This is a genomic window from Pantoea sp. EEL5, assembly GCF_049892805.1.
Classification (GTDB): Bacteria; Pseudomonadota; Gammaproteobacteria; order Enterobacterales; family Enterobacteriaceae; genus Pantoea; species Pantoea ananatis.
In genome coordinates this window covers 342,779-398,759 of record NZ_JBNDNJ010000002.1, presented here as the reverse complement: position 1 = coordinate 398,759, position 55,981 = coordinate 342,779, and the positions used below count along the sequence as shown (strand labels likewise).

The window sequence follows — 55,981 nt, the reverse complement described above, 5'->3', positions numbered from 1 at the left end:
ATGCCATCGTTGCAAGATCCCTTTTTTAAACGTTCTGTCGTCTACGTTTGTGAGCATAACGAAGAAGGGGCAATGGGGCTGATTATCAATAAGCCGATGGAAAACCTGACGGTTGAAGGCATTCTGAAAAAGCTCAAGATCGCCGAAGATAACCGCGATCCGGCTATCAATCTTGATAAGCCGGTGTTCAGCGGTGGTCCGCTGGCGGAAGATCGGGGCTTTATCCTGCACTCGGCACAGCGCACCTTTACTTCCAGCATTCGGGTGTCAGACAACACCGTGATTACCACCTCACGTGACGTGCTGGAAGCGATCGGTACAGCCTCACAGCCCGATCATGTGCTGGTCGCGCTGGGTTATTGTGCCTGGGAAAAAGACCAGCTTGAAAATGAGCTGATGGAGAACGCCTGGCTGACCACACCGGCTAACAGTAATATTTTGTTCCAGACGCCCATCGCCGAGCGCTGGCGTGAAGCCGCGCGCAGTATGGGCATTGATATTCACAACATGGCCAGCGATGCAGGTCACGCCTGATGAATACACAAACGTTGTTAGGTTTTGACTTCGGCACCAAAAGCATCGGCGTTGCGGTTGGTCAGCAGCTGACGGGCAGCGCCCGTCCGTTAAGCGCGATTAAGGCGCAGGACGGGACGCCAGACTGGCTGCAAATTGAAAAGCTGCTTAAAGAGTGGCAGCCCGACTTTGTTGTGGTGGGTTTGCCACTGAACATGGACGGCACCGAGCAGCCTTTAACAGCCCGCGCCCGTAAGTTTGCGAATCGCCTGCATGGCCGTTTTGGTATTCGCGTTGAGCTACAGGATGAGCGCCTCAGCACCGTTGAAGCGCGCGCCGGTTTGTTTGAACGGGGTGGCTATCGTGCCCTGAATAAAGGTTCAGTCGATTCCCAGTCAGCGGCGATTATCCTGCAGGACTGGTTTGAAACCCATTAATGAATCACCCCTTCGGCCTGACGGGCTAACCGACTCTGCTCAAAGGTTTGCATTCCGGCCTGCGCGCCGGTTTGCAGAATAGCGGGAATCTGATGCATTTTGCCTTCCCGAATCAGATTGACCACCGCGCTGGTGGCAATCAGCACCTCAAACAGCCCCACGCGTGTCTCATCTGTGGCTGAAACCAGCTGCTGCGCAATAACGGCTTTCAGACTGCCCGCCAGCTGGGTGCGTATCAGCGCCTTTTCATCTGCAGGGAACACATCCACCAGCCGATCCACCGCCTGGACTGCGCCGCGCGTATGCAACGTCGCCAGCACCAGATGTCCGGTTTCTGCCGCGGTTAATGCCTGGCGAATGGTATCGCTGTCGCGTAACTCTCCCAGCATAATCACATCGGGATCTTCGCGTAAGGCCGCTTTCAGGCCCAGACTAAACGAGCGGCAATGCAGCCCCACTTCGCGCTGTTGAATCAGGGACTGCTGGCTGTGATGAATAAACTCAATGGGATCTTCCAGCGTGAGAATATGACGGGCCTGCTGCCGGTTGATGGCATCGACCATGGCGGCGAGCGTGGTGGATTTACCGCTACCGGTCGCGCCGGTAATCAAAATCAGCCCGTCCTGTTTGTTCAGCAAGGTGGGCACAACCTGCGGAAGGCGTAAATCCGCAAGCGAAGGACAGCGGCTGGCAATAATACGCAGCGCCAGAGACAGCCCGTTGCGCTGCATAAACAGGTTCGCGCGCAGGCGCTGCCCGTTAACCAGTGTTAAGGCGAAATCCAGCTGCCCTTCTCGCTTTAGCACCTGCTGCTGTTCGCTGTCCAGCCATGACGAGGTAAATCGCGCCATCCAGTCGGATGGCAGGATGGGCTGGCCGGGCAGCGTTTCAAGCCCGCCCTGACGGCGCCAGTACGGCGAATGTCCGTTACAAAGGTGCAGATCGGCGGCGTTATGCTTTACACTAAGCTCCACTAATTCATCCAAATCCATTTTGATCTCCAGACTATGACTTCAATCCAGCACAACTTACAGCAAGTCCGTCAGCGAATCGCTGCTGCTGCAACCCGTTGCGGCCGGTCGCCAGAAGAAATTACGCTACTTGCAGTGAGCAAAACAAAGCCTGCGAGCGCGGTCGAAGAAGCCGCAGCGGCGGGACAGATCGATTTTGGTGAGAATTACGTTCAGGAAGGGGTTGAAAAGATTCAGTCACTGACCTCACATCCTGCCTTGACCTGGCACTTCATTGGCCCGCTGCAGTCCAATAAAAGCCGCCTGGTCGCTGAACACTTTGCCTGGTGTCATACGGTCGATCGTCAGAAGATCGCACAGCGTCTTAACGATCAGCGGCCTGAACATCTGCCGCCGCTCAATGTCTTAATCCAGGTAAATATCAGTGATGAAAACAGCAAATCTGGCATCATGCTGGAGGCGGTTGCCGGACTGGCTCAGGACATCCTGACAATGCCGCGTTTGCGTTTGCGCGGGCTGATGGCGATTCCGGCACCCGAAGAAGATTATCAGCGACAGCTGGCGGTATGCCAGCAAATGGCTGATGCTTTTGACCAGCTTAAACAGCAGTATAGCGACGTTGATACGCTTTCCCTTGGGATGAGCGATGACATGGAGGCGGCAATTGCCGCTGGCAGTACGATGGTGCGCATTGGCACCGCCATTTTTGGCGCGCGAGATTACACACAACCTTCACAACAATAATTGAGGAACTTCATGTTAACAATGACGTTTTTAGTAAAAACGCTAATCGATCTCTACGTCATGGTGCTGCTGCTGCGCATCTGGATGCAGTGGTCACGTTGTGATTTTTATAACCCGCTTGCGCAGTTTGTCGTGAAGATTACTCAGCCGATTGTAAAACCCCTGCGTCGTATCCTTCCGGCTCTGGGTCCGATTGATACGGCCTCCCTGCTGTTGGCCTTTGTGCTGACAACGCTTAAATATCCCCTTCTGCTGCTGATTCAGGTCGGCGTGTTCTCTGTCGATCCCACGAATTTGCTGGTTGGCCTGCTGTCGCTGTTGAAATCTGCAGGTTATCTGGTGTTCTGGGTCATTATCATTCGCTCCCTGATGAGCTGGATCAGTCAGGGCCGCGGCCCGATGGACTATGTGCTGATTCAGTTGACCGAGCCGTTAATGGCGCCGATTCGTCGTATTCTTCCTGCCATGGGCGGCATCGACTTCTCAGCCATGATCGTGATTCTGGTGCTGTATGCCCTGAATTTCCTTGGCATGGATCTGTTCCCGGGTCTCTGGTATTTGCTGTAAATGAATCAAACTGGAACTGTTATGCAAAAAGTTGTTCTTGCCACCGGCAATCCCGGCAAAGTACGTGAGCTGGCGGATCTGCTCGCTGACTTTGGTCTGGATGTCGTGGCGCAAACCGAACTTGGCGTGGAATCCGCCGAGGAAACCGGCCTGACCTTTATTGAAAATGCCATCCTGAAAGCGCGCCATGCCGCGCAGGTGACCGGCCTGCCGGCTATCGCAGATGACTCTGGCCTGGCCGTGAATGCGCTGGGTGGCGCGCCCGGGATTTACTCAGCCCGCTATGCTGGTGAAGACGCCAGCGACCAGCAGAATCTGGAAAAGCTGCTTCAGGCTCTGGAAAACACGCCTGACGGACAACGTCAGGCGCAGTTTCACTGCGTGCTGGTTTATCTACGTCATGCTGCCGACCCAACGCCGCTGGTCTTCCACGGTGCCTGGGAAGGGGAAATTACCCGAACGGCAGCCGGTGAAGGTGGCTTTGGTTACGATCCGGTGTTCTGGGTTCCGGCACTGGGTAAAACTGCAGCCGAACTGACTAAGGCAGAGAAAGGAAAAGTCTCTCATCGTGGTAAAGCATTGACGCTGTTACTGGAAGCGATGCGTAATGCCTGATTTACCGCCTCTGAGTTTGTACATCCACATTCCCTGGTGTGTACAGAAATGCCCCTACTGCGATTTTAATTCTCACGCATTAAAGGATGAGGTGCCGCACGTTGAGTATGTGCAGCACCTGCTGCGCGATCTTGAACACGACCTGCCGCTGATTCAGGGTCGTGAGGTTCGCACGATCTTTATTGGCGGCGGGACGCCAAGCCTGTTAAGCAGCAGCGCCATGCAGATGTTGATGGATGGCGTACGCGAGCGGCTGACGCTAACAGCCGATGCTGAAGTCACGATGGAAGCCAATCCGGGCACGGTGGAAGCGGATCGCTTCAGCGCCTATCAACGCGCCGGTATTAACCGAATCTCGATTGGTGTCCAGAGCTTCAGCCCGCAGAAACTGGAACGTCTGGGCCGTATCCACGGACCGGAAGAAGCGAAGCGTGCCGCAGCACTGGCACAGGGTTTAGGGCTGCGCAGCTTCAACCTTGACCTGATGCACGGCCTGCCCGATCAGTCGCTGGCCGAGGCGCTGGATGATTTGCGCCAGGCGATTGCGCTCAACCCGCCGCATCTCTCCTGGTATCAGCTGACGATTGAGCCCAATACGCTGTTTGGCTCTCGCCCGCCAACCCTACCGGATGATGATGCGCTATGGGATATTTTTGAGCAGGGCCACCAGTTGCTGACTGCGGCAGGTTATGAGCAATACGAAACCTCGGCCTATGCTAAACCGGGCTACCGCTGTGAGCACAACCTGAACTACTGGCGCTTTGGCGATTATCTGGGCATTGGTTGTGGTGCGCATGGCAAACTGACTCAGCCAGATGGCCGTATTGTCCGTACCGTAAAAGTGCGCCATCCGCGTGGCTTTATGAAGGGCAATTATCTTGATAAGCAGTACGACGTTGCAGACGAGGATAAGCCTTTTGAGTTCTTCATGAACCGTTTTCGTCTGCTGGAGGCCGCGCCGCGTGCAGACTTTAGCCGCTATACCGGGCTGCATGAAACGCTGATTCGCCCACAGCTCGACGAGGCCATTGCCGCAGGTTACATCACTGAATCGCCGGAACACTGGCAGATTACAGAGAAAGGGAAACTGTTTCTGAACTCGTTGCTGGAGCTGTTTTTAGCGGAAGCCTAGTGCATTCTGGCCCGGAAGCATCACTAAAGCGACCGGGCCGTTTGCGCGAACATCAACCGCGTTCGGTATTCTGTCTCAGTTGTAACAGCTTCGTATTAATAATGGCGATGTTGACCTCACAGGGCATGCCATCATCCAGATAGACGGTTTCGTTGATCTCCAGCGCCGCCTCATTCGCATTAAAATTCAATAGTCTGAGCTGCTCACCATCGGTAACATTGATGGCATTCAGTTGCTGATCGCGACGCTGAATTTTCTTGCCGGTGATCTGTTCAATGTACGAATATTTTGAGATCTCCAGTCGTCCAAACTCCATGCTGCTAAACAGGCTGACAGGCAGGTGGATATATTCCAGCGCAACGGGGATGTCATCAAAACACATCAGACGAACAATTTTGTAAATCTGGTCACTGTTCTTGATGCGTAAAGCCTGCGCCATATCCGGCCCGGGCACTTTAATGATGCTGGCAGTCAGCACCTTTCTGACCGCTTTATGCCCTTTTTTGTGTGCCTGATAATCAAACGGGGAAAGCGCATGAAACCGGCCTGAGTGATTACTCTTGCCGATGGACCCCACGAACAGCCCGGAGCCTTTCACCCGATAAATACGCTGTTGCTCAATAAGAATGCGGGTGGCTTCCCGCACCGTCGCCCGGGTAATACCAATGTTCTTAGCAATCGCGATTTCCGTGTCCAGCTTATCGCCCGGCAGCAGTCCATCCTGCATGATCTTTGTCAGGATATAGTCGACTACCTCTTTTTGCTTCTCTGTAATGCCATCGAACATCAGCATATTCCCGAATAGTGTGCCCGTGCCTGCGGTGCCCTACAGCAAACCCTGCAGGCCCGGTTTTCGTCACGACGTGCCCGTGAGCAAAGATCCAGATGTGATCCAGCTAACGATTTTGCACTCAAACCCCACGCGCCCCGCCAGAAATGATTCTTGCATATTGTATCTGTACAGGTCGAGGTGCATCATCAAGATGACTAGACAGCTTAAACATGTCTATACGTACAAGCCGGTTTTTGCAACAGCAATTTGTCAGAACTGACGAGTGAGACTTAAATTAATATCTTGTTTTAGAGTAAGTTAACGTCATATTCGTTTATCCCTCTGCCGTGAGTGGTTTTGTCAGATGAAATAAAAAAGGCAAAGCCGCAGGGATAAACAGAGAAAGATGACTGTACAGCTTGATGAATTCTGGAAGCCAGCTGGCTGACTTTTTTGCCTAACCTTTTATCCAGGACATTGTATGCCGAATCTGACCCAATGGCTGAATGCTGAAAAAATTCAATATATTGAGCGCGTATCCGACTGGAAAGCCGCGATTCAGGTCGCGGGCGATCCTCTTCTTAATGAGGGGGCGATTTCACAGGATTACATTGACACCATCATCCGCCTCAAACAGGAAACCGGTCCCTACTTCGTTATTGCGCCGCGCATTGCCATGCCGCATGCCCGCCCTGAGCAGGGTGCCAAAAAGTTGGGATTATCCTTAGTCAAGCTGGCTAACCCGGTCACCTTTGATGCAGGAGAGAATGATCCTGTCGATATCCTTTTTATGTTCTCCGCCCCTGACAGCAACAGCCACATTGAGATGATCTCCCAGCTGGCTGAGGTGCTTACCGATGACGAGGTGATGGAACGCGTTTATCAGGCACAAAGCCAACACGCACTCTGTGCCCTGTTGTTAGCAGACAGCATATCCCGTTAACTCGTTAAAATTAAAAGAGGTTTTTATGAAAATTATGGCAGTTTGTGGTTCAGGCCTGGGAAGCAGCTTCATGATGGAAATGAACATCAAAAAAGTGCTTAAAGCGATGGATATGACGGCAGACGTTGAACACGCCGATCTCGGTTCGGTCACGCCAGACGTGGCAGATGTGTTCGTGATGGCAAAAGACATCGCCTACAGCGCTAACCTGCCACCGGAAAAAGTCATCATTATCAATAACATTATCGACCTGAAGGAAGTTGAGCAGAAAATTCGCGACTACTTCAATAAATAACCCTGTCACCCACTTAAAAAAGAACACTTACCGCTGAGGTTATTATGTTTATACAAAACCTTTTACTGGTAGTTGTCGACGTGCTGAAAGTCCCCTCTATTCTGGTCGGGCTGGTCGCCATGTTCGGTCTGATAGCGCAACGTAAACCGCTGCCGGATGTGATAAAGGGTACGGTAAAAACCATCCTGGGTTTTTTAGTACTGGCAGGCGGTGCCACGGTGTTAGTGGGATCGCTGACGCCGCTGGGGGATATTTTCAAACACGCGTTCAACGTCCAGGGCATTATTCCCAATAACGAGGCGATGGTTTCTATCGCCCTGGCGAAGTATGGTGCGCCCACGACGCTGATTATGGCCTTCGGCATGGTGGCCAATATTACCGTCGCCCGCTTTACGCGTCTGAAATATATCTACCTCTCTGGTCATGTCACTTTTTATATGGCCTGCATGATCGCGATTATTCTTTCGGTGGCGGGTTTCGAGGGCGTGCAGCTTATCTATACCGGCTCACTGACGCTGGGCATGTTAATGGCCTTTTTCCCGGCACTGGCGCAGCCCTACATGCGTAAAATCATTGGGCACGATCAGGTCGCGCTGGCGCACACCGGTACGGTTGGCTATGTCCTGTCGGGCTGGATAGGTTCTTTGGTGGGCAAAGGTTCTAAATCCACCGAAGAGATGAACATGCCAAAAAACCTGAGTTTTTTGCGTGACAGCACCATCTCTATTTCCCTGACGATGATGGTCATCTATTTTATTTTGTCCATTTCGGCAGGCAGAGAATACGTGGAGAGTCAGTTCAGCCACGGGCAAAACTATCTGGTGTACTCCTTTGTGCAGGCCATTACCTTCGCTGCCGGTGTTTTTATTATCCTCCAGGGCGTGCGTTTGATTCTGGCCGAAATTGTGCCGGCGTTTACCGGGTTTTCAGAGAAGTTGGTGCCAAGCGCGCGTCCGGCACTCGACTGCCCTATTGTATTCCCCTATGCGCCTAACGCCGTTCTGGTCGGTTTTATTTCCAGCTTTATCGGCGGCCTGGTCGGGCTGTTTATTCTGGGGCAGCTGCACTGGATATTAATTCTGCCTGGCGTGGTACCGCACTTTTTCTGCGGCGCAACCGCAGGCGTTTTTGGTAATGCTACCGGCGGGAAACGCGGGGCCATGTTAGGTGCCTTTGCCCACGGTATTCTGATTACCTTCCTCCCGGTCGCCTTATTGCCTGTCCTGGGCGCCATCGGCCTGACGAATACCACCTTCTCAGACACCGATTTCGGCGTCACGGGGATTCTGTTGGGGAATATGGCCAGATTCCTTGATAAAGGGACCATTACCATGGTGATCACTGGAATTTTTGCCCTGCTGGTTATCTATAACTATGTCGCCCGTAGCAAAACGGTCGTCAAAGAGGCCAATAACGATTGACAGGCATCAGGGGCTGACTCCAGCCCCTTTTTTCAACAACGTGCTAAAGCAGAAAAACGCCAGCCGTGGCGGCGTGACGTTCAGGATGAAAGGCAGACGACCAGGCGGCGCAGGCCGTCTGAAAAGCACTATTTCAGCGAACCGACCAGGGCTTTACGGTCATTCTCAAGCGTAATCACCCGGTTACAAACCGCTTTGCCAAACTGCTGGAAATCGGCTTCCTGATTGTTCCACTCGCTCTGAATGGCGTTTTGCAGGCCGCCAAGATTGCCCATCAAGCCCTGCAAACCGCTACCGCCACCGTTGGACATCGCCTTGCTGCCCATCTCATTGATGCTGTCCTGCAGAATACCGCCCATCGCCTGATTAACCAGCTGTTGACCATCGGCACGCACCTGATCGATCGCCTGATGATGGAAGGTTAAACCATCGCTGCGATGCTCAATAATACGGTTCATCTGGGTTTTTAACTGCGTATTCAGCGTAGCCAGTCGGCTATGTAACCGGCTGGATTCGCCAACCTGCTGAGTAATGATGTTATCCAGCGCGGCACGCCCTTTCTCCAGACGGGATGTTGCTCCGTTATCGATCCAGGGAAGATCGCGGCGTAAGGCATTTTGATAATCAATCGCCTTCTGACGGTTAGCGGCGTTCAGGGCCATCTTCTGACCGTTGAACTGCACATCCCCCAGCGTCGATATCTGCAGATTGCCATTTGCGCCCACCACCTGCACGCTTTGTGGCGTAATCACAACATCATCCTGCGGTTTGACACTGCACTCCCAGGCAGCCTGGGCCTGCGTTGCCGCCAGTAAAAGGCCGGCGACCAGCGCGTTACGAATCATACAATCTCCCTGTCTGGGTGTGAAAGCGACACTGCTGGTAACTTAGTCCCACCAGACGTCAAAGAGTTCGGTAACTTTCACATCCTGCAGCTTGCGGTCTTCCAGCCACTTGCGCACGAGTTCACGATGCTCATCGGTGCATTTACCGGTTTGCTGCAGGCAAATCAGCCCTTCCCACGCCAGATAACCGCTGCCATCGTAAGCCAGACCATTAGGATCGATCGCTTCGTTGATGAACTGGTTCAGGGTTTCATCGATGTCACTTTCAGACGTGCCTTCAGGAAAACGCCAGGCCACGGAAAAGCCCAGTTCCTGGAATTCATCGATATGTAATTTTTTACGTAAACGGCGGCTGCGTTGTGTGGCCATTATTTCACCCTCTCAAACATTAAATCCCATACGCCATGGCCTAAACGCTGCCCGCGCTGCTCAAATTTTGTCAATGGACGCGTTTCAGGACGCGGCACATAGGTGCTGTCTTCAGACAGGTTACGATAACCTGCGATGCTGCTCATGACCTCAAGCATATGTTCTGCATAAGCTTCCCAGTCGGTTGCCATATGGAATACGCCACCCAGCTTGAGCTTACGCATCACCAACTCGGCAAAAGGCACCTGCACGATACGGCGTTTATTGTGACGGGCTTTGTGCCACGGGTCGGGAAAGAACAGCTGAACCATGCGCAGTGAGTTATCAGGGATCATCTTTTCCAGCACTTCAACCGCATCATGGCACATCACGCGCAGATTGCTGACATCGGCTTCTTTCGCCGAGGCCAGGCAGGCACCTACGCCTGGCGCGTGCACTTCAATTCCCAGGAAGTTTTGGTGGGGAGTGTTTTGCGCCATGGTCACCAGCGAGGCCCCCATGCCAAAGCCGATCTCCAGCGTTACCGGGGCTTCGCGGCCAAACAGCGCGGGCAAATCTACGGGATCAGGCTGATATTCAACACCCATCTCTGGCCAGTAGTTATCCAGCGCCAACTGCTGGCCTTTGGTTAAGCGGCCCTGGCGGCGCACAAAACTGCGAATCCGACGCAACGGGCGTCCATTCTCATCAAATTCCGGGGTGATGACATCATTAATCATGTTGAAGCCTGCTGGTTTGCCTGTTCTGGGAAACGGGCATTATGCAAAGTTCAAAAGCAGAAGCAAGCCTTTGCCACGTTCTGCTTTATTCCTGCGTGCCCTGAAGCGCAATTTCCTGCCTGAGTGTAGAGTAAACCGCAAAAATTTCCTTGTTATGATGCCAGCCTGCAGGCAAAGACGGCCAACGCTATCGGAAACTTATAAAGACATTGTCTGCCGCCGCTGTTGGCTCAGCTTGCGGTACTGCTGAGGAGACATGCCAACATACCTGGCAAACGTACTGTAAAAACGGCTGCTGGAGCGGAAACCGGCCGTCAGCGCCACATCCAGAACGGTGATATCGGTATCGCTCAGAAGCGCCCTGACATGATTGATCCGCATGGCCGTGATGTACTGTTTTAGCGTCAGCTGCATCACGCGCTGAAAAATGCCCATCGCATAATTCGCATTAAGTTTAACGTGTTCGGCCACGTCATTGATGGTTAAAGCCTGATCGTAGTTATCTGCGATAAACTCCAGCATCTGGCTGACATAAAACTGAGCATGGCGCGAAACGCTGTTCTTGTGCGTACGCGACGTTTTGTTCACCAGCACCGGCTGCCATCCCGACAGACTAAAGCGCTTAAGCATCAGACCAATCTCATCAACGGCAAGCTGGCGAATCTGTTCGTCGGGACTGTTCAGCTCCTGCTGCCAGCGCTGCACTTCAAACGCGCTGAGCTGCTGCTTCGCCACAGATTTAATCACCATGCCGTGGGTAACATGATTGATTAACTCCCTGTCGAGCGGCCAGGACAAAAACAGATGCATCGGCAGGTTCAGAATAGCCATGTTCTGGCAGCGTCCGGGACGGGTGAGTTGATGTGGCGTACAGGCCCAAAACAGGGTGATGTAACCCTGCTTGATCTGAACGACCTCGTTATTAATGAGGTACTCCACGTCACCGTCAAACGGCACATTCACCTCAACCTGACCGTGCCAGTGGCTGGTGGTCATGGCCAGCGGCGGACGCAGTTCGATATCCATGCGCTGATATTCAGAATAGAGCGACAGCGGGCTGCGGGTCTGCTTTTCATCGCTGCTGCACATATGCGGGTCGGGCGGAAGTGGTACGACAGGCTGCATAATCATCATTCCCTCTCCTGAATTATCAGAACCCTGCCATATCTGAACGGCTCAGGCCAGTCTCAGAGGCGAGAAATGCGCGGTCAGCATGGCGTTTTCGCCTGTTAGCACACCAGATACTCTTCTTTCCGTGCAAATTTGTCCCGAAAACTCAGATCTGCTCGCCGCCAGCATCAGATCTGAGTTTGTGGGAATGCTCGTTCCGTAAGGCGGAAGTTTCTCGATGAATGGCGTGACATTCTGGCGTTATCCAACCTTGCAATGGAGCGTCCTGATGTCTGCACCCAAAATTACCTTTATTGGCGCGGGTTCCACTATTTTCGTCAAAAATATCCTTGGCGATGTCTTTCACCGCGATGCGCTGAAATCCGCCCATATCGCGTTGATGGATATTGATGCGACCCGGCTTGAAGAGTCCTTTACCGTGGTCAGTAAGCTGATGAGTTCGGCTGGTGCGGCCGGAAGAATCACCTGCCACACCGACCAGAAAGCGGCATTAGCGGATGCCGACTTTGTTGTGGTCGCGTTTCAGATAGGCGGCTATGAACCCTGTACCCTCACTGATTTTGCGGTGTGTAAGCGTTACGGTCTTGAGCAGACCATCGCCGACACGCTTGGCCCGGGCGGCATCATGCGCGCGCTGCGCACCATCCCGCACCTCTGGCAGATTTGTGAAGACATGACGGCGGTATGTCCTGATGCCACCATGCTTAATTACGTTAACCCCATGGCGATGAACACCTGGGCGATGTACGCGCGTTATCCGCATATCAAACAGGTTGGCCTGTGCCATTCCGTTCAGGGAACGACGGAAGAGCTGGCTTACGATCTCAATCTTAACCCGGCCGATTTACGTTACCGCTCTGCCGGCATCAACCACATGGCCTTTTACCTGGAGCTGGAGCGAAAAACTGCAGACGGGGCTTACGTGAATCTCTACCCGGAACTGCTTGCCGCTTTTGACGCCGGGCAGGTACCGAAACCCAACATGCATGGCAATACGCGCTGTCCCAACATTGTGCGCTATGAGATGTTCAAAAAACTGGGCTATTTCGTTACCGAGTCTTCAGAACATTTTGCAGAATATACGCCCTGGTTTATCAAGCCGGGACGAGAGGATCTTATTGCGCGCTACCAGATCCCGCTGGATGAGTATCCCAAACGCTGCGTCGAGCAGCTGGATAACTGGCGTACCGAGCTTGAACATTACAAGCGCGCTGAGCGTATTGAAAGCAAACCCTCGCGCGAATATGCCAGCGCCATTATGAATGCCATCTGGACAGGTGAACCGGCCGTGATTTACGGCAACGTGCGTAACGATGCATTGATCGACAACCTGCCGCAGGGATGCTGTGTTGAGGTCGCCTGCCTGGTGGACGCCAACGGGATTCAGCCTACGAAGGTGGGAACCCTGCCCTCACATCTGGCAGCCATGATGCAAACCAATATCAACGTGCAGACGCTGCTGACGGAAGCCATCCTGACCGAAAACCCTGAGCGGGTTTACCACGCGGCCATGCTGGATCCCCATACGGCGGCGGTGCTGGGCATCGAGGAGATTTATGCGCTGGTGGATGAGCTGATCGCCGAACACGGGGACTGGCTGCCCGCCTGGCTGCACAAATAATGCCTGTGTCTCCGGGCGTGCTGTCCGGCTGCGGCTCTATTCCTTAACAGAAGGCGGGCGCTGGCAACAGCGTCCCGGTACCCGATGAGCATTTCAATAACGACAAAACTCAGCTATGGATTCGGCGCATTTGGGAAAGATTTTGCTATTGGCATTGTTTATATGTACCTGATGTATTACTACACCGACGTGGTAGGTTTGTCGGTTGGCCTCGTCGGTACGCTGTTTTTAGTGGCCAGGATCTGGGACGCAATAAACGATCCGATCATGGGCTGGATCGTAAATGCCACGCGATCGCGCTGGGGGAAATTCAAACCCTGGATTTTTGCAGGCACGCTGGCAAACTCGCTGGTGCTGTTCCTGTTGTTTAGCGCCCATCTGTTTGAAGGCACCACGCAGGTTATTTATGTCTGTGTGACGTATATCTTGTGGGGCATGACCTACACCATTATGGATATTCCGTTCTGGTCGCTGGTGCCTACCATCACGCTGGACAAGCGCGAACGTGAACAGCTGGTTCCCTGGCCACGCTTTTTCGCCAGCCTTGCCGGGTTTGTTACCGCAGGCCTGGCCCTGCCCTTTGTCAGTTATGTTGGCGGCGACAATCGTGGCTTAGGCTTCCAGATGTTTACCCTGGTGTTAATCGCCTTTTTTATCGTCTCCATGTTAGTCACGCTGCGAAACGTGCATGAAGTCTATTCGTCCACCCGCGACGAAACCTCAGGCAGTGACCGCCTGGGGCTAAAAGCCATTGTTGCCCTCATTTACCGTAACGATCAGCTTTCCTGCCTGCTGGGAATGGCGCTGGCTTACAACATCGCGGCTAACATCATTACCGGCTTTGCCATTTACTATTTCACCTACGTCATCGGCGATGCCGGGCTGTTTCCCTACTACCTCTCTTATGCAGGCGCGGCAAACCTCGTCACGTTAATCCTGTTCCCGAAACTGGTAAACATCCTGTCGCGCCGCATTCTGTGGGCGGGCGCGTCCGCGCTGCCGATACTGAGCTGTGGCGTGCTGTTCGCTATGGCACTGGCAGGCTATCACTCAACGCTGCTGATTGTGGTGGCCGGCATCCTGTTAAACACCGGTACCGCGCTTTTCTGGGTGCTCCAGGTCATTATGGTGGCGGACACCGTTGATTACGGCGAATACAAGCTGCACGTGCGCTGCGAGAGCATCGCCTATTCAGTGCAGACGATGGTGGTGAAAGGCGGCTCCGCCTTTGCCGCTTTCTTTATCGCCGTGGTGCTGGGCATGATTGGCTATATGCCCAATATCGTACAGTCGCAGGAAACCCTTGCAGGCATGCAATTTATTATGATTGCGCTGCCGGCTGTTTTTTTTATGCTGACGCTACTGCTCTATTTCCGCTTCTATAAGCTGAACGGCGATATGCTGCGGAAAATCCAGATCCATCTGCTCGATAAATACCGTAAACCGCAGGAGCCAGAAACCCTCCCGCTCAGGATGCAAGACAAGATCAACGTCTGACCAGTAAAAGCCCTTTGCGGGCTTCTGTGAAAGATGTCGCGGGCCGGATTCACATCGTCTGGCCTGCTACTGTCTCCCGGCGGCTCCTGATATTGTCAGGCCCAGCACGACGCTGCCGCACGGGACAGACAGGCCGGTATGAAACAGGCCTTTTCAATCTTCCGGTTTACTCTCACTGGCGCTTATGCTGGAATTCCTGCCCGAATATCGCGTAATCACGGAAATATCCTTTTTATGATGCAAGCCCCGCAGTTCGCGCAACAGGTGCTGAACTGGTATCAGCGCTTTGGCCGCAAAACCCTGCCGTGGCAGCTGGAAAAAACACCCTACAAGGTGTGGCTGTCCGAAGTCATGTTGCAGCAAACTCAGGTTGCCACGGTTATCCCCTATTTTGAGCGCTTCATGGCGCGGTTTCCTGACGTCAGCGATCTGGCCGCCGCGCCCCTGGATGAGGTGCTGCATCTCTGGACCGGTCTGGGCTATTACGCCCGTGCGCGCAACCTGCATAAAGCGGCAAAACAGGTGGTGGACCTTCATGGCGGTGAATTTCCCCGCCACTATGATGAGGTCGCCGCTTTACCCGGCGTTGGCCGATCCACCGCTGGCGCGATTTTATCTCTGTCGCTGGGTCTGCATTTCCCTATTCTCGATGGCAACGTTAAACGGGTTTTAGCGCGTTGCTACGCGGTAGGCGGCTGGCCGGGTAAGAAGGATGTGGAAAAGCGGCTCTGGCAAATCAGCGAAGAGGTCACGCCTGCTCAAGGCGTCAGCCAGTTTAACCAGGCGATGATGGATCTGGGTGCCATGGTGTGCACGCGATCCAGACCAAAATGCGACATCTGCCCGCTCAACAGCGGATGCGAAGCAAGGGCTAACAACAGCTGGGCCAGCTATCCGGGTAAAAAGCCGAAGCAGACGTTGCCGGAACGCAGCGGTTGGTTTTTGATGATGCAACATGGCGACAAGGTCTGGCTGGAGCAGCGTCCGCCGGTGGGCCTGTGGGGCGGTTTATTCTGCTTCCCGCAATTCACCACTGAAGAGGCGATGACCGACTGGCTGCATGCGCGCGGCATTCACGCCAAACCCCAGCAGCTTACGGCATTTCGTCATACCTTTAGCCATTTCCATCTGGATATTGTCCCAATGTGGCTGTCATGGCCTTCTGCCGGGGCATTAATGGATGAAGCTGGCGGTCTCTGGTATAACTTAACGCTGCCGCCGCCTGTGGGATTAGCCGCACCTGTAGAGCGTCTTTTGCACGAACTGCGCCATCCCCAGCAGTTGCCCTTAGGCAGCTGTGAGATTAACGAGGAAGAATAATGAGCCGCACTATTTTTTGTACTTTTTTACAACGTGATGCTGAAGGGCAAGATTTCCAACTCTACCCTGGCGATCTGGGAAAACGCATTTACAATGAAATCTCGAAAGAAGCCTGGCAGCAATGGATGGCTAAGCAGACGATGCTGATCAACGAGAAAAAACTCAACATGATGAACCCCGAAGATCGCAAAGTGCTGGAAAAGGAAATGATTAACTTCCTGTTCGAAGGCAAAGACGTTCACATTGAAGGCTATACGCCACCCGAAGCATAACTTTTTTTGGCCTCAGTACTGGGGCCGTTTTCCAGGTCAGGCACGTATTTTAGATGAATAAAAAGCTGATAGCCCTGCTGGTGATTGCACCCCTTTTAGTTTCCTGTTCCGGCAAAAAGAACCCGACCTATTCAGAAGAGTGGGTGAAGGACACCAACGGATTTGACATCCTGATGGGGCAGTTCGCCCATAACATTGAGAACATCTGGGGTATCAATGAGGTTCTGATTGCCGGACCGAAAGACTACGTCAAATACACCGACAACTATTACACCCGCAGCCATATCAACTTTGAAAGCGGTAACATCACGATTGAGACCATTTCCGGTACCGATCCCGCTGCCAGCCTGCGTCAGGCGATCGTGACCACCTTGCTGATCGGCGACGATCCGGGCAATGTAGATCTTTATTCTGATGTCAACGATATCCAAATCAGTAAAGAACCGCTGCTTTACGGACAGGTGCTGGACAACACCGGACAAGCTATCCGCTGGCAGGGCCGCGCTCAGGCGTTTGCGGACTATTTGATTGCGAATAAATTGCAGCGTCGCAATTCTGGTCTGCATGTAATCTACTCGGTCACCATCCCGATGGTGCCGAACCATCTTGATAAGCGTGCGCATAAATATCTGCCGATGGTGCGCAAGGCTGCTGAGCAATATGGTGTTGATGCGTCTCTGATCCTCGCGATTATGCAGACCGAATCCAGTTTTAACCCCTACGCCGTCAGCCATTCTGACGCACTGGGTTTAATGCAGGTGGTACAGCATACCGCGGGCGTCGATGTATTCCGTATGAAGGGTAAATGGGGCAAACCAAGCCGCAGCTACCTGCTGGATCCCGAGAACAACATTGATGCCGGTACGGCTTACCTGTCATTGCTGCAGCGCAGCTATCTGGCAGGCATTCAGGATCCGCTGTCGCGTCGCTACGCGGTCATTACCGCCTATAACGGCGGTGCAGGCAGCGTGCTGCGCGTGTTCTCCAGCGATAAGGATCGTGCGGTCACTATCATTAACGGCATGTCACCCAGTCAGGTTTATCAGACGCTGTCTAAACAGCATCCGTCTGCGGAATCGCGGCGTTATTTGTATAAGGTGAGCTCGGCGCAGCGGAGCTACCATCGATATTGATGGCGAAGGGTTTCCCCTGGCGGGGGATTGCTGGTGCAGAGAGGTTTTTGCGCGCAAGGCGCTGGGGTTCTGCCCTCTGGCTCTGAGAGGGTTCCGCCCGCCAGGCGCTGGGGTTCTGCCCTCTGGCTCTGAGAGGGTTCCGCCCGCCAGGCGATGGGGTTCTGTCCTCTGGCTCTGAGAGGGTTCCGCCCGCCAGGCGATGGGCAGTTTCAGCCTGCCCGTGCAGGCGGACGTGTTAAGGGGCTTACGCCAGCCCCTTAACAATCCCGGCGCCCGGCAGCCGTCGCTGTTCCTTCGTCACTCACTGCGGCCTGACGGGCCGGCCGGATGCGCCTTCCCTGGCGCAGCCGTCCTCTGCGCGGCATCCATGCCGCTCCGCCCTGGCCTCCATTCTTTCCTCAGCGCTCCGGATGCCTCCTGCAAACCCTCGTCTGTATGATCTTTAATTTTCTTGTAAAGACTGTATCGCCTGTGATTTATGTTTAAAGGCTTAAAATTAAAAATCATTAAATATCAATTATATAAATCATTCCCTATTTTATAAAGCGATGCAGGAAGTGGCTTTAACACAGCTATCGAAGCGGGGGTTTTGGGCGGCCTTCCCGACCGCTGAGCGGATGAGGGATTTCCGGATGAGCCGACAGGACGTCGGCGAGAGCCGGGCCGCGCCAGGGATGGCGCGTCCTGGCGGTCCGGCAGAAATCCTGAAGCAGCGAAGGGACCGCGCAGCGGCGGGTGGGCAGGACGGGAGCCCGGGGTCAAGGGGCCGCGGCGACTGGCGGCCCCTTGTCGGTCGCCCGCAGGGGCAAACTGAAACTCCCTGCCGCCTGGCGAGCGAAACTTTCTCGGAGTCATTAACTGAAAGCCTCGCGAAACGCCCAACCGCAGGCACAAACCGATACCTTCTCAGCGCTAACAGTTAAGCTCTATGAGCTATCCAGGCGACAGCCCCTTCAACCCACCATCATATTCGCCACCAGATACTTACGTCCGTCAGCGCCTTCCTCGGTGTAAACCCCTTGCAGCTCCGGCGAAAAACCGGGCAGTTGATTGATGCCCGCTTCCAGCGCCAGAAAATAGCGCTGTACCGCCCCGCCCCATGTTTCGCCCGGAACCACACAAAGGACGCCCGGTGGATAAGGCAGAGCGCCTTCCGCCGCGATGCGACCTTCTGCCGTTGCAATAGGTACCAGTTCGACTTCGCCACGAATGTAAGCCTGATGCGCATCCTGTGGGTTCACCTTAACCTGCGGCAGCCCCTGCTCGCGGAACATCATGCGCTGCAGGTCTTTTACGTTATAGCTTACGTACAGGTCGTGCATCTCCTGACACAGACGGCGCAAGGTATAACCCGAATAGCGTTTAGCGTTTTTGCGGTACAGCGTTGGCAACACTTCGGCCAGCAGCGTATCGTCTTTTACATGCTGCTCGAACTGCGCCAGCATAGCCACCAACATCGCCATTTTTTCCGGACTTTCGGCTGGAGTCAGCAGGAACAGAATAGAATTGAGATCGCATTTTTCCGGCACGATGCCGTTTTCACGCAGGTAATTCGCCAGAATGGTCGCCGGGATGCCAAACTCAGCATATTCACCGCTGGCTGCGTCAATGCCTGGCGTGGTCAGCAACAGCTTGCAGGGATCGACACGGTACTGATCGCGATCGTATCCGGCGAAACCGTGCCATTTAGCGTTGGGTTCAAAGCTGAAATACTGCAGATCGCGAGCGATCGCTTCCGTTGGTGCATCCTGCCAGCGCTGGCCGTTTACCCTTTCCGGCACGAAAGGCAGGATCATGTCACAACGATCAAAGATCGCTTTACGTGCCTCGATCCCCAGCATCACGCACTCATCCCACATGCGGCGCCCCGCCTCGCCCTGATGCATTTTGGCGTTAATATCCAGCGCGGCAAACAGCGGATAGAACGGGCTGGTTGAAGCGTGCAGCATGAACGCGTTATTCAGGCGCTTATGCGGGCAGAAACGCTTTTGCCCACGAATATGGTTATCTTTCTTGTGGATCTGGGAGGTCTGCGAAAAGCCCGCCAGCTGCTTGTGCACTGACTGGGTAACAAAAATGCCGGGATCGTTTTCGTTCAACTCCAGCGTCAGTGGAGAACAGCCTTCCATCAGCGGAATAAACTGCTCATAGCCCAGCCAGGCCGAGTCAAACAGAATGTAGTCACACAGATGCCCAATGCGATCCACCACCTGCCGCGCGTTGTATACCGTGCCGTCGTAGGTGCCCAACTGGATAATCGCCAGCCGGAAGGGACGCGCCTCGTTAGCCCTTTCAGGTGCCACTTTCTTGATCTGTTCGCGCAGGTAGCCATCATCGAAACAGTGCGCATCAATGCCGCCGATGAAGCCAAACGGATTACGGGCCGCTTCAAGGTAAACCGGCGTCGCGCCCGCCTGAATCAGCGCACCATGATGGTTGGACTTGTGATTATTGCGGTCAAACAGCACTAAATCACCGCGCGTCAGCAGCGCATTGGTGACCACTTTGTTCGCGCTTGACGTGCCATTTAACACAAAGTAGGTTTTATCCGCGTTAAACACTTTGGCGGCAAACTTTTGCGCATGCTTAGCCGACCCCTCATGAATCAGCAGGTCGCCCAGCTTGACGTCAGCGTTACACATGTCCGAACGAAAAACGTTCTCGCCATAGAAATCAAAAAATTGCTTACCCGCTGGGTGCTTTTTGAAAAATGCGCCGCCCTGATGGCCCGGACAGGCAAAGGTACTGTTCTGCATATCAACATAGCGGGTCAGCGTTTCAAAAAACGGGGGCAGCAGCGCGGCTTCATAAGCCTGAGCCGCCGCTTCCAGCGCTACCCAGTCCTGCGGCTCGCCATTCAGTTCGCCGGTCACGCCGGGCAGGTGCATCACCTCTTCTTCAAAGGCATTAGCAACGAACACCGGTAAATTAAAACCCGTGTGGCGTAACAACGCCAGCACGCCACTGCGCGTATCAGCCAGCGAGACGACAACAGCCGCCACATCGGTAAAATCAGTATTATCCAGCGTGACCACGTCGCGCGCAGTATTCAAGGTCAGGTTAGGCGCAACAGCAGCGCTGGCAGCAATTTTCAGTGGTGTCATAACACAAATCCCTAACAGTCAGGGAGTGGGTGCCTGAGGCACGGCAATGGGGAAATTTCCCCGGCGAATAATGTCTGACGCGATAAACCGATAGACATCAGTAAAGAGTAGTCCTTACTCATGTCCAACAGCAGCGGCCCGGTTGGCCTCACCGCATAGTGAACGATGTGTGTGTAACTGACATGACGAAGAACAGATCGCGCGCGAATTCAGGCGAGTGGGGACATGTGCAGTTGCACATTGAACCGGACATGGCAGCGTCCTCTGTTATCGGGCGGTGGCGAGAAAAAAGTGGCCGTCATAATGTCATTTTTTATCCGCAGGAACAACCCGACAACTTTAAATATCAGGTCAATAAATGAAAAATATAAAACCATTAAATATCAAAAACTTATAAAAATAAACCTATGAATAACCGCTTAAGTTTCTGTTATTTATGCGCAATTATGCATTTTTCAGCACGCTGGCAGTCGCTCCTACATTGCCACTGAAATCGCCACTGAAATGCCTCAGGTTTGCGGCAAGCCTCGCACTTGTCGGGCCAGTGCCCTACCCTAATCGACGCATCGGGCGTAAACTTGCCTGATTATTCTTACGCCTGACGGAGGATACATGTTTAAGGCAATGGTCATTGATAAGGACGAACAAGGTTACCGCTCTCAGCTAAAAGAACTCTCCGAAACACAATTACCCGATGAAGACGTCACCCTCGACGTCAGCTATTCCACCCTCAACTACAAAGACGCGCTGGCCATCTGCAATAAAGGGCCGATTGTGCGCCAGTTTCCAATGGTGCCGGGCATTGACTTTGTGGGACGGGTCACAGCAAGTCGCCATCCCGACTGGAAACAAGGCGATGCGGCGCTGCTCACCGGCTGGGGCGTCGGGGAAAAACACTGGGGCGGGCTGGCTCAGAAAGCCAGCGTGCCTGGCGACTGGCTGGTAGCCGTGCCTGAAACGCTAACTCCGTTGAATACCATGGCCATCGGAACGGCGGGCTTTACCGCCATGCTGTGCGTGCTGGCACTCGAAAAACAAGGCATTACGCCTGCCAGCGGCCCGGTTTTGGTGACCGGGGCCAGCGGAGGCGTTGGCAGCTTCAGCGTCTCTCTGCTGGCAAAACTGGGCTATAACGTCATCGCCTCCAGCGGGCGAGCCAGCGATGAAGACTATTTAAAAACCACCCTGGGCGCAGCCGAAGTGATAGATCGCGACGAGCTGGCTCAACCGGGTAAACCCCTCGGGAAAGAGCGCTGGGCCGCCGCCATCGACAGCGTCGGTAGCCATACGCTGAGCAACGTGCTGGCCGGCACCCAGCGTGACGGCGTGGTCGCGGCCTGTGGTATGGCACAAGGCCTGGATCTGCCCGGTAGTGTCGCGCCCTTCATTCTGCGCGGTGTGACACTGGCTGGCGTAGACAGCGTGATGTGCCCTAAACCGCTGCGCCAGCAGGCCTGGCAGCGGCTGGGGCAGCTTCTGGATGACGCGTTACTGAACCAGATAAAAACGGTCATTCCATTGCGTGACGTGCACCAGGGCGCACAGGATCTGCTGGATGGCAAAGTTCGGGGCCGTCTGGTGGTTGACTGCGCTTAACGTTCGCCTTCCGCCAGGGGCGACGAAGGCGGGCGCATCAGTCATTCGCTTAGTTCCTGAATTGCCCCGCTCGCCCCTTCCCTTACCACTTCTGGCTGCCGGGAAAGTGCTGCCAGCGGGCGATAACTTCACCTGCTGGCAATGCCCGGCTCATCCAGACTGAGCCTACGGGCGGGCTATCTTCCCCGCCCGCAGGCTCGCATTACTGCTGACAAGCCTGGCTCATGGGCTTACCTGAGCATCCTGAGCATCCCGAGCATCCCGAGCATCCCGAGCGTCCCGAGCGTCCCGAGGCATCTTACAGAGGGCCTCCTGACTTACCGCCATCTGTTTTTTTAGGGCTTCCCACTCACGTCAGACAGCCTTACCCCGGCCCCTTCGCTGTCGGTTCCGGAGCCGCTAATTTGATGTTTTATCAGAATAAACGCAGGGGCACACCGGTACCGTTTCGGCCAGCGATGCGGTAAGGTTTGCGCTGCTGTCTGCCACGGGTGAGGATTCGCGTCCGGGTTAGCAACGTATAAAGAAAACAGAAAACCCATGCGAAAAGCCCGGCCGGCATGCTTGCGGCCCCTGCTGGCCTGAGCGTTAATTAATGATAAAGAGAGGGAAAGATGCAAAAACCCGTGGTCGTCATTCACTATTGTACCCAATGTAACTGGCTGCTGCGCTCCGCGTGGATGGCACAGGAACTGTTACAGACCTTCGCACAGGATCTCGCCAGCGTGACGTTGCGTCCCGGCACCGGCGGCGTATTTGAAATCACCCTGGATGAACATCTGCTGTGGGAGCGCAAGCGCGATGGCGGATTCCCGGATGCTCAGGCACTCAAGCAGCGGGTAAGGGATATTTGTTTTCCGGAGCGTTCGCTAGGGCATATCGATAAAAACCGATCGGACGACAGCTGATCGTCCACGTCAGATTAACTGCGGCTGATATCCTCTGCCGCAGTCATCAGAGCAGCGACGATTGTTTGCCGGGTTTCATCGGTAATGTCCTGCTGCGCCAGACGCGTGTTCAGGGCAGTTTTAAAATGATCGATCGCCTGCTCAATTTCAGGAATGCTGCGGTTGTTGACCAGCACTGCCAAAGACGATAACCGGTCGATGAGACCTGACAGCGGCTGTGCATCGTGCTTTAGCATGGCCTGCCCCGTTTCGGTGAGCACGTAAGCCTTACGTGCAGCCTGAGGGTCACTGATGTGAATAGCCCCCATCTCCTCCAGCCATGTCAGATTCGGGTAAATGATGCCTGGACTGGGCGAATACTCGCCCTTTGACAGGTCTTCAATGCATTTAATCAGCTCATAGCCATGTGTCGCGCGCTGCGAGATAAAATGCAGCATCAGCAGACGGATCTCGCTGGCATCAAGCATTTTCTCACGGCGCTTGCGCCGTCCACTGCAGGGCGCATCGCGGTTATCTTGCCCTGAACGTGCCGAATCCATTTTCATTATCTGCCTGAGTCAGTGGAAAGAGCCTGATGGTAGTGGGCCATCAGGCGAAATTCAATCAACGGCAGGTCACTTAAATTCAGTTAACGAACGGCAGCGGGTTTTTGATGCCAGTAGGCCACGGCGCGCACCAGGTCAGCGTCAACCCCGCGCTGTGTGGTGAAATAGTCACACAGCTGTTTTACGAACTGCCCTTCTCCGGTCAGCCAGATAAAAGCGTCGTGCTGCGGAATCGCGATCCTGTCCAGCGCGGCCGTCAAATGTGGTAAATCCGCCAGCGTCATCTTGCCGCTGCCAAGCCAGTTAACAGAGGCATTGCCGGTATTGCCCAGGTAGGCTTGTCCGGTCACCTCATCAGCACAGGCAAACAGATGCAGCGCCTGAGCCTCCACACTACTGCTACGCCGCCTGAAAGCAGGCAACCCGGTTTCGTCACAGACGTAAAGCTGAAAAGCATAATCCGTTGGCACCAGCAGAGAGCCACGCGGCCCACCAATGATCAATCTGTCACCCGGCTGTGCCTGGGATGCCCAGTCGCTGGCAACACCGCTGTCGTGGATATAAAAATCCAGCGTCAGCGATGACGCACCATCAAACGCCAGCGGCGTATAGTCGCGCGCGACAGGGCGCAATCCGCCTTGCCACTGAATACCGTCATCGTTGATCGTCGGCAGTGCCAGCGGCGCGCCGTCAGCAGGGGGAAAGAAGACCTTAATGTGATCGTCAAAACCGGGAGAATGAAACCCCTTCAGATCGTCGCCCGTGAAGACAATGCGCCAAAACGTCCCGGCAATTCGGGTTTTCTCGGCGACGTGGATAGCGCGGAAGCGCAGTTCGTTACGCACGCGTTCAGGTAAGCGGCGGGAATAAGATGTAGGCACGAGGACTCTCCGTAAACGCGGCTGCATGCAAAGAAGCTGTTTTCGCGCCGCTTAAGTAAATAGAAATCATTCTCATATAAACCCGCTAAGAATAGCCATGATATATCTTAAGAACAATGACTAAAAATGCGATACGTTGTGAAAAAACACGGACAAAAAGGAAGGAAGCACAGAAAACGAAAAAGGCGCTCAGGCGCCTTTTAAGGGGATAGCGGTAATAACGTGGTTACCGCGCCGGGTTTTGTCCACTGCCTTGCGGCAGGGAGCTGTCACCGAGTATCTCGCTATGCGTCCCCTGCGATCCAGGATGTAACCCTGTGGGCACATTGGCAGGATCGGTCAGTTGTGCGGCAGCCAACGTTGGGGCCGCACACAGCGCGATAGCCAGCAGCATCGCTGATATCTGAGAGATTTTAATCATGTGTTTTAGCCTGATAAGGCGTAGAAAGCAGGTGAATATTCCAGCCCTGAGAAATAAAAGCCGTGGTAATGGCGCCTCTGTGAGCTTCAGGAAGAATTTTACGCCTGCACAGCTAATCCGCTTATAAAATCGTGCGCTTTATCACATTATGGCGCACGTTATGTGCATTCAGCCCTGGGTCACCGGGATGAAAAATACGCCTTCGATTCTGTCCTGCGTGCTTCGGGCCAAGTCCAGACACAGTAAATCCATCCCCGGCCGACAGGCTACGCCCAGCTTAGGCAAATGCAGATAATAAATGTCTGCGATGAAGCGCGTGAGCTGGTCCGGCGACCCGCTCCACGCGAGGCTGGCGTAGAGGCCTGGCGCAATGGTACGAACCGGCAGGGCGGAATGTGCATCAGCCGTTTGCTGTGCTTCCAGGCCACGAAACAGGCTAATATGCTGCTGCTCGACAGAGCCGTTTCCCGGCCCGTACTGGAACCCCAGCCAGCCCTGCGCAGCCCCGTGACGGGCGCGAACAACCTGGCGCACCTGCTCAGCAACGCGATGATGGCGGTCGCTTATATAGTCGCCATAGCGGCACTCCCACTCCAGTGTCTCACCCTGTAGCTGAAGGGCTTCTTCACGTATAACCAGCACCGCCTGCTTGACTGGTGCGCGCTGCGCAATGCGGCCGTGAAAATGGCGCACAGGTAAGACTCTGTGGCGACGGAAGGCGCCCGGCGTCATCATAAAGTGGTTTTTAAAGACCCGGTTAAAATTCTGCTGATTTTCGAAGCCGAAGCGCACCGCAACATCAATCAACGGCATCCGGGTCAGCCGCAGCGCCATGGCGGCGAGAGTCAGGCGTCGTTTTCGGGTATAGGCCGCCAGGGTTTGCCCGGTCATCTCTTTAAACAGACGCTGCATATGCCATTTGGAGTAGCCAGACTTGAGGGTAATCTGGTCGATATTGATGTCGTTGGTGAGATTGGCCTCAATCCAGTCGACTAAATCATTAATATGCTGTTTTTTTATGGTTTGACTTAGCATTGATGTATGAACAGAAAACAGAAGGGAAATTCGTCATAAAAGAGTAACAAAAAGCCTTAGGGATTGTAATGAAGCACCGGGTAAACGAGAGGGTGGAAAGGCAAAAAGCGCATTAATTGCCTGGGTTACTATTTAAAAAGCCAGCCCGAAGGCTGGCTGAGTAGACAGGCAGAGTGCAGCCTGGCGTAAAGCGCGCGTACTGCGGTTAAGAAACGTACGGAGAAGAAATCCTCAGTGGCTTCGCATACCGGCGGCGGTCATCATCATTCTGAACAGCGTGGCCACCACACCGAGCGCCAGCACACTTGCCCCATAGATGACCACCAGCCACAGCACACGTTTCCACCACGGCGACCGGGTTTCATTCTGACGTTCTTTGCTGTCGACCTGGGTTTGCATATCAATGGTATCCTTCGTCTGCTTTGATTTTTCCGCGGAACACGTAGTAGCTCCAGAAGGTGTAGCCCAGGATCATCGGGATAATCAGCAGGCTACCCACCAGCATAAAGGCCTGGCTCTGAGGCGGTGACGCCGCCTGCCAGATCGATACCGATGGCGGAATAATATTCGGCCAGATACTGATACCCAGACCTGAGAAGCCCAGGAAAATCAGCGCTAACGTGAGAAGGAAAGGCGAATAGTGCGCCTCACGCTTGATCGCCCTTCTCAGCCCCCAGGCACTCAGCACGACCAGGACTGGTACCGGCAGGAACCAGAACAGATTCGGCATGCTGAACCAGCGGTGCGAAATATTCTCATGCGTAAACGGCGTCCAGATGCTGATCACGCCGATAATCACCAGCAGTGCGATAAGCAACGGCGTTGCCAGAGCGGACATCTTGCGATGCAGCTCATGCTCGGTTTTCATAATGAGCCAGGTACAGCCCAGAAGTGCATAGGCCACCACCAGTCCTACGCCGCAGAACAGCGGGAACGGCGCCAGCCAGTCCAGTGTGGACCCGGCGAAGCTACGACCTGATACCGGAATGCCATCCAGCATGGCACCCACCGCAACCCCCTGGCTGAAGGTTGCCAGCAGCGAACCGGCGATAAACGACTTGTCCCAGAACGCCCGGTGATGCTCCACGGCCTTGAAGCGGAACTCAAATGCCACGCCGCGAAATATCAGCCCAATCAGCATCGCGGTCAGCGGAATGGAAAGCGCATCCGCAATCACCGCATAGGCCAGTGGGAAAGCGCCATACAGGCCCGCACCGCCGAGCACCAGCCAGGTTTCATTACCATCCCAGACCGGCGCAACGGTATTCACCATCATGTCGCGCTCACCTGCATCCTTATTAAAGGGAAACAGCAGGCCAATGCCCAGGTCGAAACCGTCCATCACGATATACATCAGAACAGCAAAGACAATAATCGCGAACCAGATAACAGAGTAATCAACCATCTCAACGCTCCTCATTCTTGTGAGTGGCAGCAGAGAGCGGACGTGCTGGCGTTTTAATCTGGCCGGGACCACCCGTTTCAACAATATCGCCTTCGCCCGTGACCGGACCTTGCTTAATCAACCGCATCATATAGTGATAACCCACACCGAATACGGAGGAGTAAACCAGGATAAAGGCGAGCAGGCTGATACTCATGTGCATTTCACCATGCGGTGACACCGCATCAATAGTGCGCTGCACGCCATAAACCACCCAGGGCTGACGGCCAATCTCGGTGGTGAACCACCCCGCTAAAATGGCAATCAGGCCGGAAGGGCCCATCAGCAAGGCAAACCACAGGAAGGGACGTGACTGATACAGGCGACCTTTATAGCGCAACCACAAGCTGACCACGCCCAGCGTAATCATCAGCAGCCCCAGCGCCACCATCACGCGGAATGACCAGAAGATGATGGTTGAGTTTGGACGATCTTCCTTCGGGAAGGATTTTAGCGCCGGCACCTGCTTATCCAGGCTGTGCGTCAGGATGAGGCTGCCCAGGTAAGGAATCTCCAGCGCGTATTTGGTGCGCTCCTCCTCCATATCCGGCAGCCCAAACAGAATGAGCGGTGTTGCCTCACCCGGCGGATTTTCCCAGTGGCCTTCAATCGCCGCAATTTTTGCCGGCTGGTGCTCCAGGGTATTAAGCCCGTGCGCATCCCCAATCATTGCCTGAACGGGTGCGACAATCAGGGCCATCCACAGCGCCATCGAAAACATCTTACGAATGGCGGGATTGTCGTTGCCTTTAAGTAAATGCCAGGCGGCGGAGGAGCCGACAAAGAAGGCGCTGGCCAGGAAGGCCGCTACAGACATATGCAGCAGGCGATAAGGGAAAGAGGGGTTAAAGACAATTTTAAACCAGTCTTCCGGCACGACAACGCCGTTCTGAATAAGGTAGCCCTGCGGGGTTTGCATCCAGCTGTTTGACGAGAGGATCCAGAACGTCGAAATCAACGTGCCGAGCGCCACCATGCAGGTCGCAAAGTAGTGCAGGCCCGGACCGACGCGGTTCCAGCCAAATAACATGACGCCCAGAAAACCGGCTTCCAGGAAGAACGCCGTTAAGACTTCATAGGTCAGCAAGGGGCCGGTAATACTGCCCGCGAACTGGGAAAAGCCACTCCAGTTGGTGCCAAACTGATACGCCATCACCAGCCCGGACACCACGCCCATGCCGAAGTTGACAGCAAATATTTTTGACCAGAAATGATAGAGATCGCGATAGGTTTGATTACGCGTTTTGAGCCACATTCCCTCCAGCACGGCCAGAAAACTGGCCAGGCCGATCGTGATGGCTGGAAAGATAATATGGAAGGAAACAGTAAATGCGAACTGGATCCTGGCGAGATGAAAGGCATCTAATCCAAACATTGCTTACCTCTTTGCCACATAGAACACCGTATAGTTACTTATAATTAACAACTTATGTACAAAGAACGTCATTCCATTGCACAGAAAAATTCCATGGCGAATGTAAAACGCTTCGCCTTGGTGAAACAGAGACAATTGGATAAGTAAAAACTATAACAGTATTTTTTGATTTAGATCATTTTTTTGTTGAAAGATCTTTTATTTAAAAAACAACGAGGAAAGGTTAATTACAGCGTAGCTTTGTGACATTATTGTTATTAAATTAGGGGATAAAAAAGTGAGTTCCTGTCCAGACAGGCTTAGCACGAAAAAACGCGCAACCCGCTGTTTTTAGCTGTTATTCAGCAAAACTCTGCGCACCTGCCTCGGGCTAAAATGCACATCCCACACTGAAATTATGTGTTTTTTTATATCCTTAGCAGGGTATTTATCTTATCTACCCCTTCTGAGGTTATTTTTCAGATTGGGACATATTTAATGAACTGTAAAAAAGCGTTTATCCGCCGCAGGCGGCCTGGATTAGTTTGCTATTTATGTTAAAAAAATATCGAACATGTAAATGACCCGGTGTTCATTAACTGGCAGTGCCATTATTTACGGGTGCAGCCTTGTCAAAATAATCGCAGTAGTAAAAATGATGTTAAAAGCTACGGGATATCATCGCCAGGTTGCAGATAAGGCCGACGGTTTATCTCCACTAAGCGTTGCGCATTCGTTAGCGGGCATCGTCTGGTCAGGGAACGTCGCTTCGTCCCGGCAGGCGCTCGCCCGTCAGGATCAACAGGCTATTCAGCGGCAGTGTCCTTTTCGCGGTGAGACAGGATGCGCTCAAGATTCTCTTCTAACCAGTCTGCCAGCCCTACGACCTGCTCCCCGACTTCACGCCCCAGCGGCGTCAGGCGGTATTCCACATGCGGCGGCACGACATCATAGGCTATACGTTGCACAAAGCCGTCCTCTTCCAGATAGCGCAGGCTCTGGGCCAGCATACGTTCACTGACGCCCCCCACCGCACGACGGAGTTCGCTAAATCGCAGCGTTTTATCTTTAAGCGCAAGCAGGATCAGCACGCTCCAGCGACTGGTGATACGCTTTAACAGGTCGCGTGACGGACAGTTAACATTGAGCAACTCGCCCCGGCTAAATTTTTCGCTCAGTTTTTCAGACATTTAACGCTTTCACCCCATGCTAACAATTCTGTAAGTACTTACTAAAAGTTAGTTTATCGCTTAGGCTGCCTTTTACCAACTGTCATCTTAAGGAGTAACCTCATGATCGCTGTTACGGGTGCCACTGGCCAACTGGGCCGTTTAGTCATTGATGCATTGAGCAAAAAAGTTGCGGCAGACAAGATTGTTGCCACCGTACGCACGCCTGCTAAAGCGGCGGATATTGCCGCATTGGGCGTTAACGTGCGTGAGGCGGATTACAATAAACCTGAGACGTTAGCGGACGCCTTTGCAGGGGTCGAAAAATTGCTGCTCATTTCGGGAAGCGAAGTCGGCCAGCGTGAACCTCAACACAGAGCCGTTATTGAGGCCGCCAGGTCCGCAGGTGTGAAATTTATTGCCTATACCAGCCTGCTGCATGCGGATACCTCTCCGCTTTCGCTCGGGATCGAGCACCGCGCAACCGAAGCCATGCTGGCGGCGTCAGGTGTGCCTTATGCCTTGCTGCGCAACGGCTGGTACACGGAAAACTATGCAGCGAGCATCGCACCTGCTCTGGCACATCATGCGTTCATTGGTGCGGCGGGCGAAGGACGGATTTCGTCTGCTGCGCGTCAGGACTATGCCGATGCGGCGGCTGAAGTGATGGTTCGTGACGATCAGGCAGGGAAGGTCTACGAACTGGCAGGCGATCACAGCTACACCCTGGCTGAATTTGCCGCTGAGATTGCCGCGCAAAGCGGTGAGCAGGTTGATTACGTTAACCTGCCGCAGGCAGACTTTGCGGCGGCGCTGAAAGGCGCAGGCTTACCGGCGCCGTTAGCGGACTTACTGGCGGACTCTGATGTCGGCGCGTCTCAGGGCGGTCTGTTCGATGATTCCCGCGCGCTGAGCCAGCTTATTGGTCGTCCAACCACGCCTTACCAGGACGTGATTCGCACCACGCTGGTACAAGGATAAGATCAGCCGAATCGCAGGCGTTTTGCCCTGCGATCGCGCCGTTGTTTACCGGAGCAGAGTCGCCGGCAGGCAACGGCGGGTTTCTCCCCTGTCGGTTTTTACTCAGCCAGGCGCACATCTCTTCTCTCTTCTCGCCCTGCCCTTCTCCACATGGAGCACGCCATTGTTCGATACACGCCGAAGCATCGCATTCTGCCGCGCGTAAACTGCCCGCATGCTTACTCATGGAGATCTAAAATGATTGCTGTTCTTTTTGAAGCAGAAGCCGTACCCGCAGCGCAACAACGCTATCTTGCGCTGGCGGCTGAGTTGTCGTCCGGGCTGGCTGAATTACCGGGGTTTATCCAGATTGAAAGGTTCCAGAGCCTGAGCACGCCCGGAAAGATCTTATCGCTCTCCTGGTGGGAAGATGAGAGTGCGGTAAAAAACTGGCGAGAAAACAGAGAACATCAGTCAGCGCAGGAAGAAGGTAAAAGCCATATTTTTTCACATTACCGGATACGCGTTGCTCAGGTGATGCGCGACTATTCAGGGCCAGAGGGACGTCATCATGTTTGATATTCATGTCGTATTCAGCAACACGCCAGGCGCGCTTGCCGCCTTTGGCACGCTTCTCGGCCAGCATGGCATTGGTCTGGAAGGGGGCGGTGTGTTTTCTACGCCCCAGGAGAGCCATGCCCACTTCCTTGTTGAAGATGGCCCCAAAGCCCAACAGGTATTGTCGCAGGCCGGTTTTGACGTCAGGGACGTTAAAAAGCCACTCATCAGAAAGCTGGCACAGGCGCGGCCGGGGGAGCTGGGCGAAATTGCGCGGATTATTGCGCAAAACGGCATTAATATATGCGTTCAGTACAGCGATCACAGTAACCGCCTCATCCTGCTCACAGATGACGATTTGCGGGCTGGCAACCTGACCCGTCAATGGACATGCGCGACAGAATGAAACTGATCCCTTCCCGCCATCATCAGGATAATCAGCCCTCGCTGGAGATCAGCATGTCTGTGGTCGCCTCGGCGATGGCAGATGCCTCCAGAATGCACATGCTTTGTGCATTGATGGATGGCCGGGCCTGGACCGCCACGGAGTTGAGCGTGGTGGCCGATATCGCCCCGTCAACCGCCAGTGGCCATTTGAATAAGCTGCTTGAGACGGGCCTGCTCGTCTGTGTGGTGCAGGGAAGGTATCGTTATTACAGCCTGGCCGGTCGCGAGGTTGCCAGCCTGCTGGAAAATCTGATGGGCGTTTCAGTAGCGCCCGGCACCCCGCTTAAAACCACGACGCCAAACCGTCTGAGGCGAGCCCGAACCTGCTACGATCATCTGGCCGGCGAAATTGCCGTAGCCATCTATGATTTTCTGCAACTGGAAGGCTGGATATGTGAGGACGGCACTGGGCTCACGCCATGTGGCACAGCTAACTTCGCAAATGCAGGGATTGCGCTTGCGCCCCGCTCCCGGCGAAAAGCCTGCTGTCCCTGCCTGGACTGGAGTGAAAGACGCTTCCATGCGGGAGGCGAAGTGGGTGCCGCCTTGTTACGCTTTCTGTTGCAAAAGCACTGGCTGGTTCAGGCGCCGGGATACCGGGAACTGGTTGTGACAGACAGCGGCAAACTGGCCCTTCAGCGCCTGTTCAACATCAGCCTGAGCTGACGCACACTTCACGTCGCCCGTTAGTTCTACGGGTGACGAAGCACGTAAGGCTTATTGCTCAGCGTTCGGGTTCTTTGTCCAGCCGCATCAGCAAGGTATCGTGATAAACGCCGTTGACATAAAGCGCGGCCACATCCGTGCCATAGGTCTGAAACCCTGCCGAGCGGTAAAGCCGGACGGCCGCCGTATTGGTGGTGCTCACGGCGAGCTTCAGGCAGCAGCATTCACCGGCTTCGGCTATCGCGGCCGTAAGTAACGCCTTTGCCAGCCCGCTTCCACGCCATTCCGGACACAGATACATTCCCCAGATCGTGGCGTAATGGCGCTGTTTCTGCGCGGCATTAAAGCGCACACCGACGATGCCGCCCAACCGGCCCCGATCGTCTGCTCCTGCCAGCACGCAGTTTTCACGTAGCCTTGCCGCAAAAAACGCGTCAGGCTGATGACGCTCAGTGTCATAATCTGCGCCAAAGGCAGCGGGATGACGCTTGAGCCCGTCAAGCCTGATAGTCCGAAATGCCGCCATATCCCGGTCAGTGAGACGCTGTAAGGTATAAGGTTTCACGCTAAATTGTCCTTCGCGGTCTTGTTCACGCCATTGTGCTCCATCGTGACATTTTTGTGTATTATCACCTTCACCTGCGTCATAAACATTACCCTCCGGGTAGATTAAAATTTATTTCGTTGTTACCTAAGAGATTCATCTGAAATGCATTTACGGCTAAACCCGCCATATTTAGTTGAATTGACTGTGTTTTATTCAATGCATACGATTAATAGACAATTTTTATTACGTTCATAGACAATCTGCATTGTTGTTCCTGCCTGCGAGAGGTCTATAATTCCTTCTTTGTGCAACCCCGTTCGCTCAGGAGGCCGTTATTAATACTTATCGCCAGCAACTCAATGCATTCGAAGAGAATCGTGCCGGGGCGGAAGTTGAGTATCAATACGATCCCCATGAACTAAAGCTGGACCGCATGCAAGATTCTGAACCCGAGCCGGAGCTGATTGAAGGCTTACCGGCTCCGGATGCGCTGACGCCTGCCGATCGCTACCTTGAGCTGTTCGAAGCCGTCCAGATGTCAGGCATTTTCGAGGACAGTAAAACTTTCCCCGACTGCTCGCCTAAGTACGATCCTCTGGATGTGCTGATGCGCTATCGTCGTCAAAAGCGCAGCAAGGAGTTCGACCTGTCGCGTTTTGTTGCTGAGCATTTTTATATGCCGGGCATTAATGAAAGCTTTTACGTCTCGAATCCCGACAAGACGCTCAACGAGCATATTGACGATCTGTGGCCGGTGCTGACCAAAATGCCGCAGCAGCATATGCCGCACTCATCGCTGCTGCCGTTGCCCAAACCCTATGTCGTACCGGGCGGTCGCTTCGGTGAAACCTACTACTGGGACTCTTACTTCACCATGCTTGGTTTGGCGGAGTCGGGCCGCGACGACCTGCTGCGCCACATGGCGGACAACTTCGCGTGGCTGATCGATAACTACGGCCATGTCCCAAACGGCAACCGTACCTATTACCTCAGCCGCTCACAGCCGCCGGTGTTCGCTCTGATGGTTGAGCTGTTCGAAGAAGATGGTGTGCAGGGCTCTCAGCGCTATCTGGAGCAACTGATGAAAGAGTATCAGTTCTGGATGGATGGCGCGGGCTCGCTGATGCCAAACCAGGCTTACCGCCATGTGGTCAGAATGCCTGACGGCTCGCTGCTGAACCGCTACTGGGACGACCGCGATACGCCGCGCGACGAATCCTGGATTGAAGATGTGGAAACGGCGCGTCATTCAAAACGTCCGGCAAGCGAAGTTTACCGCGATCTGCGCGCAGGGGCGGCATCGGGATGGGATTACTCGTCACGCTGGCTGCGTAACCCAAAACGCCTGGCCAGTATTCGCACGACACAATTTATCCCTATCGATCTCAATGCGCTGTTGTACAAGCTTGAGTTGATGATAGCCACGCTCTCGCATGCTAAAGGTGAAGAGCTGACTGCGCTGGCCTGGCAGAAAAAGGCCGAGGCGCGTAAGCGGGCGATTACCCGTTACCTGTGGGACAGCACGGCAGGAGTCTTTCGCGATTATGACTGGCGCCGTGCGCGCTTCGGTGCCTTTACCGCCGCCGCCGTCGTGCCGCTGTTTGTCGGGCTGGCAACGCCCTATCAGGCCCACCTGCAAGCTATCGCCCTGCGCCACCTGCTGCTCAGCAACGGCGGCCTGCTGACCTCAATGGTGGAAAGCGGTGAACAGTGGGATAAACCGAACGGTTGGGCGCCCATGCAGTGGATGGCCGTTGTGGGCTTAAACAACTACGGGGAAGAGTCGCTGGCGAACGAGATTGCCGTTAACTGGCTGACCACGGTGAACAATTTCTACCAGCTGCACCATAAGCTGGTAGAAAAGTACGATATCAGCGGCGATCGTGCCCGCCCGGGCGGCGGTGGCGAATATCCGTTACAGGACGGCTTCGGCTGGACAAACGGCGTAACGCGTCGCCTGATGGCGATGTACGGTCATTTAATGGCTGACTAACCGCCGCAGAAGCACGTAAAAAAGCCGGGAACATTTCCCGGCTTTTTACCGCCTGTGGCACCGCAAACGCATTATTTCTTCGCTTCAACGCCCGGCTGCGCGGAGCGCTGCAGGAACTGTTGCGTCACCTCAGGCAGATGCTGGAACAGCCATTCAGCCATCGCAATCTCCTGATTGCGAATTTCGCTCAGCACTCTGACACCTTCGCTGTCACCGACCTGTTCTGCTGCTGCAATCAGGCTGGTATAGCTGGCGATCTCTGCGTTCTCGAACACATAGCCGCTCATCGCCCCTTTCACGACTTCATCAGAGGTGAACATACCGCCGATCGCCTGCCCCATTGCCGCCATTTTTCCCATCACGTCTTTCATGATGGAGTGGTCAATGCCGTGACGATCCAGCAGCTGCTCAAGCAGCTGAAGCTGATGTTTGGTTTCTTCCAGATGCTGTGCCAGGCGTTGTTCCAGTGCCGGGTAGTGCTCAAGGCGGCCCGACATTTTGCTCAGCATGCTCTCGGCCTGCTTCTCCATGGCATGCGCATCGCGTAGCCAGTCATGATAGTTTTCAATCGCCGTGGTCATTTTGCTGCTCCTTCAAGCGTGCTGATTGCCTGAGCAAGAGTAGTGAGTTTTACATCGGTTTGTTTTTCCTCCTCAAGCGTCAGTGCCAGCAGCTTCGCCGCTTTGGTGTAGCCTAGCTTGAGTGCCAGCGCCTGCAGGGTACCGTAGGTCGCGATTTCATAATGCTCAACTTTTTGCGCCGCTCCGATCAATCCCTGATCGCGTACCTCTCCCTTTTCTACCGACTCGATAATTTCCTGTGCTTCTTCCGCCAGCCCTTCCAGCGCATGACATTTCATACGTTTAATTTTTACCTCGGGCGTGGCCTCAACTAATTCATCCAGACGCTCAATTTGCCCGCGTGTCTCTTCAAGGTGCTGATTAAACGCAGCAACCAGGTTTTCATCACTGGCAGCGCGCGCCATTTTTGGCAGAGCCCGGGCAATCTGTTTTTCTGCACTGTAAACATCTGACAGGTCGTGGATGAAAAGATCATTTAACGTTTTAACAGTCATGAAAAGAGCCTCATTAATTAGACAGCAGCACCGAGGTTTCAGCGCCGCTTCAGTCAATCGCACTTTATATAACCTTAGTGGAGTTGGCGGGAATAGTGTTTAACTTTGCAAAACCTGACAACATAAGTGGCATTAAAAATACATTTTTTCTTTCATTACCAGTGATTTATCTTTTTAATTTAAATTTATTAAAAATGAGCACCTGTTTAAATTCAGCCAAATCTGTACGAATATTCCCATCCGCGTACAACTTAGCACCCAAGGAAAATAATGCCCATTCCGCCCATTGGATTGAGGTTCCATTTTTTATATTTATTTTTTGATGTCAGCGGAGCGCTGAAAAAGACACCGGAAAGGGGGCGTTCTTTCCGGTAAGATTCTTGCGACCTCACACCAGAGCGTGTTTTCACAACAGGTCAGACGGGAAGACAGAAGCGTACTGAACGTATTTCCCTTTTTTAAACCGCCAAAGATAATAGCAAGTCATTGTAAGTAAATGATTAACTACGACGGCTTACTTTACCTCCTTTGCGGCCTGCTTCGATCGCTCGCTGCGGGTCATTCTTAAAGTTCCCACCGCTGTTCTGCCCGCCTTTACGCCCGGCCTCTGCCGCGCGCTCTTTATCTGCGGCGAAATTACCCGCGCCACCACGATATTGCGTCATTCTGTATTCTCCTCAAATTTCATTATTCAACTGGCACAGTTAAAGCTGCATTACCTTAAAGGCTACAGAATTAAATGTAGCCATAAAAATCACCTTATCAAGCATAAACGCTGAGCGCTGGCGTGGGTTGCCAGACAAAACCTTTTTGCGGCTCATCCCTTTAATTCTTTAGTAACGAAACTATCTAAACAAGAAACTTAACGAGAATGCCGATCATGTCAGCCTTGTGACAGCCACTCTTCCCGCCCCTATTAATCGATCGATTCATTAAAAAGTCCACCCCGTTTTTCTTTATAAGCGAAGCGGTAAATCGGATCAGCATCACGGAACGTCGTCAATATGATCAATAAATGTTCTTTTTAACCACACCTGATAAAGCAAATTCAACAACATCACACTTCCATCATCTGAAAATAAGCGAAGCGGTAAATTCGTTAATTATCGATGTTTCTGTTAAAAGCAGATCATTAAATAATCAAAAAAGCATCAATTAGTAAAATGGTCATGAAAAATAAAAGAGAAGAAGGTAAAAAAGGTGTTTTAAATAAGCGAAGCGTTGAGGAATAAAAAAAAACGCCCTGACGGGCGTTGCTTTCAGATTATTCTGTTCCGTTACTGTTGTAAAAACGTCAGTAAATCCTGATTGAGTTGGTCCTGATGCGTGACGGCAAAACCATGTGGGCCATTGTCATAGATCTTAAGTTCCGAACCCGGTATCAGCGCATGTGCCAGCTTGCCCGTGGCTTCAAAAGGCACTATCTGGTCATGACTGCCGTGAATAATTAAGGCTGGCACATCCACTTTCCCCAGATCTGCGCGGAAATCTGTTTCGGCAAACGCGGTAACACAGTCCAGCGTTGCTTTAAGCGATGCCAGTAAAGCGATGTTTAAGGTCTGCGTGAGCACGCCTTCTGAAACCTGCTGACCGGCATTGGTGCCATAAAACGGCGCAGCAAACTCGTTGATAAACTGCGCGCGATCTTTCAACAATCCCTGTTTAATGCCGTCAAAGACCGATTTCTCGACACCTTCGGGATGATCGTCAGTCTGGCCGAAAATCGGCGTTACCGCCCCTAGCAGCACCAGCTTTTTAACCTTATCTGTCCCATATTTGCCGATGTAGCGTGACACATCCCCGCCGCCCATTGAGAAGCCAATCAGGGTCACGTCTCTGAGTTGCAGATGTTCAATCAGGCAATGAATGTCGTCAGCAAAGGTGTCGTAATCGTAACCGTCCCAGGGCTGATCGGAACGCCCAAAGCCACGTCGGTCAAAGGCGATGGCGCGGTAGCCGCGTTCTGCAAGAAAATTGAGCTGACTGTCCCACATGTCCGCATCCAACGGCCAGCCATGACTAAACAATACTGGCTGACCTTTACCCCAGTCTTTGTAATAGAGATTATATCCATCTTTGCTTTTAAACAGACTCATGCGTGCCTCGCTCCAGGTGGAAGTCATTACGCCTCAGGCCTCCGCCGCTCATGTTGCCGCGACAGCGCTGGCAGAATGGTGATACCACATAAGCCTGGCAGAGGGCGAAAAATGTTCCAGTCGCGGGAAGCGTCCTTATAAGCCTTCCCCGTGTGACAGGGCGACGCCACATTTGCCATTTTTTTTGATGCTGTACATGGCCTCATCGGCCCGGGCGAGCGCGCTGTCAAAGTTCTCGGGGCTGTTAACCTGAACCACACCAATCGAAGCGCCAATGGACGCTGTACCGTTAGCCAGTTCGAAGGGCTGCAGGGCAGCTTCAAGACAGGCTTGTGTGAGTTTATCTGTGAGCGGATGGGACAAGGCGAAAGGGATCAACAAAACAAATTCATCTCCGCCCAGTCGGCCAATAATGACATTAGACGGACAGGCGGCGATAAAGCGCTGGCTGAGCTGAATCAGAACGTCGTCGCCGCTGCGATGCCCCAGCGTATCGTTGACGTGTTTGAAATTATCTAAATCAATAAAGGCAATGCAAAACACGGCTTCCGTTTTCATATCGCGAAAATGGGTGAGTAATGCATGGCGGTTAGTTAACTGCGTAAGAGGATCATGCATCGCCAGCGTCGCCAGCTGCTCTTCGTACTGTTTCTCTTTGGTCATATCAATATGGGTGCCCGTTACTTTGGAGGGCCTTCCCTGCTCGTCCCATTCGCTGACCCGACCGCGATCCAGTACCCAGGTGATCTTGCCCGTTTTGCCCACCATGCGGTGCAACGCCTCATAGAAAGGTGCCTTTCCGTTAATATGATCGTAGAAAGCCTTCAATACGTCGCTGGCATCGTCCGGATGCAGGCAGGATTTCCATACGTCGAAATGCGCACCAACTTCTTTGGGCTGAAAACCCAGCATCGATCCCCAGCGTCGGTTAAAAATGACCAGTTTGCCGCTGGGAATATCCAGCTGCCACAAGCACAGTCCTGTTCCGTCCAGTGCGGCGCTTAATTTATTACGGGCATCGTGCGCAATACGCTTTAATCGCGCATTGTGCTTTTTTAAATTCGCGATTTGCTGCCGCAGAGCTTCTTCAGACATAGCGATTACTGGAAAGGGAAATGACTATTTTGCCAGTGCCAGACGTTGTGTAAAGCAGCCTACTCAAAAGAAGACGAGACGCGGATAAAATCCATACACACAGGATTTCCCACGCTTAACGGCCAGCGGGCCAGCACACGACAAAATCTTAAGGGGAAAAAGACAGTGTGTTTCCTCTGTCGTTACCCGCCTTATTTTCCCGTTAACAGGATGATGAAAATTCAACCTGATGTCAGCCTGTACGTTTTCTTCTATAGAAAACTCAGGTTTCTTAAAGAACGGAGGACCTGTTACAAACTCATTCATCTAACTCAATGACTTTTAATGAAAAATAAAGATGACAAATGTAACGATGACATTTTTCTGCAAACTCATAATCACACTTAAATATCTTTCGGGTGTTAATTAAAGACATCAGCACGACATCAAGGAGATAAATTATGGCCCGGTTAATGACCCTTTCTTTTCACGGCAGCCAGTGTGAAAACCCGTCACAGCAGGATGTACACCTTACCGAAGCATGCTTTTCAGGCGATATGTTTTTTACCCAACTGCGCGGCAGCAACTGTCCTGTAAAAGATTACGCCTCAGACAGCACGGCTCCCGATCGTTTCTGTGTCAGTAATGCTGTTCTGGATAATCATTTCCACAGTAGCAAAACCCAGACGGCGATATTCATCTGACAATCACTGTCTATGATTTTTCCGGAAAGATTTATTACCCGTAATAAGGCACGCTTTATGTAATTAATGACGTTAGCACCTTTCGGATGCATACATACAGAGGATTAATATCATGAAAAAGATGATTATTAGCTCAATGATTGTAGCCGTATTAGTGTTTACTGGCGGAGCCGCTGCCGCTGAATCTTTTAAAGACAGCCACACGTTAAATAACGAAGTCGTATCCGCGCAGGCGGCCCAGGCGATGAATGATATTCAGCTTTCTCGCAACGCGTTATTTAACGGTCAGACGCAACAGGCAAAAGCGCTGGCCACCCAGGCAGAAACCTACCTGAAAGATAATAGCGTGGACTGGACCAAATATATTCGCTACGACAAGAAAGCCCCTATGAATGGCGATAACTATATTCGTATCGGTTCCGACGTCTCCGTTTCAGAAGATTATCAGTTTTCGAAACAGAAAAATGATGCTATCGATCAGGCCAACCAGCACATCAAAGCGGGTGATAAACAGGGCGCGCTTGATGCGCTGAAACTGGCAGGCGTTGCCGTTACCGAAACGCAGGAGCTGATGCCGTTGCAGCAGACTGAAAACGATGTTTCCAGCGCACTCGCCATGATGAAACAGGACAAATACTATCAGGCAGGTATGTTGCTGAAATCCGCTGAAGAAGGGGTAATTTATGATACTCAAACCTATTCTGAGCTTCCTGTGAGCCCAACTGTGCACCACACCCAAACGGGCGCTCATGCGCAGACAGGGAGTAAAGGTTAATCATCGCAGTTAATAAAAACGACGTTATTTAACTGCTCTGTCGCTTTCATTATTTCGAATGAAAGCGACATTTTTTATACATATCCATTAGCAACTTTCTTCATGTTTTTTTCTGCATTAGCATTTTGAATCCCTTCACCTCCGCAAAGCGAAATTGCTTTCTCTTTATTAAGCTGTTTTGTCACGTGCTTATGGAACGGCTAAAAGTCACGTGACTGCTCGTAACATACGGTTATGTTATCCCCACGGCATCGTATCCTTTCTATAGATAACCCAGGTAATTATCTGCGGCTAACCTTAAGGACAGGTTTTATAAAAAAAGGAGGTGCGGTTATAAACTGCCACTCTTCTTTGCCGATAAACGAAATGTAATGGCTTTTATCACAAAAATAATAAGATCACTTATCGGGGAAAAACATGAAAATCACAACCGGCCGTAAAATCGCCTTCGCGTTCGGCATCATCGTTATTGTTTCGCTGATTGGCAGCAGCTTGTCGATCGCCAATTTTCTTAAACTGCGTCAGGCCAACACCTGGAACATCCACAGTTATCAGGTCATGAGCGTCAGCGACAGTATGCTGACCGATATGGTGAATATGGAGACGGGCGTGCGTGGGTTTGTTGTTTCAGGCAATGACAATTTCCTGGCACCGTTTAACGCTGGTAAAACCGCTTTCGATCAGAAGTACAATCAGCTTCGTAGCATGACGGCGGATAATGCCGAGCAGCAGCAAAGGCTGACCTCGCTGCTTGAACTGCATAACAGTGTTCAGGCTGTGGACGATCAACTGATCGCCTTGCGCCGGGATGTAAACAGCGGCAAACAACCGCTGGAAACGCTGACGCATTTCTTTCAGGAGGGCCGCGATAAGGCATTTATGGATCGCTATCGCGCCCTTGCCGCTGAATTCAACAACGCGGAAGCCACGCTGTTAGCTAAACGCTCTGAAGAGGTGAACAGCCTGGCCTTTGCTACCAAAATGACGCTGAGCCTGGCCGGTATTATTACGATTCTGCTTTCGATTATTCTGGGTACGATTATTACGCGCAGCATTATCCGCGCACTGGGCGGCGAGCCAAAAGCGGCGGCCGATATTGCCGGAATGATTGCGCAGGGTAACCTGACCGTGGACATTGCTGTTCCGCTTAAAGGCCAGGGCAGCCTGATGGCGTCGCTTGAAGCCATGCGTCAGCAGTTGGTCACCATCGTCAGCGGCATTCAGTCGTCTGCGGAGCTGATCAACAATTCAGCCAACGAAATCGCGCAGGGCAATATCGATCTGGCTCAGCGCACAGAAGAGCAGGCTGCCGCGCTTGAACAAACGGCTGCCAGCATGGAAGAACTTACCGCCACCGTTCGTCAGAATACTGACAACGCACGTCACGCGAATACTCAGGCCGACACTACATCACATGTGGCGATCCAGGGCGGGGATGTCGTGAAGCAGGTGGTGGAAACCATGCGCTCTATTTCAGAAAGCTCGGGCAAAGTTGCCGAAATCATTTCAGTCATTGAAGGCATTGCATTCCAGACCAATATCCTGGCACTTAACGCCGCCGTTGAAGCCGCAAGAGCGGGCGAAGGTGGACGCGGATTTGCGGTCGTCGCCGGTGAGGTGCGTTCGTTGGCCTTACGCAGTTCAACCGCGGCCAAAGAGATCAAAGATTTGATCACACAGTCGGTCGAGCATGTGGCGAAAGGCTCAGGCCTGGCAAGAGAAGCCGGTAATACGATGGAGGAGATCGTGAAATCGGTGCAGGGCGTAACAACCATTATGGGCGAAATAACCATCGCATCGGACGAGCAGAGCAATGGTATCGGTCAGGTCAGCATTGCCGTTAGCCAGATGGATCAGGTTACCCAGCAGAACGCCGCGCTCGTTCAGCAGGTTTCCTCCGCCGCGCAGGGCATGCTGGAACAAACCGTGATGCTGCGCAACGCAGTGTCTATTTTCCGCACCGAAAGAAGCGGCACTCTTGCGGCGCCGGCTTTCCGATAACTGACGCGCTTTTCTTCCGATAACCGCGTTTTATCGCCTCACCCGGGCCAGCGCCTCGCTGGCCCGGCCATGTTACAGCATGATATATCACCGTACGCGGTCCCCGCGCATCCCCAATAAAAAGCATTTCACAAAGCGCCAATGATCACTAAAGTGAGCATAACCTCACTCACTACTGGCGCTATTATGTTTACGAAAACGTATCAGGTTGACGAAAAGCACATCGATTTTCAGGGCGTGGTGGACGGACTCTACTATCCGTTTTATATGGAATGGACACGTCACGCTTTTATGAAAGAGCACATTGGTGTCGATCTCGAAGAAGAGTTTACCGCGGGTCGTATTCATATGCTGCTGGAGTACACCCTGCGCTTCAAAAAGAGCCTGAAGAAAGGTGATGAGATGCAGGTGACCTGTACACTGGCGGCCAATGAAAAACGCAACCGCGTTAACTTCATCCAACAAATTCTGGTGAATAATGTCGTTTATGCCGAGGCGGTTTTCACCGGCACCTGTCTGGAAAACGGTCGCCCTGCCATCCCTGAATTTTTGCGCAGTGCAATACCGGATAACCCGTCATAACGCGGCTTCAGGCCGCTTCATTGCAGCACCATCCGCTCCCCGACACTGACAGTGTTGAGAGCGAAACCTACGCTGAGGGGCATGCGCATTGTTGACGTCACCGCATGCCCTTTGTGAATAGCGTGATGCACCTCACCAGACTTTAATTGTGTCCGTAATGTGACCTAAATATGACACGCGCGATGCCGATAACGTTAGTGGACCCGAGCCGATCGACCTCCCTGTAAACAGGTCGCTGTCTCTCCACTACGTGGTCAACTCTTTGACCTTTTTACGGCTATAAATGGAGAGTGCTATGTTTTCCTTTACGCGTTTTAAACCGGGCAAAACCCCGCTGAATGTCTCCGACGATCGGAGTAACGTACAGGCGATCAAAGCCTGTAGCGGCTGGATTGAATTTACGCCCGAGGGCATCATTCTTACGGCCAACCCGGTCTTTCTGGCGGTCACGGGCTACCAGCTCAGTGAAATTACCGGCCAGCATCATCGTATGTTCTGTAAGCCAGACTTTGTGCGCTCTCGTGAATATGCCGAATTCTGGGCAACCCTGGCATCAGGCCAGTCTTTCAGCGGCATCTTTGAACGCTACAGAAAAAATAAAAGTCTGCTCTACTTAAGCGCCAACTATTTCCCCGTGAAAGACAAATACGGCACCGTGAAGAAAATCATCAAAATCGCCAATGACATCACTGACCGGCACGAAGAGCTGACGCATAAAGAAGCGATTATTACTGCGTTGAACAACTCCATGGCGATGATCGAATTTACCCCGCAGGGCGAGATCCTCAACGCCAATAAAAATTTTCTGACGCTGATGGAATACGATCTTGCGGCGATTCAGGGTAAACACCACCGTATATTCTGTTTTGATACCTTTTACAAAGAAAACCCTGATTTTTGGCAGAAAATTCAACATGGCCGCGCGTTCACCGGGCGTTTTGAAAGGGTAACGGCATCAGGAAAACGTGTCTGGCTTGAGGCCAACTACAACCCGGTGAAAGATGCTGCGGGGCACATTTATAAAGTGATTAAGCTGGCTTCGGATATCACCCAACGTGTCGTCACGGCGCAGGAGGTTGCGGATATTGCCATGAATACCTCTGAAAAAACGTCGCATCTCACCGCGAATACCAATGAGGTTCTGAGCCAAACGGTGCGAAATGCAGAATCCATGGCCTCTCAGGTAACAGCCGCTGCGGAGATCAGTGACAAACTGAATTATTCGGCCAAAGACATCAAAGAGATTGTCTCCACGATTCACAACATTGCCGGACAAACCAATATTCTGGCGCTGAACGCCGCCATTGAGGCCGCACGCGCGGGCGAAGCGGGACGTGGGTTTGCGGTAGTCGCGGAAGAAGTCAGACGTCTTGCCGCCTCCACCTCTCAGGCAACGCAGAAAATCAGCAAGGTAGTTGAAGAAAATGCCAGTCTTATCGGCGACATGCATCAGCAACTTGATGGCATCAACAGTTTTCTCACGACGGAAAACGACAAGATGATTCATCTCTCAGACAGTATTCAGGAAATTTTCAGCGGTGTGAACGAATGCGTTACGGTGATTCATCGACTGAATGTGTGACGGCACAGGCGATGTTGCAGTCTGACATTGGCGACACCGCCTGAGATGTTATCGCCACGCCAGCGCCCCCCCGCTGGCGCGTGATTGTTTGGCTCGTCAGTCCCTGCCACTACCCGCCCTCTACGCGCCTGTATTTTATTCTCGCCGCCTGCGCGTCAGCCCGACAGAGGCCCGTACTGGGGATTGCGCTATAGCTGGTACCTATTGCTGTCCGTCCAGGAAAGGGGGGCGGACGCTATCACCTTGCGCTGCGCTCCTCAGGTATTTCGTTGTCTTACGCAGAGCGCCTTCGCTTAAGCCGATGATAAAAACGCAGCTGGGTTGCCCGAAGTGAAATCAGTCCAGCTGAACGAACGCCTGTCAATCGAATCATCCCCCGATTCATTTGGATAACAAAAACGTCCCCAATGTTTTTTGTCATCATTCAACAAGTTATGATTAACAATTCCGCCGGTGTGCTGGCAATTTTTAATGGCTTCCGTCCTGAGGCAGGCCGTCCGCTGCCCCTGGCGTTTTTTCAGTCGGAACAGCAAACATGGCGAGGGAACCCGCTAAATTACTGCTGCTCGCGTATTTTACACCACCATCTCATCTTCGGGCTGCACGCCAGGCAAGAAAGTCCGCGTGCTTATACCGCACTGGATCGCTTTGCCTGCCACTGTGACAAACATCACTTTTTTTAATCTATTTCTAAATATGAATCCATCAGTGCCGATAATCTAAGACGACCCGCGCCGGACGCTTTACTTTTCACAGGCAGCAAATTCCCCGACACAGGCCAAAATCGTTTGTCCCTTTTATCTGAAAAAGATGGAGAGCGTTATGTTTGCCCTGACACGTTTTATGCCCGGTAGCGCTTCATGGGGGTCCGCAGATGACCAGACCAACACGCAGGCGATCAAAGCCAACATTGGCTGGATTGAATTTACGCCTGACGGCAGCATCATTACGGCAAACGAGCCTTTTCTTGAACTGACGGGTTACACGCTCAACGAGATTGCGGGTCAGCACCATCGCCTGTTCTGCGATGATAACGTCGTGCGCTCCAGCGACTACGCGCATTTCTGGCAAACCCTGGGCGCCGGTCACTCCTTCAGCGGCATTTTTGAGCGCTTTCGCAAAAATCACAGCCGGCTGTATTTAAGCGCGACGTATTTCCCTGTGAAGGATCGTCACGGCGCGGTAAAAAAAGTCATCAAAATCGCCAACGACATTACTAATAAACATGAAGCGTTGAAGCATAAAGAAGCCATTATCACCGCCCTAAATAACTCTATGGCCATGATCGAGTTCACCCCGCAGGGCGAGGTTGTTGATGCCAATAACAATTTTCTGAAATTAATGGGCTACCCGCTTGATGGCCTCAAGGGCAAACATCATCGTATGTTTTGCTATGATGAATTTTATAAAGAGCACCCTGATTTTTGGCAAAAGATCCAGCAAGGCCGTGCTTTTACTGGACGTTTTGAGCGGGTCACCGCCTCAGGCAAACGCGTCTGGCTGGAAGCCAGCTACAACCCTATAAAAGATGATGCTGAGCACGTTTATAAGGTCATCAAACTGGCATCTGATATTACCGAACGTGTCGAGAATGCTAAACGGGTTGCTGACATTGCCGTCACAACGTCGGAAGAGACGTCTCAGATCTCCTTTAATGCGAATGATGTACTGGGTGAAACCATCCGTAATGCGGAATCGATGTCGTCACAGGTCAGTGCGGCAGCAGAAATTGGCGATAAGCTCAATCATTCTTCGATGGATATTAAAGAAATCGTCTCGACGATCAACGCCATCGCCGGGCAAACCAATATTCTGGCGTTAAACGCCGCGATTGAGGCGGCACGTGCAGGCGAAGCGGGGCGTGGATTTGCCGTGGTGGCCGAGGAGGTCCGGCGACTGGCGGCCTCGACATCGCAGGCGACGCTTAAAATCACCAGAGTGGTGGAAGAAAATACCACCCTTATTGAAAACATGACCCAGCAACTTGAAGAAATTAAACGCTTTCTTACTGCCGAGAATGACAAAATCAGCAACCTCTCGCGCAGTTTTCAGGAGATTAATCGCGGGGTGAATGAATTCGTGACGGTTATTCATCGGCTCAATGTATAGACGTGGGAAAGTCATGCCAGCGCTGAATACGCTGGCTTCTTCTTGCCCTGGCTAACAGGACAAATACGATCCGCTGCGCCCCGCCGATTAGGTTGCGTCCCGCAGGCTGAATGCACCCAACCCGGCCGAGAACGCCGGCGCGCGGTTCCTCTTCTGGACTTTACACTCTCCCTTCATCTTTTAGTCACAGACATTCGCCAGGATGGCCGATTGAGATGCGCGTCCCCTTGATTAACCAGCACGATGATGCCGGGATCTGTGCTCCCGCGCAGGTGTGTTATCGCCCCCTCATCATTGCATCAGGCTTCTGCTGTCCTGTGACATCCCGGCCAGACAGAGAAGACGTCCTCTCTACATGCCCGTACAAGATCGCACAGGCGAGGAACCCATTAATGATTTTGCCGGAATCTGCTCAATACTGAGGTAGGACGATGACAACACGGAGAATGCTGTTGAAAGGTACGATTGCCACTCTAGGCGGTATGGCCGCCGCCCGCGCTATTGGTGCGGAACACCGCCCTAACGACGTGGGCCGTAAGTTTGCCGCGGACGGCCGGGTTGTGCCGTTTAGGGGAAACACGATTATTTGCCATCTGCCGCAGCAAGGTGAAGGCTCGGAACCCTTCGATGCCCTGCTTGATGTCTATCGTGAGTTACCCGGTGAAAGCTGGTCACGAAAGGTCACCGCGCTGCCTCCCTCCAGTTATCATATGACCGTTTTCGGCGGTGCCAACGACAAGGAAAGACGCTATCCCCTGTGGCCTGCTGGGTTGGCTCTTGATATGCCTATGGAAGAGTGCGATCGGATCCTGGCTGATCGCCTGCGGTCGTTTAAGCTGGGTGAAGATGCCGCGCCATATCGCATGCGCGTTAATCCGGACGCGCCCTCTGCGCATGAAACCCCATTAACGCTGCGCCTGTTAACGGCCGATGCCGATACGGAGAAGCGCTTGCGCCAGTTGCGCGATCGCCTGTCTGAAGTCACCGGCATTCACGAGCCGGGCCACGATCGTTACCAGTTTCATATTACGCTGGGATATCAGGTTGCGCCGTTAACCGACGACGAAGATGCCGCCTGGCGACATTCACTGGCAAACTGGAAAACCATGATTGCCCAACGCGCGCCGGTTATCACGCTCGGCAATCCCGAGTACTGCCTGCTGAATGATATGTTTGCTTTTAAGCGCCAGTTTTATCTGTCGTGAATCTGCCCTGCGGGAAATGCGCGAGGCCCTTTCTTCGCGCTTCCCTTATACATCCTGGTTTTACGAAAAAAGCCTTACCTATACATCGTGGCTGAATCGTTTACAGATTTTTGACTGCTGCCGATAAAAAGATGACTTAACACCATTAAAAAGCATTTTAAATGTGAGCAACATCCCACTAACACGCTTAATCCTTCCTCATTTTCCAGCAGGTGAGGAAAATCACGTTTCCGTTACGTCCGAATCAGTAAATTCCTCTGATGATTGAAAAAACGATTCAGCTAAAGGGGTAAATGATGAAGACAAAACTCGCACTGACGGTATTAGCCGTGATGATTTCTGGTTCTGCGTCTGCCAAAACCTGGGTGCTGACGAGTGCTGAACAAGGCACAGACAAAGGAAACTGGCAGGTTAACAGCAGCGAGCTGAAATTCCAGGGCAAGCCGTTCAGCATTGAGCAGAAAGTGTTGCACGGCGGTAAGCAGGAAGGCAGTAAGATCCTGGAGATTCGAAGTCAGGATGGCCTGACCATCACGCTCGTTCCCACCCGGGGAATGAACCTGCTCCGCGTGGAAGGCTTTGGCACCCGACTGGGCTGGGATTCACCGGTTAAAGAGGTGGTGAATCCCGCTTTTATCAACCTTGAAAGTCGCAATGGCCTGGGCTGGCTGGAAGGGTTCAACGAGATGATGGTGCGCTGCGGCTATGAATGGACCGGCCATCCTGTTAACGACAAAGGCCGCATCTATACGCTGCACGGCAAAGCTGGAAACACGCCGGTCTCACAGCTTGAAGTCGAGGTGGCGGATGCGGCCCCGCACGAAATCCGCATCCGCGGTTTGATCAAAGAGAGCACCTTCAAGAAAGCCGATCTCCAGACGTGGACGGAATTGCGCTATGTGCCGGGCAGCAATCAGTTCAGCCTGCATGACGTGCTGACCAACCATTCCGATTACCCACACGATTACGAGATTATCTATCACAGCAACTTCAGCACGCCAATTCTGGAAGAAGGCGCACGGTTTCTCGCCCCGATGTCGCAAATCAGTCCGTTTAATGACTATGCCAAAGCCGGTTTGAAAAACTGGCAAACTTATCAGGGCCCGACAAAAGACTTCGATGAAATGGTGTTTAACATCAAGCCGCTGTCTGACAAGGATCATCAGACCCTCGCCGCCGTAGTGAATAAAGCCGGAAACAAAGGTGCCTCTATCCAGTTTGATACTCAACAGCTGCCGCTGCTGACCCTGTGGAAAAATACCGATACGCTGAAACAAGGCTATGTCACCGGGATTGAGCCCGGCACCAACTATGCCTATCCGGTGACCATTGAACGAGAACAGAAGCGCGTGAAACAGCTGGCACCGGGCGCGAGTGCAACCTTCGATCTGACCTATACCTTGCTGCATAACAGCGAGCAGGTGAATGCGGTGGAAAAACGCATCCAGGCGATTCAGGGCGATACGAAGATTGACGAAAATGCTACGCCGATAGCGACAGAGTAAAACATCCTGCCTTTCTGCCGGGAAATTTGTCGTCTCTCAGAGCGGACAGATGATGAATCACACTTACGGGCATAATTGCCCGTAAGTGCATCAACGAAGCCTGGGCGCGTTTACTTCTACGCCCTGTTGGCTGTTCCTCATAATGCTGTTTCTGCGAACCGAAGATGCATGAGATATCATCGATAAATCAGCGGGTTAAACCTCACAGGCGAGGCGCTTTACTTCAAGGAATGTTGAATCAGTTGGATGCTGTTTTTAATTTCATGCTGAATCTTGTTCTCATCCCAGTCCGCCAGTTCTGGCGCAAAAGGTTCAAAGGCATAAATGCCTTTATAGCCTCGTTCTTCAAGCTGTTTAACCTGGCGACAGGTGAACAGGCGATCTTCCGGCGTCAACATTATGCGCTCGGCATCTGTCAGGCTTTCACGCGGACGTTTGTCCTCCACGCCCGACAGGTGAACCAGACCAATTTGGGCGATATCCACCTGACTGAATTCGGCGTCAGCATCGGGATAGAGATAATGATGGAAGGTGTCGATTAATAATTTAAAGGGAACATGGGCATCGCGAATAAGCTTCTGCGCCTGCGCTGCCGAACGCAGCGAGCTTTGTGGGAAGCCGAGTGGCTCAACCAGTCCGGTTATTCCATAGGTCGCGAACAGCGGTGCCAAATCGCGCAGTGCGTTTAATGTTACCTCTGGCGCAACCGACGAGCCGTCGTTCAGGGGACAAAGCACCAGCGAACGCGCCCCCACCGCTTTCGCATCGGCCAGCAAGGATTCGGTCAGTTGGCGAACCTGTTCCGTACGCTGATTGAAGGGATAAACGGCATTTATGGTAATAATGTCAATGCCATAACGTTCAGCCAGTGCGCAAACCTGGGTAGCACTCAGGTTGTCCATCACGTTACCGCTGGGCAAGTCGTTACGAAGTTCCACCTTATTCAACCCTAAACCGTTCACCAGCCTGAAGAAGGCTTCAATGCTCAGCGAGGGGGCGATCTTTCTGTTAATACAAAAACGTTCTGCGGCGATGGTCATGCGACTCTCCTGAACCCGGTAACATCAAGCGAACCCAATGGGATAATAAAAATATTTATTTCATTTTAGATTAAAAGGAAAATAAAGTTCTTTGATGACACTCGCAAATACGTTAACGCCCGGTTAAATAACCCAGAAAATAAAGAATAAACCCCACCATTTCTCTTAATTAACAACTAACTGTTCATTATTCTTTTCCTGACAAGAATGGGCAGGTTCACGTGAAAAAATGCATCCCTGATGAAATGGAAATTTCATTTCATTTAAATGCCCTTAAGCACCCTGCGAGGACAGCGACAGTCAGGTGTGAATCTTTTGCCGGTGTCAGGCCAGTACCTGATTATCGCGGGTTAGGTTATTAGTGGAGATCAGCCATCCAGCAGCTAACCGGCGTTAACACCATTATGTATTATGCCCCCACCGTGCTGGAGTCAGTCGGTATGTAGTATAACGCCGCGCTTTTTGCCACCATCGCCAATGGCGTGGTGTCCGTCCTGATGACGTTCGTTAGGATCTGGATGCTGGGTAAAGTGGGTTGCCGAACCATGGTGATGACGGGACAGTTTGGTTGCACCGCCTGCCTAATCTTTATCGGTATGGTGAGCTATCTGCTGCCTGAAACGGTTAATGGTCAGCCAGATGCGCTACGGCCTTATAGGGTACTGGCGGGCATGCTGATGTTTCTCAGTTTCCAGCAGGGTGCCTTATCAACCGTGACATGGTTGTTATTGTCAGAGATATTTCCGACGCGACTGCGTGGCATCTTTATGGGCGGTGCCGTATTCGCCATGTGGATAGCGAACTTCCTGATCTCTCTTTTCTTCCCTCTTCTTCTTGTCTGGGTCGGTCTGGCGAGTACGTTCTTTATTTTCGCCGCCATTGGACTCTTTGGTGCCATTTTTGGCATCAAATGCGTGCCGGAAACCCGTAACAGAAGCCTGGAGCAGATCGAGCATGATCTTAAGGGCTGGCTTGATGATGAAAATCGCCATACGGCCGACCATGCCGTTTTCGTTTCAAAAAGCCGCTAACGGCACAGGCGCTTAAGAGTTGGTAATCGCCTGTGCCGTAATGAGGACGTTTAAGGGATGATAGTGCTCAATGTTATCTGACGATGCCCCGTGGATGATCGCGTTCCAGTCAGTAAACCGTCATCTCAACGCTGCGCGGGGCATGACGAATATTGATCACCTTTTGCGCCACCATCTGAGGCGTCATGCAGTATAACCGCCCCGGATACAGAGACAGGCTGATATCCGGGGCGTTATTAATTACCGTCAGGCGCTGTGCTAAGCATCGGTGTTCTCCCTACGGACTCATTTAGGGGAAAGCCGTTAGGCCGAAAAGCGACAAGGACGATCAAGCTCGTCCAGTTTCTTTTCCACCAGCCACTGAAACGCTTTGCCATCCGGGCGGGAATAAAGCGCTTTTCTCACCGGCACCAGCGCCACCCACTTCTGGGCAATCGTCATTTTTTTAACGTCGGACAGCGGCAGCCCATGACTTTCGCTAATCGCCCGATTAACGGCCTGTTCGGCAGTGATGTCCTTCCAGTTACGGTTACGCTTCAGCGCCTCGCCAAACCACAGCAGGCGAAAACTCTGGTGACGTTCGATAAGCCCTTTCATCGCACTGACGCGCTGCCAGAACGTTTTACTGAGGGTATCAATGACATCCTCAGGAAAGAAAGAATCCATGGTGGTTCTCCTTTGCAGATGAATGTTCAGGTCAGTATGTGCACCGCTCTCTGTTATATCGGCATATGACCGTCAGAGTGACAGTAACGCATAGCAGGAATGATAAGCGTGTCACAGGTAAAAAACGCGCCTGTTTACAGCCTTTTACGTCCTTTACACTATCTAACGAGAGATATCATGGTGTGACCACGGCGCGGTATAGCCCCCTTGTAAGCGAGCTGTTAGCCATCAAAGGCTGCGCCATAACCTTCAGGCGCTTTGCATCCTTTTACTGCGGGTATTTCAGCAATTCACCCGGCGGTTTTATCAGAAACGACGCGCCTGCGGTGGCAGTCGCCCGGTTGCAGTTTGTTTCCCTGAGAGGAGCGCACATCCAAAAACTGAACCGGCTTACCCTGTTCGTTATCAAGCAGAACAGAATAGGTTTCCCCTTGTTCAAACATATAACGCTCTCCCCATTGCCGCATCGCCACAACAATGGGGAAAACGGAACGCCCCTTTTCCGTCAGGACGTATTCCCTGTAGGCGCTGCCATCCGATGCTGGCAAAATGTCGAACACGCCGATATCGACCAGATGTTTCAGGCGCGAAGCCAGGATGTTTTTGGCAAGCCCCAGGTTTTTTTGAAACTCGCTGAATCTCCGCACATCATCAAATGCCTCGCGGATAATCATCATGCACCAGCGCTCACCAATCGATTCCAGCGTCCGCGCAACGGGACATTCGCTGGTTCTTAGCGATTCCTGTTTTGCCATGGGTGTTCTCCCTGTCAGTCTGTCTACTGATGTAAGCTTAATCCCCGCATTTAACAGTTGCAAAAAAAAACCACTCTTGTTACTTCTATAAGCAACCTAGTTTTAAAAAGAAACCAGAATAAAGGCACCTTATGGCAGGTAAGGCAAGTACGTGTCGCAATGACGGAACGAAAATCGCATCGACCAGTGTCACTGCGCTGAGTTCAGGGATGACGATGCTATTTTCATTGACCTGTGCACTGGCGGTAGCCAATGTGTATTCTGCGCAACCGTTACTCCAGTCGATGGCGACAAGCCTGAAAGTCTCGCCCGCTATGATCGGCAGCATTGTTACTGCCACACAGGCGGGCTATGCCATCGGCTTGCTTTTTCTGGTGCCGCTCGGGGACTGGATGAACCCTAAACGCGTAGTGATGACGCAGTTGTTATTCTCCGTTGTGGCGTTAGTTATGGCGGGGTTATCACGCAGTGTCACGGTCCTGCTCTGCGCCGTGCTGGTTATTGGCCTGATGGCCGTGGTGGTGCAGCTTATCGTAGCGTGGGCAGCGAGACTGGCGACACCACAAAAACGAGGCCAGGTGATTGGCACCCTGACCAGCGGAATTGTTACAGGCATCCTGTTATCCCGTTTTATCTCAGGCGCCATTGCCGATATCGCCGGCTGGCGGGCTGTTTATCTCACCTCTGCCTGCCTGATGTTGCTGATTACCTGTTTCGTCTGGAAAGTGATGCCATCGCCCCCGCCACGGCCCTGCAGGCCCAGTTACCTCTCCCTGCTGAAGTCGGTTTTTCGGTTGTTTATCACGGAACCTCAACTGCGAAAACGTGGGATGATTGCGCTCCTGATCTTCGCGGCTTTCAGCATGCTGTGGACAACCATGGTAATGCCACTTACGGCACTTTCCCTGACACATACCCAGACAGGTATGTTTGGCTTAGCCGGAATGGCTGGCGTGCTCGCGGCATCACGCGCGGGCAAGTGGGCTGACAGAGGATTTGCCCAACGCACAACAGGGTTAGCACTGGCACTATTGGTGTTCTCATGGCTGCCTGTCGCATATGTCGAAAACTCTTTGTGCTGGCTGGTGGCAGGCATCATCGCGCTGGACTTTGCGGTGCAGGCCGTTCATGTCTCCAGTCAGAGCCTCATCATTGCAGCCAGACCCGCAGCAGCAAGCCGTCTGGTCGGTGCTTATATGTGTTTTTATTCGCTGGGCAGCGCAGCAGGCGCCCTCATTGCAACGCAACTGTATGCCTACTGGGGATGGCAGGCCGTCTGCCTTGCCGGTGCCTCGGTCAGCGCGTGTGCCTTTCTTATCTGGTCAGGATCCCGTTAATCATGAAATACCCACATCTTCTGCTCGCCATCCTGGTTACCGCAATCTGGGGCGTAAACTTTTCCGTCATTAAACTTGGCCTGCACACTATCGATCCCTTCATACTGGCAGCCATTCGCTTCACGCTGAGTGCCCTGCCTGCCCTTTTTTTTATCAAAAAGCCCGATGTGCCGTGGCGTTACCTCATCGGTTACGGCCTGATTTTTGGCATCGGCTTGTGGGGGCTGGTCAATCTGGGAATCAAAACAGGCTTGTCTGCCGGGATAGCATCGCTTGCGCTGCAGTTCAGCGCTTTTTTTACCTTATTGCTGGGCAGCCTGATATTCCGGGAGCGCCTCAGTCGCTATCAAATCACCGGTTTTGTTATCGCCTGTGCGGGTTTACTGAGCATTGTTTTTGTAACGGATGGCTCGGTTACACTGAGCGGTATGCTGCTGGTCATGGCCGGTGCGCTTGCCTGGAGCGTCGCCAACATCATTATTAAAAAGGCAGGCACAAAACAGGTATTCGCCTTTCTGGTATGGTCGAGCGCATTTTCGCCGCTACCGCTTTTTGGCCTGGACTGGCTGGTTAACGGTAGCAGCGGCTTTACAGAGATGTTTAGCCACATGGACAACCGCGCGTTGTTGTCTGTTTTGTTCCAGGTCTATCCCAATACACTTTTCGGCTACTGGATATGGAATTCGTTACTCAAGCAGTATCCGGTTTCCACAGTCGCACCGCTTTCACTACTGGTGCCGGTCTTCGGGATTTTAGGTTCCATGATGATATTCGGCGAGCATATCTCACCGCAAAAAATGCTTGCTCTGCTGTTGATTATTATCGGGCTAACGGTCGGGTTGTATGGTCAGCGACTCGTCCAGCGCGTTCAGTTGCTGCCGCGCAAACGCTAAAAATACCTCCAGCGCGGCACTACGCGGCCGGCCGGAAGGCACCTGCAACTGCAGATTGCGCTGGCTTAATTGATCGATGCCGACGGATCGCAAAACCAGTCCGTGCGCTTCGGCTTCCTGTATCACGCTGAACGCACTGCAAATGGTGACGGCTAATGGCGTATGCAGCAGGAACTGGAACAGGGTTGAGAAATTGTCGCAGGTCACGACCGGTTCAATCAGATTGCCGCTCATATGGCTTGCCAGCTCGAACAGCTGTCGTACCGTGGTGTTTTGCTGCGGCAGTGCCAGTGGATAGTGGCTGATATCGCTGAGCGTTACCTGCGGCGCGCTGGCCAGTGGATGACCCTGATGCATGACTAACAGCACCGGTGCAGGCCAGGAACCGAGGATCTCAACCCCGTGCTCAGCGTGCAGGCTGAACTGCAGCGCCAGGTCGCAGTCGCCATTACGTATCAGTTCTGATACGCCCTGTGGGCTGGCGACCTTGATCTCAAAAAGGATGCCGGGATTATTCTCCCGAAATGCGGCGATCATGCGGGGCAGCAACGTGAAGGCCAGGCCATCGGTACAGACCAGCCGAATCAGGGTGCGGCGTACTGCTTT

Annotated in this window: 57 protein-coding genes and 1 pseudogene (2 of these 58 cut by a window edge); 32 read left to right on the top strand and 26 right to left on the bottom strand. The window is 52.8% G+C overall.

What is annotated here, in order from left to right:
- Together ACPXSQ_RS13465 and ruvX are read left to right on the top strand one after the other, a co-directional pair.
- A protein-coding gene (locus tag ACPXSQ_RS13465; RefSeq protein ID WP_019104764.1) for a YqgE/AlgH family protein crosses the window boundary here: on the top strand, nt 1–534 show its 3' portion. Its footprint begins 30 nt before the window's first position; 534 of the gene's 564 nt are visible here — the last part of the coding sequence; the start codon falls outside the window, past its left edge; the stop codon is at nt 532–534.
- The gene (gene ruvX, locus ACPXSQ_RS13460; protein ID WP_013027089.1) at nt 534–950 is read left to right on the top strand and encodes a Holliday junction resolvase RuvX; all 417 of its coding nucleotides are present in this window, start codon (nt 534–536) and stop codon (nt 948–950) included. The genes ACPXSQ_RS13465 and ruvX overlap by 1 nt, the downstream gene beginning before the upstream one ends.
- Here the strand turns inward: ruvX and ACPXSQ_RS13455 are convergent.
- Entirely contained in the window at nt 947–1,942 is a 996-nt protein-coding gene (locus tag ACPXSQ_RS13455; RefSeq protein WP_014605113.1) for a type IV pilus twitching motility protein PilT, read from the bottom strand. The two genes, ruvX and ACPXSQ_RS13455, sit on opposite strands and share 4 nt — an antisense overlap.
- A gap of 15 nt (nt 1,943–1,957) precedes the next feature.
- Between ACPXSQ_RS13455 and ACPXSQ_RS13450 the strand changes: the two genes are divergently transcribed.
- Genes ACPXSQ_RS13450 through hemW form a run of 4 tightly spaced genes read left to right on the top strand, consistent with a single transcriptional unit; the run spans nt 1,958 to nt 4,979 of the window.
- A complete protein-coding gene (locus tag ACPXSQ_RS13450; protein WP_013027091.1) occupies nt 1,958–2,665 on the top strand; it encodes a YggS family pyridoxal phosphate-dependent enzyme in 708 nt (235 codons plus the stop codon).
- 12 nt (nt 2,666–2,677) lie between these two features.
- Complete coding sequence (locus ACPXSQ_RS13445; protein ID WP_014594515.1) at nt 2,678–3,232, top strand: YggT family protein; 555 nt, start codon at nt 2,678–2,680, stop codon at nt 3,230–3,232.
- Nucleotides 3,233–3,253: 21 nt separating this feature from the next.
- Nucleotides 3,254–3,847, top strand: coding sequence for an XTP/dITP diphosphatase (locus tag ACPXSQ_RS13440; RefSeq protein WP_019104766.1), 594 nt, complete (start codon nt 3,254–3,256; stop codon nt 3,845–3,847).
- Complete coding sequence (hemW, locus tag ACPXSQ_RS13435; RefSeq protein WP_014594517.1) at nt 3,840–4,979, top strand: radical SAM family heme chaperone HemW; 1,140 nt, start codon at nt 3,840–3,842, stop codon at nt 4,977–4,979. The genes ACPXSQ_RS13440 and hemW overlap by 8 nt, the downstream gene beginning before the upstream one ends.
- Nucleotides 4,980–5,031: 52 nt before the next feature.
- Here the strand turns inward: hemW and ACPXSQ_RS13430 are convergent, their stop codons facing one another.
- A complete protein-coding gene (locus ACPXSQ_RS13430) occupies nt 5,032–5,766 on the bottom strand; it encodes a GntR family transcriptional regulator (RefSeq protein WP_015699576.1) in 735 nt (244 codons plus the stop codon).
- 466 nt (nt 5,767–6,232) lie between these two features.
- Between ACPXSQ_RS13430 and ACPXSQ_RS13425 the strand changes: the two genes are divergently transcribed.
- Genes ACPXSQ_RS13425 through ACPXSQ_RS13415 form a run of 3 tightly spaced genes read left to right on the top strand, consistent with a single transcriptional unit; the run spans nt 6,233 to nt 8,410 of the window.
- Nucleotides 6,233–6,694: a PTS sugar transporter subunit IIA gene (locus ACPXSQ_RS13425; protein ID WP_110286721.1), complete on the top strand. Its 462-nt coding sequence runs from the start codon at nt 6,233–6,235 to the stop codon at nt 6,692–6,694.
- A 25-nt stretch (nt 6,695–6,719) separates the two neighbouring features.
- Complete coding sequence (locus ACPXSQ_RS13420) at nt 6,720–6,989, top strand: PTS sugar transporter subunit IIB (protein ID WP_013027097.1); 270 nt, start codon at nt 6,720–6,722, stop codon at nt 6,987–6,989.
- 44 nt (nt 6,990–7,033) lie between these two features.
- The gene (locus ACPXSQ_RS13415; RefSeq protein WP_013027099.1) at nt 7,034–8,410 is read left to right on the top strand and encodes a PTS ascorbate transporter subunit IIC; all 1,377 of its coding nucleotides are present in this window, start codon (nt 7,034–7,036) and stop codon (nt 8,408–8,410) included.
- Nucleotides 8,411–8,538: 128 nt separating this feature from the next.
- Here the strand turns inward: ACPXSQ_RS13415 and ACPXSQ_RS13410 are convergent, their stop codons facing one another.
- The 4 genes from ACPXSQ_RS13410 to melR form a co-directional block, all read right to left on the bottom strand.
- Nucleotides 8,539–9,255 (bottom strand): DUF2884 domain-containing protein, encoded by a 717-nt coding sequence (locus tag ACPXSQ_RS13410; protein ID WP_014605108.1) that lies wholly within the window; start codon nt 9,253–9,255, stop codon nt 8,539–8,541.
- A gap of 42 nt (nt 9,256–9,297) precedes the next feature.
- On the bottom strand, nt 9,298–9,624 hold the full coding sequence (locus ACPXSQ_RS13405) for a YggL family protein (protein WP_013027101.1): 327 nt from the start codon (nt 9,622–9,624) through the stop codon (nt 9,298–9,300).
- Nucleotides 9,624–10,343 (bottom strand): tRNA (guanosine(46)-N7)-methyltransferase TrmB, encoded by a 720-nt coding sequence (gene trmB, locus ACPXSQ_RS13400; protein ID WP_013027102.1) that lies wholly within the window; start codon nt 10,341–10,343, stop codon nt 9,624–9,626. The genes ACPXSQ_RS13405 and trmB overlap by 1 nt, the downstream gene beginning before the upstream one ends.
- A 198-nt stretch (nt 10,344–10,541) precedes the next feature.
- Nucleotides 10,542–11,474: a transcriptional regulator MelR gene (gene melR / locus ACPXSQ_RS13395; protein WP_029569116.1), complete on the bottom strand. Its 933-nt coding sequence runs from the start codon at nt 11,472–11,474 to the stop codon at nt 10,542–10,544.
- A gap of 265 nt (nt 11,475–11,739) precedes the next feature.
- Here melR and ACPXSQ_RS13390 point away from each other — a divergent pair, with 265 nt between their 5' ends.
- The 5 genes from ACPXSQ_RS13390 (at nt 11,740) to mltC (ending at nt 17,317) form a co-directional block, all read left to right on the top strand.
- Nucleotides 11,740–13,095, top strand: coding sequence for an alpha-glucosidase/alpha-galactosidase (locus ACPXSQ_RS13390; RefSeq protein ID WP_426144116.1), 1,356 nt, complete (start codon nt 11,740–11,742; stop codon nt 13,093–13,095).
- Between the two features lie 84 nt (nt 13,096–13,179).
- Nucleotides 13,180–14,592, top strand: a complete 1,413-nt coding sequence (melB, locus tag ACPXSQ_RS13385) for a melibiose:sodium transporter MelB (RefSeq protein WP_072137168.1) — start codon at nt 13,180–13,182, stop codon at nt 14,590–14,592.
- 234 nt (nt 14,593–14,826) lie between these two features.
- Nucleotides 14,827–15,912 (top strand): A/G-specific adenine glycosylase, encoded by a 1,086-nt coding sequence (gene mutY / locus ACPXSQ_RS13380; RefSeq protein ID WP_426144037.1) that lies wholly within the window; start codon nt 14,827–14,829, stop codon nt 15,910–15,912.
- Entirely contained in the window at nt 15,912–16,184 is a 273-nt protein-coding gene (locus ACPXSQ_RS13375; protein ID WP_013027107.1) for an oxidative damage protection protein, read from the top strand. Before mutY ends, ACPXSQ_RS13375 begins: the two co-directional genes overlap by 1 nt.
- Before the next feature lie 53 nt (nt 16,185–16,237).
- Nucleotides 16,238–17,317 (top strand): membrane-bound lytic murein transglycosylase MltC, encoded by a 1,080-nt coding sequence (mltC, locus tag ACPXSQ_RS13370; protein ID WP_013027108.1) that lies wholly within the window; start codon nt 16,238–16,240, stop codon nt 17,315–17,317.
- 953 nt (nt 17,318–18,270) lie between these two features.
- On the opposite strand, the gene ACPXSQ_RS13365 is transcribed toward mltC, so the two are convergent.
- Nucleotides 18,271–20,421: an ornithine decarboxylase gene (locus tag ACPXSQ_RS13365; protein ID WP_022623135.1), complete on the bottom strand. Its 2,151-nt coding sequence runs from the start codon at nt 20,419–20,421 to the stop codon at nt 18,271–18,273.
- Between the two features lie 612 nt (nt 20,422–21,033).
- Between ACPXSQ_RS13365 and ACPXSQ_RS13360 the strand changes: the two genes are divergently transcribed.
- Both ACPXSQ_RS13360 and ACPXSQ_RS13355 read left to right on the top strand, forming a co-directional pair.
- The gene (locus ACPXSQ_RS13360) at nt 21,034–22,017 is read left to right on the top strand and encodes an MDR family oxidoreductase (RefSeq protein ID WP_426144034.1); all 984 of its coding nucleotides are present in this window, start codon (nt 21,034–21,036) and stop codon (nt 22,015–22,017) included.
- A gap of 614 nt (nt 22,018–22,631) precedes the next feature.
- Nucleotides 22,632–22,925, top strand: a complete 294-nt coding sequence (locus ACPXSQ_RS13355; protein ID WP_013027111.1) for a SelT/SelW/SelH family protein — start codon at nt 22,632–22,634, stop codon at nt 22,923–22,925.
- 14 nt (nt 22,926–22,939) lie between these two features.
- Here ACPXSQ_RS13355 and ACPXSQ_RS13350 read toward each other — a convergent pair whose 3' ends face one another.
- From ACPXSQ_RS13350 to ACPXSQ_RS13315, 8 genes are all read right to left on the bottom strand, one after another.
- Entirely contained in the window at nt 22,940–23,470 is a 531-nt protein-coding gene (locus tag ACPXSQ_RS13350) for a PadR family transcriptional regulator (protein ID WP_013027112.1), read from the bottom strand.
- 83 nt (nt 23,471–23,553) lie between these two features.
- Entirely contained in the window at nt 23,554–24,378 is an 825-nt protein-coding gene (locus tag ACPXSQ_RS13345; RefSeq protein WP_426144031.1) for a siderophore-interacting protein, read from the bottom strand.
- Between the two features lie 199 nt (nt 24,379–24,577).
- Nucleotides 24,578–24,772: a hypothetical protein gene (locus ACPXSQ_RS13340; protein ID WP_015699569.1), complete on the bottom strand. Its 195-nt coding sequence runs from the start codon at nt 24,770–24,772 to the stop codon at nt 24,578–24,580.
- A gap of 168 nt (nt 24,773–24,940) precedes the next feature.
- Entirely contained in the window at nt 24,941–25,807 is an 867-nt protein-coding gene (locus ACPXSQ_RS13335; protein ID WP_013027114.1) for a helix-turn-helix domain-containing protein, read from the bottom strand.
- 231 nt (nt 25,808–26,038) lie between these two features.
- On the bottom strand, nt 26,039–26,206 hold the full coding sequence (locus ACPXSQ_RS13330) for a DUF2474 domain-containing protein (RefSeq protein WP_013027115.1): 168 nt from the start codon (nt 26,204–26,206) through the stop codon (nt 26,039–26,041).
- Nucleotide 26,207: 1 nt separating this feature from the next.
- A complete protein-coding gene (gene cydB, locus ACPXSQ_RS13325) occupies nt 26,208–27,212 on the bottom strand; it encodes a cytochrome d ubiquinol oxidase subunit II (RefSeq protein ID WP_014605101.1) in 1,005 nt (334 codons plus the stop codon).
- Between the two features lies 1 nt (nt 27,213).
- Nucleotides 27,214–28,626 (bottom strand): cytochrome ubiquinol oxidase subunit I, encoded by a 1,413-nt coding sequence (locus tag ACPXSQ_RS13320; RefSeq protein WP_014594530.1) that lies wholly within the window; start codon nt 28,624–28,626, stop codon nt 27,214–27,216.
- 785 nt (nt 28,627–29,411) lie between these two features.
- The gene (locus tag ACPXSQ_RS13315; RefSeq protein WP_014594531.1) at nt 29,412–29,795 is read right to left on the bottom strand and encodes a winged helix-turn-helix transcriptional regulator; all 384 of its coding nucleotides are present in this window, start codon (nt 29,793–29,795) and stop codon (nt 29,412–29,414) included.
- 102 nt (nt 29,796–29,897) lie between these two features.
- Between ACPXSQ_RS13315 and ACPXSQ_RS13310 the strand changes: the two genes are divergently transcribed.
- The 4 genes from ACPXSQ_RS13310 (at nt 29,898) to ACPXSQ_RS13295 (ending at nt 32,405) form a co-directional block, all read left to right on the top strand.
- Complete coding sequence (locus ACPXSQ_RS13310) at nt 29,898–30,755, top strand: SDR family oxidoreductase (protein WP_014605100.1); 858 nt, start codon at nt 29,898–29,900, stop codon at nt 30,753–30,755.
- A 237-nt stretch (nt 30,756–30,992) separates the two neighbouring features.
- A complete protein-coding gene (locus ACPXSQ_RS13305) occupies nt 30,993–31,313 on the top strand; it encodes an antibiotic biosynthesis monooxygenase family protein (RefSeq protein ID WP_028723351.1) in 321 nt (106 codons plus the stop codon).
- Complete coding sequence (locus ACPXSQ_RS13300) at nt 31,306–31,698, top strand: amino acid-binding protein (protein ID WP_015699567.1); 393 nt, start codon at nt 31,306–31,308, stop codon at nt 31,696–31,698. Before ACPXSQ_RS13305 ends, ACPXSQ_RS13300 begins: the two co-directional genes overlap by 8 nt.
- On the top strand, nt 31,677–32,405 hold the full coding sequence (locus tag ACPXSQ_RS13295; protein WP_210512153.1) for an ArsR/SmtB family transcription factor: 729 nt from the start codon (nt 31,677–31,679) through the stop codon (nt 32,403–32,405). Before ACPXSQ_RS13300 ends, ACPXSQ_RS13295 begins: the two co-directional genes overlap by 22 nt.
- A 58-nt stretch (nt 32,406–32,463) precedes the next feature.
- On the opposite strand, the gene ACPXSQ_RS13290 is transcribed toward ACPXSQ_RS13295, so the two are convergent.
- Nucleotides 32,464–32,970, bottom strand: a complete 507-nt coding sequence (locus tag ACPXSQ_RS13290) for a GNAT family N-acetyltransferase (protein WP_014605096.1) — start codon at nt 32,968–32,970, stop codon at nt 32,464–32,466.
- Between the two features lie 316 nt (nt 32,971–33,286).
- On the opposite strand from ACPXSQ_RS13290, the gene ACPXSQ_RS13285 reads away from it, so the two are divergent.
- The gene (locus ACPXSQ_RS13285; RefSeq protein ID WP_071785178.1) at nt 33,287–34,945 is read left to right on the top strand and encodes an alpha,alpha-trehalase; all 1,659 of its coding nucleotides are present in this window, start codon (nt 33,287–33,289) and stop codon (nt 34,943–34,945) included.
- 71 nt (nt 34,946–35,016) lie between these two features.
- On the opposite strand, the gene ACPXSQ_RS13280 is transcribed toward ACPXSQ_RS13285, so the two are convergent.
- The 5 genes from ACPXSQ_RS13280 to ACPXSQ_RS13260 all read right to left on the bottom strand — a co-directional run bounded on the left by ACPXSQ_RS13280 (nt 35,017) and on the right by ACPXSQ_RS13260 (nt 39,211).
- Nucleotides 35,017–35,526: a ferritin-like domain-containing protein gene (locus tag ACPXSQ_RS13280; RefSeq protein ID WP_013027125.1), complete on the bottom strand. Its 510-nt coding sequence runs from the start codon at nt 35,524–35,526 to the stop codon at nt 35,017–35,019.
- A complete protein-coding gene (locus ACPXSQ_RS13275) occupies nt 35,523–36,020 on the bottom strand; it encodes a ferritin-like domain-containing protein (RefSeq protein WP_019104778.1) in 498 nt (165 codons plus the stop codon). The genes ACPXSQ_RS13280 and ACPXSQ_RS13275 overlap by 4 nt, the downstream gene beginning before the upstream one ends.
- Before the next feature lie 500 nt (nt 36,021–36,520).
- Nucleotides 36,521–36,685: a general stress protein gene (locus ACPXSQ_RS13270; RefSeq protein ID WP_006118264.1), complete on the bottom strand. Its 165-nt coding sequence runs from the start codon at nt 36,683–36,685 to the stop codon at nt 36,521–36,523.
- A gap of 612 nt (nt 36,686–37,297) precedes the next feature.
- Nucleotides 37,298–38,116 (bottom strand): alpha/beta fold hydrolase, encoded by an 819-nt coding sequence (locus tag ACPXSQ_RS13265; protein WP_014605095.1) that lies wholly within the window; start codon nt 38,114–38,116, stop codon nt 37,298–37,300.
- A 135-nt stretch (nt 38,117–38,251) separates the two neighbouring features.
- A complete protein-coding gene (locus ACPXSQ_RS13260) occupies nt 38,252–39,211 on the bottom strand; it encodes a sensor domain-containing diguanylate cyclase (protein ID WP_013027128.1) in 960 nt (319 codons plus the stop codon).
- A gap of 440 nt (nt 39,212–39,651) precedes the next feature.
- On the opposite strand from ACPXSQ_RS13260, the gene ACPXSQ_RS13255 reads away from it, so the two are divergent.
- From ACPXSQ_RS13255 to ACPXSQ_RS13245, 3 genes are all read left to right on the top strand, one after another.
- The gene (locus ACPXSQ_RS13255) at nt 39,652–39,894 is read left to right on the top strand and encodes a hypothetical protein (protein ID WP_014605094.1); all 243 of its coding nucleotides are present in this window, start codon (nt 39,652–39,654) and stop codon (nt 39,892–39,894) included.
- A 112-nt stretch (nt 39,895–40,006) separates the two neighbouring features.
- Nucleotides 40,007–40,669, top strand: a complete 663-nt coding sequence (locus tag ACPXSQ_RS13250; protein ID WP_426144021.1) for a YfdX family protein — start codon at nt 40,007–40,009, stop codon at nt 40,667–40,669.
- A gap of 417 nt (nt 40,670–41,086) precedes the next feature.
- Nucleotides 41,087–42,670: a methyl-accepting chemotaxis protein gene (locus ACPXSQ_RS13245; RefSeq protein WP_072139030.1), complete on the top strand. Its 1,584-nt coding sequence runs from the start codon at nt 41,087–41,089 to the stop codon at nt 42,668–42,670.
- A gap of 128 nt (nt 42,671–42,798) precedes the next feature.
- Here the strand turns inward: ACPXSQ_RS13245 and ACPXSQ_RS13240 are convergent, their stop codons facing one another.
- Nucleotides 42,799–42,855 carry a hypothetical protein gene (locus ACPXSQ_RS13240; RefSeq protein WP_353938860.1) on the bottom strand — a complete coding sequence of 19 codons (57 nt, stop codon included), beginning with the start codon at nt 42,853–42,855 and terminating at the stop codon, nt 42,799–42,801.
- A 1-nt stretch (nt 42,856) separates the two neighbouring features.
- Here ACPXSQ_RS13240 and ACPXSQ_RS13235 point away from each other — a divergent pair, with 1 nt between their 5' ends.
- The 5 genes from ACPXSQ_RS13235 to ACPXSQ_RS13215 all read left to right on the top strand — a co-directional run bounded on the left by ACPXSQ_RS13235 (nt 42,857) and on the right by ACPXSQ_RS13215 (nt 49,653).
- A complete protein-coding gene (locus ACPXSQ_RS13235) occupies nt 42,857–43,252 on the top strand; it encodes an acyl-CoA thioesterase (RefSeq protein ID WP_014605092.1) in 396 nt (131 codons plus the stop codon).
- Nucleotides 43,253–43,547: 295 nt separating this feature from the next.
- Complete coding sequence (locus ACPXSQ_RS13230; RefSeq protein WP_426144018.1) at nt 43,548–44,834, top strand: methyl-accepting chemotaxis protein; 1,287 nt, start codon at nt 43,548–43,550, stop codon at nt 44,832–44,834.
- An 822-nt stretch (nt 44,835–45,656) separates the two neighbouring features.
- Complete coding sequence (locus ACPXSQ_RS13225; protein WP_426144016.1) at nt 45,657–46,943, top strand: methyl-accepting chemotaxis protein; 1,287 nt, start codon at nt 45,657–45,659, stop codon at nt 46,941–46,943.
- A 431-nt stretch (nt 46,944–47,374) separates the two neighbouring features.
- Nucleotides 47,375–48,148, top strand: coding sequence for a DUF1868 domain-containing protein (locus ACPXSQ_RS13220; protein WP_072139033.1), 774 nt, complete (start codon nt 47,375–47,377; stop codon nt 48,146–48,148).
- A 296-nt stretch (nt 48,149–48,444) separates the two neighbouring features.
- Nucleotides 48,445–49,653: an aldose 1-epimerase family protein gene (locus ACPXSQ_RS13215; protein ID WP_026020904.1), complete on the top strand. Its 1,209-nt coding sequence runs from the start codon at nt 48,445–48,447 to the stop codon at nt 49,651–49,653.
- Between the two features lie 218 nt (nt 49,654–49,871).
- Here the strand turns inward: ACPXSQ_RS13215 and ACPXSQ_RS13210 are convergent, their stop codons facing one another.
- The gene (locus ACPXSQ_RS13210; protein WP_426144014.1) at nt 49,872–50,693 is read right to left on the bottom strand and encodes a TIM barrel protein; all 822 of its coding nucleotides are present in this window, start codon (nt 50,691–50,693) and stop codon (nt 49,872–49,874) included.
- Nucleotides 50,694–51,061: 368 nt separating this feature from the next.
- Here ACPXSQ_RS13210 and ACPXSQ_RS13205 point away from each other — a divergent pair.
- Nucleotides 51,062–51,724, top strand: a pseudogene (locus tag ACPXSQ_RS13205) (MFS transporter); the annotation flags it as partial.
- Between the two features lie 303 nt (nt 51,725–52,027).
- On the opposite strand, the gene ACPXSQ_RS13200 reads toward ACPXSQ_RS13205, so the two are convergent.
- Both ACPXSQ_RS13200 and ACPXSQ_RS13195 read right to left on the bottom strand, forming a co-directional pair.
- On the bottom strand, nt 52,028–52,390 hold the full coding sequence (locus ACPXSQ_RS13200) for a hypothetical protein (protein ID WP_014605086.1): 363 nt from the start codon (nt 52,388–52,390) through the stop codon (nt 52,028–52,030).
- A 290-nt stretch (nt 52,391–52,680) separates the two neighbouring features.
- A complete protein-coding gene (locus ACPXSQ_RS13195) occupies nt 52,681–53,145 on the bottom strand; it encodes a winged helix-turn-helix transcriptional regulator (RefSeq protein WP_014594538.1) in 465 nt (154 codons plus the stop codon).
- Between the two features lie 209 nt (nt 53,146–53,354).
- Between ACPXSQ_RS13195 and ACPXSQ_RS13190 the strand changes: the two genes are divergently transcribed.
- Both ACPXSQ_RS13190 and ACPXSQ_RS13185 read left to right on the top strand, forming a co-directional pair.
- Complete coding sequence (locus tag ACPXSQ_RS13190) at nt 53,355–54,482, top strand: MFS transporter (RefSeq protein ID WP_161610951.1); 1,128 nt, start codon at nt 53,355–53,357, stop codon at nt 54,480–54,482.
- A gap of 2 nt (nt 54,483–54,484) precedes the next feature.
- Complete coding sequence (locus ACPXSQ_RS13185; protein WP_014605084.1) at nt 54,485–55,375, top strand: EamA family transporter; 891 nt, start codon at nt 54,485–54,487, stop codon at nt 55,373–55,375.
- On the opposite strand, the gene ACPXSQ_RS13180 is transcribed toward ACPXSQ_RS13185, so the two are convergent.
- On the bottom strand, nt 55,310–55,981 hold the 3' portion of the coding sequence (locus ACPXSQ_RS13180) for a LysR family transcriptional regulator (RefSeq protein WP_013027144.1). The gene runs 255 nt beyond the window's last position; only the last 672 of its 927 coding nucleotides appear in the window; the start codon falls outside the window, past its right edge; the stop codon is at nt 55,310–55,312. The two genes, ACPXSQ_RS13185 and ACPXSQ_RS13180, sit on opposite strands and share 66 nt — an antisense overlap.

Bases quoted from the DNA above. Each gene is read 5' to 3' on its own strand.
- ruvX (WP_013027089.1), top strand. From the start codon at position 534: ATGAATACACAAACGTTGTTAGGTTTTGACTTCGGCACCAAAAGCATC.
- ACPXSQ_RS13455 (WP_014605113.1), bottom strand. From the start codon at position 1,942: ATGGATTTGGATGAATTAGTGGAGCTTAGTGTAAAGCATAACGCCGCC.
- ACPXSQ_RS13450 (WP_013027091.1), top strand. From the start codon at position 1,958: ATGACTTCAATCCAGCACAACTTACAGCAAGTCCGTCAGCGAATCGCT.
- ACPXSQ_RS13445 (WP_014594515.1), top strand. From the start codon at position 2,678: ATGTTAACAATGACGTTTTTAGTAAAAACGCTAATCGATCTCTACGTC.
- ACPXSQ_RS13440 (WP_019104766.1), top strand. From the start codon at position 3,254: ATGCAAAAAGTTGTTCTTGCCACCGGCAATCCCGGCAAAGTACGTGAG.
- hemW (WP_014594517.1), top strand. From the start codon at position 3,840: ATGCCTGATTTACCGCCTCTGAGTTTGTACATCCACATTCCCTGGTGT.
- ACPXSQ_RS13430 (WP_015699576.1), bottom strand. From the start codon at position 5,766: ATGTTCGATGGCATTACAGAGAAGCAAAAAGAGGTAGTCGACTATATC.
- ACPXSQ_RS13425 (WP_110286721.1), top strand. From the start codon at position 6,233: ATGCCGAATCTGACCCAATGGCTGAATGCTGAAAAAATTCAATATATT.
- ACPXSQ_RS13420 (WP_013027097.1), top strand. From the start codon at position 6,720: ATGAAAATTATGGCAGTTTGTGGTTCAGGCCTGGGAAGCAGCTTCATG.
- ACPXSQ_RS13415 (WP_013027099.1), top strand. From the start codon at position 7,034: ATGTTTATACAAAACCTTTTACTGGTAGTTGTCGACGTGCTGAAAGTC.
- ACPXSQ_RS13410 (WP_014605108.1), bottom strand. From the start codon at position 9,255: ATGATTCGTAACGCGCTGGTCGCCGGCCTTTTACTGGCGGCAACGCAG.
- ACPXSQ_RS13405 (WP_013027101.1), bottom strand. From the start codon at position 9,624: ATGGCCACACAACGCAGCCGCCGTTTACGTAAAAAATTACATATCGAT.
- trmB (WP_013027102.1), bottom strand. From the start codon at position 10,343: ATGATTAATGATGTCATCACCCCGGAATTTGATGAGAATGGACGCCCG.
- melR (WP_029569116.1), bottom strand. From the start codon at position 11,474: ATGATTATGCAGCCTGTCGTACCACTTCCGCCCGACCCGCATATGTGC.
- melB (WP_072137168.1), top strand. From the start codon at position 13,180: ATGAGCATTTCAATAACGACAAAACTCAGCTATGGATTCGGCGCATTT.
- mutY (WP_426144037.1), top strand. From the start codon at position 14,827: ATGATGCAAGCCCCGCAGTTCGCGCAACAGGTGCTGAACTGGTATCAG.
- ACPXSQ_RS13375 (WP_013027107.1), top strand. From the start codon at position 15,912: ATGAGCCGCACTATTTTTTGTACTTTTTTACAACGTGATGCTGAAGGG.
- mltC (WP_013027108.1), top strand. From the start codon at position 16,238: ATGAATAAAAAGCTGATAGCCCTGCTGGTGATTGCACCCCTTTTAGTT.
- ACPXSQ_RS13365 (WP_022623135.1), bottom strand. From the start codon at position 20,421: ATGACACCACTGAAAATTGCTGCCAGCGCTGCTGTTGCGCCTAACCTG.
- ACPXSQ_RS13360 (WP_426144034.1), top strand. From the start codon at position 21,034: ATGTTTAAGGCAATGGTCATTGATAAGGACGAACAAGGTTACCGCTCT.
- ACPXSQ_RS13355 (WP_013027111.1), top strand. From the start codon at position 22,632: ATGCAAAAACCCGTGGTCGTCATTCACTATTGTACCCAATGTAACTGG.
- ACPXSQ_RS13350 (WP_013027112.1), bottom strand. From the start codon at position 23,470: ATGAAAATGGATTCGGCACGTTCAGGGCAAGATAACCGCGATGCGCCC.
- ACPXSQ_RS13345 (WP_426144031.1), bottom strand. From the start codon at position 24,378: ATGCAGCCGCGTTTACGGAGAGTCCTCGTGCCTACATCTTATTCCCGC.
- ACPXSQ_RS13340 (WP_015699569.1), bottom strand. From the start codon at position 24,772: ATGATTAAAATCTCTCAGATATCAGCGATGCTGCTGGCTATCGCGCTG.
- ACPXSQ_RS13335 (WP_013027114.1), bottom strand. From the start codon at position 25,807: ATGCTAAGTCAAACCATAAAAAAACAGCATATTAATGATTTAGTCGAC.
- ACPXSQ_RS13330 (WP_013027115.1), bottom strand. From the start codon at position 26,206: ATGCAAACCCAGGTCGACAGCAAAGAACGTCAGAATGAAACCCGGTCG.
- cydB (WP_014605101.1), bottom strand. From the start codon at position 27,212: ATGGTTGATTACTCTGTTATCTGGTTCGCGATTATTGTCTTTGCTGTT.
- ACPXSQ_RS13320 (WP_014594530.1), bottom strand. From the start codon at position 28,626: ATGTTTGGATTAGATGCCTTTCATCTCGCCAGGATCCAGTTCGCATTT.
- ACPXSQ_RS13315 (WP_014594531.1), bottom strand. From the start codon at position 29,795: ATGTCTGAAAAACTGAGCGAAAAATTTAGCCGGGGCGAGTTGCTCAAT.
- ACPXSQ_RS13310 (WP_014605100.1), top strand. From the start codon at position 29,898: ATGATCGCTGTTACGGGTGCCACTGGCCAACTGGGCCGTTTAGTCATT.
- ACPXSQ_RS13305 (WP_028723351.1), top strand. From the start codon at position 30,993: ATGATTGCTGTTCTTTTTGAAGCAGAAGCCGTACCCGCAGCGCAACAA.
- ACPXSQ_RS13300 (WP_015699567.1), top strand. From the start codon at position 31,306: ATGTTTGATATTCATGTCGTATTCAGCAACACGCCAGGCGCGCTTGCC.
- ACPXSQ_RS13295 (WP_210512153.1), top strand. From the start codon at position 31,677: ATGGACATGCGCGACAGAATGAAACTGATCCCTTCCCGCCATCATCAG.
- ACPXSQ_RS13280 (WP_013027125.1), bottom strand. From the start codon at position 35,526: ATGACCACGGCGATTGAAAACTATCATGACTGGCTACGCGATGCGCAT.
- ACPXSQ_RS13275 (WP_019104778.1), bottom strand. From the start codon at position 36,020: ATGACTGTTAAAACGTTAAATGATCTTTTCATCCACGACCTGTCAGAT.
- ACPXSQ_RS13270 (WP_006118264.1), bottom strand. From the start codon at position 36,685: ATGACGCAATATCGTGGTGGCGCGGGTAATTTCGCCGCAGATAAAGAG.
- ACPXSQ_RS13265 (WP_014605095.1), bottom strand. From the start codon at position 38,116: ATGAGTCTGTTTAAAAGCAAAGATGGATATAATCTCTATTACAAAGAC.
- ACPXSQ_RS13260 (WP_013027128.1), bottom strand. From the start codon at position 39,211: ATGTCTGAAGAAGCTCTGCGGCAGCAAATCGCGAATTTAAAAAAGCAC.
- ACPXSQ_RS13255 (WP_014605094.1), top strand. From the start codon at position 39,652: ATGGCCCGGTTAATGACCCTTTCTTTTCACGGCAGCCAGTGTGAAAAC.
- ACPXSQ_RS13250 (WP_426144021.1), top strand. From the start codon at position 40,007: ATGAAAAAGATGATTATTAGCTCAATGATTGTAGCCGTATTAGTGTTT.
- ACPXSQ_RS13245 (WP_072139030.1), top strand. From the start codon at position 41,087: ATGAAAATCACAACCGGCCGTAAAATCGCCTTCGCGTTCGGCATCATC.
- ACPXSQ_RS13235 (WP_014605092.1), top strand. From the start codon at position 42,857: ATGTTTACGAAAACGTATCAGGTTGACGAAAAGCACATCGATTTTCAG.
- ACPXSQ_RS13230 (WP_426144018.1), top strand. From the start codon at position 43,548: ATGTTTTCCTTTACGCGTTTTAAACCGGGCAAAACCCCGCTGAATGTC.
- ACPXSQ_RS13225 (WP_426144016.1), top strand. From the start codon at position 45,657: ATGTTTGCCCTGACACGTTTTATGCCCGGTAGCGCTTCATGGGGGTCC.
- ACPXSQ_RS13220 (WP_072139033.1), top strand. From the start codon at position 47,375: ATGACAACACGGAGAATGCTGTTGAAAGGTACGATTGCCACTCTAGGC.
- ACPXSQ_RS13215 (WP_026020904.1), top strand. From the start codon at position 48,445: ATGAAGACAAAACTCGCACTGACGGTATTAGCCGTGATGATTTCTGGT.
- ACPXSQ_RS13210 (WP_426144014.1), bottom strand. From the start codon at position 50,693: ATGACCATCGCCGCAGAACGTTTTTGTATTAACAGAAAGATCGCCCCC.
- ACPXSQ_RS13200 (WP_014605086.1), bottom strand. From the start codon at position 52,390: ATGGATTCTTTCTTTCCTGAGGATGTCATTGATACCCTCAGTAAAACG.
- ACPXSQ_RS13195 (WP_014594538.1), bottom strand. From the start codon at position 53,145: ATGGCAAAACAGGAATCGCTAAGAACCAGCGAATGTCCCGTTGCGCGG.
- ACPXSQ_RS13190 (WP_161610951.1), top strand. From the start codon at position 53,355: ATGACGATGCTATTTTCATTGACCTGTGCACTGGCGGTAGCCAATGTG.
- ACPXSQ_RS13185 (WP_014605084.1), top strand. From the start codon at position 54,485: ATGAAATACCCACATCTTCTGCTCGCCATCCTGGTTACCGCAATCTGG.